This window comes from Nocardia sp. NPDC060259 (assembly GCF_042728775.1).
Lineage (GTDB): Bacteria > Actinomycetota > Actinomycetes > Mycobacteriales > Mycobacteriaceae > Nocardia.
Genome location: NZ_JBHXAY010000054.1, coordinates 1 through 45200 on the forward strand (window position 1 = coordinate 1; position 45200 = coordinate 45200).

Annotated in this window: 28 protein-coding genes and 1 pseudogene; 7 read left to right on the forward strand and 22 right to left on the reverse strand. The window is 70.4% G+C overall.

Annotated elements, in window-relative coordinates; translation table 11 throughout:
* Positions 1 to 70: 70 nt before the first annotated feature.
* The 4 genes from ACFWF2_RS19970 to pgsA form a co-directional block, all read right to left on the reverse strand.
* A complete protein-coding gene (locus ACFWF2_RS19970; protein ID WP_189024145.1) occupies positions 71 to 895 on the reverse strand; it encodes a PspA/IM30 family protein in 825 nt (274 codons plus the stop codon).
* A gap of 195 nt (positions 896 to 1090) precedes the next feature.
* Positions 1091 to 1537: a helix-turn-helix domain-containing protein gene (locus ACFWF2_RS19975; RefSeq protein ID WP_379308926.1), complete on the reverse strand. Its 447-nt coding sequence runs from the start codon at positions 1535 to 1537 to the stop codon at positions 1091 to 1093.
* A 91-nt stretch (positions 1538 to 1628) separates the two neighbouring features.
* Positions 1629 to 2120: a CinA family protein gene (locus tag ACFWF2_RS19980; RefSeq protein WP_379308927.1), complete on the reverse strand. Its 492-nt coding sequence runs from the start codon at positions 2118 to 2120 to the stop codon at positions 1629 to 1631.
* The gene (pgsA, locus tag ACFWF2_RS19985) at positions 2117 to 2773 is read right to left on the reverse strand and encodes a CDP-diacylglycerol--glycerol-3-phosphate 3-phosphatidyltransferase (protein WP_379308928.1); all 657 of its coding nucleotides are present in this window, start codon (positions 2771 to 2773) and stop codon (positions 2117 to 2119) included. Before pgsA ends, ACFWF2_RS19980 begins: the two co-directional genes overlap by 4 nt.
* Positions 2774 to 3103: 330 nt before the next feature.
* On the opposite strand from pgsA, the gene ACFWF2_RS19990 reads away from it, so the two are divergent.
* The gene (locus tag ACFWF2_RS19990) at positions 3104 to 3670 is read left to right on the forward strand and encodes an amino-acid N-acetyltransferase (protein WP_189024153.1); all 567 of its coding nucleotides are present in this window, start codon (positions 3104 to 3106) and stop codon (positions 3668 to 3670) included.
* 35 nt (positions 3671 to 3705) lie between these two features.
* The gene (locus tag ACFWF2_RS19995; RefSeq protein WP_379308929.1) at positions 3706 to 4068 is read left to right on the forward strand and encodes a YciI family protein; all 363 of its coding nucleotides are present in this window, start codon (positions 3706 to 3708) and stop codon (positions 4066 to 4068) included.
* Between the two features lie 54 nt (positions 4069 to 4122).
* On the opposite strand, the gene ACFWF2_RS20000 is transcribed toward ACFWF2_RS19995, so the two are convergent.
* The gene (locus ACFWF2_RS20000; protein WP_379308930.1) at positions 4123 to 5103 is read right to left on the reverse strand and encodes a TerC family protein; all 981 of its coding nucleotides are present in this window, start codon (positions 5101 to 5103) and stop codon (positions 4123 to 4125) included.
* Between the two features lie 449 nt (positions 5104 to 5552).
* On the reverse strand, positions 5553 to 8102 hold the full coding sequence (locus tag ACFWF2_RS20005; RefSeq protein WP_379308931.1) for a DNA translocase FtsK: 2550 nt from the start codon (positions 8100 to 8102) through the stop codon (positions 5553 to 5555).
* Positions 8103 to 8397: 295 nt separating this feature from the next.
* Between ACFWF2_RS20005 and ACFWF2_RS20010 the strand changes: the two genes are divergently transcribed.
* Entirely contained in the window at positions 8398 to 8787 is a 390-nt protein-coding gene (locus ACFWF2_RS20010) for a DUF4189 domain-containing protein (RefSeq protein ID WP_379308932.1), read from the forward strand.
* 56 nt (positions 8788 to 8843) lie between these two features.
* Positions 8844 to 9395, forward strand: a complete 552-nt coding sequence (locus ACFWF2_RS20015) for a hypothetical protein (protein ID WP_379308933.1) — start codon at positions 8844 to 8846, stop codon at positions 9393 to 9395.
* A gap of 62 nt (positions 9396 to 9457) precedes the next feature.
* On the opposite strand, the gene ACFWF2_RS20020 is transcribed toward ACFWF2_RS20015, so the two are convergent.
* Together ACFWF2_RS20020 and dapA are read right to left on the reverse strand one after the other, a co-directional pair.
* A complete protein-coding gene (locus ACFWF2_RS20020; protein WP_379308934.1) occupies positions 9458 to 11497 on the reverse strand; it encodes an RNase J family beta-CASP ribonuclease in 2040 nt (679 codons plus the stop codon).
* On the reverse strand, positions 11494 to 12402 hold the full coding sequence (dapA, locus tag ACFWF2_RS20025; protein ID WP_379308935.1) for a 4-hydroxy-tetrahydrodipicolinate synthase: 909 nt from the start codon (positions 12400 to 12402) through the stop codon (positions 11494 to 11496). The genes ACFWF2_RS20020 and dapA overlap by 4 nt, the downstream gene beginning before the upstream one ends.
* Positions 12403 to 12551: 149 nt before the next feature.
* On the opposite strand from dapA, the gene ACFWF2_RS20030 reads away from it, so the two are divergent.
* Positions 12552 to 12998 carry a hypothetical protein gene (locus ACFWF2_RS20030; protein ID WP_379308936.1) on the forward strand — a complete coding sequence of 149 codons (447 nt, stop codon included), beginning with the start codon at positions 12552 to 12554 and terminating at the stop codon, positions 12996 to 12998.
* Positions 12999 to 13008: 10 nt separating this feature from the next.
* Here the strand turns inward: ACFWF2_RS20030 and ACFWF2_RS20035 are convergent, their stop codons facing one another.
* The 10 genes from ACFWF2_RS20035 to ACFWF2_RS20080 form a co-directional block, all read right to left on the reverse strand.
* Complete coding sequence (locus ACFWF2_RS20035; protein ID WP_379308937.1) at positions 13009 to 14208, reverse strand: winged helix-turn-helix domain-containing protein; 1200 nt, start codon at positions 14206 to 14208, stop codon at positions 13009 to 13011.
* A gap of 40 nt (positions 14209 to 14248) precedes the next feature.
* Positions 14249 to 15274 carry a hypothetical protein gene (locus tag ACFWF2_RS20040; protein ID WP_379308938.1) on the reverse strand — a complete coding sequence of 342 codons (1026 nt, stop codon included), beginning with the start codon at positions 15272 to 15274 and terminating at the stop codon, positions 14249 to 14251.
* Positions 15267 to 16490 (reverse strand): sensor histidine kinase, encoded by a 1224-nt coding sequence (locus ACFWF2_RS20045; RefSeq protein WP_379308939.1) that lies wholly within the window; start codon positions 16488 to 16490, stop codon positions 15267 to 15269. Before ACFWF2_RS20045 ends, ACFWF2_RS20040 begins: the two co-directional genes overlap by 8 nt.
* Positions 16487 to 17161, reverse strand: a complete 675-nt coding sequence (locus ACFWF2_RS20050; RefSeq protein WP_379308940.1) for a response regulator — start codon at positions 17159 to 17161, stop codon at positions 16487 to 16489. The genes ACFWF2_RS20045 and ACFWF2_RS20050 overlap by 4 nt, the downstream gene beginning before the upstream one ends.
* 115 nt (positions 17162 to 17276) lie before the next feature.
* Positions 17277 to 18728 carry a serine hydrolase domain-containing protein gene (locus ACFWF2_RS20055; RefSeq protein ID WP_379308949.1) on the reverse strand — a complete coding sequence of 484 codons (1452 nt, stop codon included), beginning with the start codon at positions 18726 to 18728 and terminating at the stop codon, positions 17277 to 17279.
* 86 nt (positions 18729 to 18814) lie between these two features.
* Positions 18815 to 20317, reverse strand: a complete 1503-nt coding sequence (locus ACFWF2_RS20060; protein ID WP_379308941.1) for an alpha/beta hydrolase — start codon at positions 20315 to 20317, stop codon at positions 18815 to 18817.
* 188 nt (positions 20318 to 20505) lie between these two features.
* The gene (locus ACFWF2_RS20065) at positions 20506 to 20958 is read right to left on the reverse strand and encodes a flavodoxin family protein (protein WP_379308942.1); all 453 of its coding nucleotides are present in this window, start codon (positions 20956 to 20958) and stop codon (positions 20506 to 20508) included.
* A gap of 25 nt (positions 20959 to 20983) precedes the next feature.
* Positions 20984 to 21481, reverse strand: a complete 498-nt coding sequence (locus ACFWF2_RS20070; RefSeq protein WP_379308943.1) for a hypothetical protein — start codon at positions 21479 to 21481, stop codon at positions 20984 to 20986.
* Entirely contained in the window at positions 21478 to 22224 is a 747-nt protein-coding gene (gene dapB, locus ACFWF2_RS20075; protein WP_379308944.1) for a 4-hydroxy-tetrahydrodipicolinate reductase, read from the reverse strand. The genes ACFWF2_RS20070 and dapB overlap by 4 nt, the downstream gene beginning before the upstream one ends.
* Positions 22225 to 22295: 71 nt before the next feature.
* Entirely contained in the window at positions 22296 to 23402 is a 1107-nt protein-coding gene (locus ACFWF2_RS20080) for an alcohol dehydrogenase catalytic domain-containing protein (RefSeq protein WP_379308945.1), read from the reverse strand.
* A 135-nt stretch (positions 23403 to 23537) separates the two neighbouring features.
* Here ACFWF2_RS20080 and ACFWF2_RS20085 point away from each other — a divergent pair, with 135 nt between their 5' ends.
* Entirely contained in the window at positions 23538 to 23933 is a 396-nt protein-coding gene (locus ACFWF2_RS20085) for a VOC family protein (protein ID WP_379308950.1), read from the forward strand.
* A gap of 51 nt (positions 23934 to 23984) precedes the next feature.
* Here ACFWF2_RS20085 and ACFWF2_RS20090 read toward each other — a convergent pair whose 3' ends face one another.
* Positions 23985 to 25187 (reverse strand): MFS transporter, encoded by a 1203-nt coding sequence (locus ACFWF2_RS20090; protein ID WP_379308946.1) that lies wholly within the window; start codon positions 25185 to 25187, stop codon positions 23985 to 23987.
* A gap of 92 nt (positions 25188 to 25279) precedes the next feature.
* Here ACFWF2_RS20090 and ACFWF2_RS20095 point away from each other — a divergent pair, with 92 nt between their 5' ends.
* On the forward strand, positions 25280 to 25615 hold the full coding sequence (locus ACFWF2_RS20095) for an ArsR/SmtB family transcription factor (RefSeq protein ID WP_379308947.1): 336 nt from the start codon (positions 25280 to 25282) through the stop codon (positions 25613 to 25615).
* Positions 25616 to 25625: 10 nt separating this feature from the next.
* On the opposite strand, the gene ACFWF2_RS20100 is transcribed toward ACFWF2_RS20095, so the two are convergent.
* The 3 genes and pseudogenes from ACFWF2_RS20100 to ACFWF2_RS20110 form a co-directional block, all read right to left on the reverse strand.
* On the reverse strand, positions 25626 to 26801 hold the full coding sequence (locus ACFWF2_RS20100; protein ID WP_379308948.1) for a tetratricopeptide repeat protein: 1176 nt from the start codon (positions 26799 to 26801) through the stop codon (positions 25626 to 25628).
* A gap of 221 nt (positions 26802 to 27022) precedes the next feature.
* Complete coding sequence (locus ACFWF2_RS20105; protein WP_379308951.1) at positions 27023 to 28354, reverse strand: M16 family metallopeptidase; 1332 nt, start codon at positions 28352 to 28354, stop codon at positions 27023 to 27025.
* A gap of 248 nt (positions 28355 to 28602) precedes the next feature.
* Positions 28603 to 45200 (reverse strand): annotated as a pseudogene (locus ACFWF2_RS20110) (amino acid adenylation domain-containing protein); the annotation flags it as partial.

Consider the following 45200-nt stretch of genomic DNA (forward strand, 5'->3'; position numbering starts at 1 on the left):
GGAGCAAGCAACGGTGCCTGATCGCCGGGACAGGAGGAGCCGCGACTCGAGCGCGCCAGCGCTGGCGATATCACTGCTGTGCGGTCTGGCCCTTGTTGATCTGCGGTGCCTGGGCGGGCTGCTGCTTGGCCGGGTCGATCGCCTGCGCGTTGTTGCCGGTGGGCAGTGCGTCACCACGCATCGAGGCGCGGATCTGCTCGAGCTTGCTGTGCCCGGCCATCTGGATGCTGGCCTGCTGGACCTCCATCATGCGACCCTGCACCGTGTTCTGGGCCAGCTCGGCGGCACCGAGCGCATTGGCGTAGCGCCGCTCGATCTTGTCGCGCACCGCGTCGAGGCTGGGGGTGGAACCGGGTGCGGACAGGGTGGAGTCCATCTGCTGCAGCGAGGCCGAGACCTGCTCCTGCATCTTGGCCTGCTCGAGCTGGCTGAGCAGCTTGGTGCGCTCGGCCACCTTCTGCTGCAACATCATCGCGTTCTGCTCGACCGCCTTCTTGGCCTGTGCGGCGGCCTGCAGGGACTGGTCGTGCAGCACCTTGAGGTCTTCCACCGACTGCTCGGCGGTGACCAGCTGGGCGGCGAACGCCTCGGCGGCGTTGGTGTACTGGATCGCCTTCTCGGTGTCGCCCGCAGCGGCCGCCTGATCGGCCAGCGTGACGGCCTGACGGGCATTGGCGTTGAGCTTCTCGACCTCGTCGAGCTGGCGGTTCAGCTTCATCTCCAGCTGACGCTGGTTGCCGATCACCGACGCCGCCTGCTGCGACAGCGCCTGATGCTGACGCTGCGCCTCCTCGATAGCCTGCTGAATCTGGACCTTCGGATCCGCATGCTCTTCGATCTTGGAGTCGAAGAGGGCCATCATGTACTTCCAGGCCTTCACGAACGGATTAGCCATCGATTGATCCCGCCTCCATCTGTGCGTCGCTCGTGCGACTGGTGGTGCGCGACCGTCACGCACCAGATATGTGCTTATCCTTCACCATGCGGCACCCGAGCCGGTGAGACCGGCCCCATCGACGCCTGATGAGAATCTATCCGTTCTCACCAGCGGTGTGCAGCGTCTCGCGCGTCCGGCACGTGGTTCGCCGCGTCACATTCCCTTCACCAGTACCAGCATCTCGGCCCTCGGCGCCGGGATGACGATGCGAGTGTCCTCGGCGATGCCGATCCGGGGGCCCTGGTCGGCCGACATGCTCGCGGCGGCCGACTCGGGCGCGGCGGCCGGTTCCGCGGCGGGCTCGGCCGCGACGGCCTCGCGCTCGGCGGCGGGACCGGTCAGCGCGGGCTCGCGCGGCGCCGAACCGTCCGCGCCCGCCATGATGGTGCTCACGTCCCACAGCACCCGCGACAGCGGCACGTCCAGTGCCTCGCAGATGGCGGCGAGCAGTTCACTGGAGGCTTCCTTGCGGCCGCGCTCCACTTCCGACAGATAGCCGAGGCTCACGCGCGCCGAGGTCGACACCTCGCGCAGCGTTCGATGCTGGGCGAGACGCGCACGCCGCAGACTGTCCCCGATTGCCTCCCGCAGCAGCGTCATCTCGTTCTCCTCCACCTCGTGTCACCGCCGTAGCGGTGCTCACCTCTTTCTGGCACAACGTCGAGCAGGGGCCGGTGGTTCCCGGACGCGGTCAGTTCGTCGTCACACAGCGCAGCAACTCCCGCACCGCGCTGTGCACCGCACCGATTCTGATCGTCCACCGGTCGCCGTCCAGTTTCAACCGGACCACTTCGCTGTGACTCGGACCGGCCAATCCGAGGTATACCGTCCCGACCGGGTGCCCGTCCTGGGAATCGGGTCCGGCGACTCCGGTCAGGCCGACACCCCAGTCGGCGCCACAGCGTTCCCTGGCGCCCACCGCGAGCTGCTCGGCGGTCGACGCGGCGACCGGCCCGTCGACCCGGAGGATGTCGTCGTCGACGCAGGCCAGCCGGTTTTTCAGGTCCGTGGCATACACGATCAGGCCGCCGCGCAGCACCGCGCTGGCGCCCGGTACGCCTGCCACCGTCGCGGCCAGCAGACCCGCGGTCAGCGATTCGGCGGTGGCGACGGTCTGACCGGCCGCGGTCAGCGCCTCGACCAGTTCGGTGACCGGCGCGCCGTCGACGAGCGGATCGCTCACGAGCGGGACTCGCCGCGTCCGCGTCCCCCTGCCAGCCACACCCGGGCCGCCTGGCCGACGTAGTCCAGGCCGGTGATCACGGTCAGCGCCACGGCCGCGTACATCAACACCATGCCCGCGGTCGCGAAGGCGCCCGACAGCGGCAACAGCAGCAGCGCGATGGCGATGGACTGGACCAGCGTCTTGAGCTTGCCGCCGCGGCCGGCCGGGATCACGCCGCGCCGGACCACCACCAGCCGCAGCAGTGTGATGCCGATCTCACGTCCGACGATGACCACGGTGATCCACCAGGGCAGATCACCAAGGATCGACAGCCCGATCAGCGCCGATCCAATCAGCGCCTTGTCCGCGATGGGGTCGGCCATCTTGCCGAAATCGGTGACCAGACCATATTTGCGGGCCAGTTGCCCGTCGAAGCGGTCGGTGATCGCGGCCAGCCCGAACACCGCGGCGGCGATGACCCGCCAGCGCGTGTCGTGCCCGCCGTCGGCGAACAGCGCCAGCACGAACAACGGCACCAGCACGATGCGCGCGACGGTCAGCACGTTCGCGATGTTGAGCAGGGGAACCTGCGCGTCGGCGCGGTCGGGCATCGCCCGCGGCGGCGTTGCCGCCGTCCACCTGCGGTCGATCTCTTCGGGTCGCACGCTCATGCTGCGTCCATCCGGCCTGCTCGGGCGCTCTCCGTGGTTACGCAGGCTGCCTCCTCCGCGCGCTGACCTCTCATGCCGCGTCGCCTCGGCATGATCGGGCGCCTTCCGTGGTTACGCGAGCTACCGCCTCCAGGCGCTGACCTCTCATGCCCTGCCCTCTCGGCACTCACCGGCACTGCGCCGAAATCCACCTGTTTCGCCCGCGGTTTGCTCGCGCGGGTAGTGCCGTCCGAGCCGGTCGTCGAGCCCGGCGCGATGCGGTGAGCGGAACGACAGGATGTGCGGCACACGTTCAGACTATCGGTAAGCGGGCCGACTACTGTGCACCCCATGACCTCACGGGGACCACTGGGTGGTTCGACCAGCGACGCGCATCCCGTCGCGCCCTCCGCGGCGCCTGTTTCCGGCGTGGTCGTCCGACGAGCCCGAACCTCCGACGTCCCCGAGATCAAGCGCCTGGTCGACGAGTACGCGGGCCGCATCCTGCTGGAGAAGAACCTGGTCACCCTGTACGAGTCCGTCCAGGAATTCTGGGTCGCCGAACTCGACGGCCAGGTCGTCGGCTGCGGTGCGCTGCACGTGCTGTGGGCCGATCTGGGTGAGGTGCGCACGGTCGCCGTCGATCCGGTGGTGAAGGGCCGCGGTGTCGGTGGCGCCGTCGTCGAGCGGCTGGTCGCGGTCGCGCGCGAGCTGCAGTTGCAGCGCCTGTTCGTGCTGACCTTCGAGGTGGACTTCTTCGGCAGGCACGGTTTCGTCGAGATCGACGGCACACCGGTCACCGCCGAGGTGTACGCCGAGATGTGCCGGTCCTACGACACCGGCGTCGCCGAATTCCTCGACCTCAGCTACGTCAAGCCGAACACCCTCGGCAACACCCGCATGCTGCTGACTCTCTGAATTTCCGCAAGTCCACCGCGAGAAAGTGATCGACCGTGCCGATCTTCGCCGTCCACTACACCTACACCGAAGCCACCGCGGCCGACCGGGCGACCAACCGCCCCGAACACCGCGGCTGGCTCAACGCGCTCGTCGACACCGCGGTGTCCCCGGCGGGGCCGGAGGCGGTAGCGAAGCGTGACCACGCAGGCCCCTCGGGGACACCGCTGTCGAGCACTGCCACGCTGCTCACCAGCGGGCCGTATCCGGACGGTACGGGCGCGCTGCTGATCTTCCGCGCCGAGAACGCGCCGTCGCTGACCACGCTGCTCGACGACGACCCGTTCGCGAAGCTGGGCCTGATCGAGGCCGTGCGCGTCGTCGAATGGCTGCCGGTGATGGGCGCCTTCGCCGAGTGACCGGCCGCTGACACGGCACTGCCCGGAACCATGGTGGTTCCGGGCAGTGCGCGTTCAGGAGGAGGTGGTGTTGCGGGTCTTCAGCAGGCTCGCCACCGTGGCGACGATCAGAATGCCGATGATCACGCTCAGCGACGCCGGGGTGGAGATCTCCGGCACGCTCACGTGCTCACCGCCGTTGATGAACGGCAGCGTGTTCTCGTGCAGGGCGTGCAGGACCAGCTTGATGCCGATGAACGCCAGGATGGCGGCCAGGCCGTAGGACAGGTACACCAGGCGGTCGAGCAGGCCGCCGATGAGGAAGTACAGCTGGCGCAGGCCCATCAGCGCGAAGGCGTTGGCGGTGAACACCAGGTAGGGCTGCTCGGTGAGGCCGTAGATGGCCGGAATCGAGTCGAGGGCGAAGAGCAGGTCGGCGAAGCCGATGGCCAGCAGCGCCAGCAGCAGCGGTGTCACCACGCGTTTGCCGTCGATCCGGGTGATGAGTTTGTCGCCGTCGTACTGGTCGGTGGTCGGCAGGATTCGTTTGGCCAGCGCGACGATCCTGCTGTCGCGTTGCTGCTCGTGCTCGACCTCGTGCCCGCTCTCGCGCAGCAGGTTGATCGCGGTGTAGATCAGGAACGCGCCGAACAGGTAGAACACCCAGCTGAACGCGCTGATCGCGGCCGCGCCGACGGCGATGAACGCACCGCGCATCACCAGCGCGAGCACGATGCCGATCAGCAGCACCTTCTGCTGGTAGATCCGCGGCACGGCGAAGGTGCTCATGATGATCAGGAAGATGAACAGGTTGTCGACCGAGAGCGCCTTCTCGGTGACGAAGCCCGCGTAGTACTCCCCCGCGTAGGTGCCGCCCCATTTCCAGGCGACGAACAGGCCGAACAGCAGCGCCAGGCTGATGTAGACGGCCGACCAGAAGCCGGATTCCTTGAACGTCGGTTCGTGCGGTGTCCGCACATGGGCGAAGAAGTCGAAGACGAACAAGCCGAGGATCACCAGACCGGTGATCACCCACTCGAGCGTGGTCACCTGCATGTGGTGGTCCGATCGATGAAGTTCATGCGGTCCATCATGCCCGAAATGTCCGTTTCAGTCGGCTTTGCGGAACGATTGCCCGCCATGATTTCACACACACGCGGCCTGACCTGCACCTGGCCAGGTCGGCGCGTCGGATAAATCCGTTTCGCGGCGCATCCCCCGCTGCTACCGTCGACGCATCGTCACAAGACCCGCACCCCGAGAGGAGCTAGCCGTGAACGGATCCACCGCGCAGTACGAACGCCGTGTCGATATGCACCGGCTACCCCTGGGTGCCGGGCTGCCGCAACGCCTTTCGTGCGTGCGCAGCGCCTGCTGACCGGCTTCACACCGGCCTGATCCAGGCACTCTCCCCCACACCCGTACGCCACCGCGCCTCCGGTCCCTCCTCGTTCGTCGCCGTCTGCTCCCGGCACGGTCAGAGCAAACCAGCAACGCGCACCGACCTATTCGTCCTCGGCGCCACCGGGGTCGCCGCCACGGATCGACCACAGCAGCCCGTCGAGCTCGTCGGGCTTGATCAGCACATCGCGCGCCTTGGACCCCTCGCTGGGCCCGACGACGCCGCGGGTCTCCATCAGGTCCATCAACCGGCCCGCCTTGGCGAAGCCGACGCGCAGCTTGCGTTGCAGCATGGAAGTGGAGCCGAATTGCGAGGTGACCACGAGTTCCACGGCCTGCAGCAGGACGTCCATGTCGTCGCCGATGTCGGGGTCGACGTCCTTGACCTCACCGGCCTTGGCGGCGGTGACGCCTTCCTGGTATTCCGGTTCGGCCTGCGTCTTGCTGAACTCGACGACCGCGTGGATCTCCTCGTCGGAGATGAACGCGCCCTGCAGACGGGTCGGCTTGCCCGCACCCATCGGCAGGAACAACCCGTCGCCCATGCCGATCAGCTTCTCCGCGCCCGGCTGGTCCAGGATGACGCGGGAGTCGGTGAGCGAGGAGGTCGCGAAGGCAAGGCGCGAGGGCACATTGGTCTTGATCAGGCCGGTGACCACGTCCACCGACGGGCGCTGGGTGGCCAGCACCAGGTGGATGCCCGCCGCACGCGCCTTCTGGGTGATCCGCACGATGGCGTCCTCGACGTCACGCGGCGCGGTCATCATCAGGTCGGCGAGCTCGTCGACGATGGCCAGGATGTAGGGGTAGGGCCGGTAGACGCGCTCGCTGCCCAGCGGCGCGGTGATCTGGCCCGATTTCACCTTCTTGTTGAAGTCGTCGATGTGGCGGACCTTGTTGGCCTGCATGTCCTGATAGCGCTGTTCCATCTCCTCGACCAGCCAGGCCAGCGCGGCGGCGGCCTTCTTCGGCTGGGTGATGATGGGCGTGATCAGGTGCGGAATGCCTTCATACGGCGTGAGCTCCACCATCTTCGGGTCGATCAGGATCATCCTGACCTCCTCCGGCGTGGCTCGGTGCAGCAACGAGATCAGCATCGAGTTGACGAAGCTGGACTTACCGGAACCGGTGGAGCCGGCCACCAGCAGGTGCGGCATCTTGGCCAGGTTCGCCGAGACGAACTCGCCCTCGATGTTCTTGCCGAGGCCGATCACCAGCGGATGATGGTCGTTGCGGGTGTGCGGGGACTTGAGCACGTCGGCCAGGCGCACCAATTCGCGGTCGGCGTTGGGCACCTCGATACCGACCGCCGACTTGCCGGGGATCGGCGCGAGCAGGCGCACGTTCTCGGTGGCGACCGCGTAGGCCAGGTTGCGGGCCAGCGCGGTGATTTTCTCGACCTTGACGCCGGGGCCCAGTTCCACCTCGTAGCGGGTGACGGTCGGGCCGCGCACGAAACCGGTGACCGCGGCGTCGATCTTGAACTGCACCAGCACCTCGGTGATCGCCTCGATCATCGATTCGTTGGCGGCCGAACGCTTCTTGGGCGGATCGCCGTCGAGCAGCAGGGTCAGCGGGGGCAGCGTGTAGTCGCCGTCGACGACGCGATCGGTGACGAACTCCGGCTCCGACGGTGCGGGCGGGGTCTGGTCGACGACCTTGGCCGGCGGGCGTTTCCGCGCCGGTTTCGGTGCGGGTGCGGGCGGTTCGTCGACGATCGGCTTGGCATCGCGCAGCGGCGGTTCGCCGAGGGACTCGGTGAGCGCGTCGGAGCCGCCGAACTCGTCGGGCGGGTAGTTGTCGTCGGGACTCTGGCCACGGCGGCGGGTGCGGTTGCGGTGCACCGGGAATCCGTCGGCGTCGTAGTTGGCCGGGTCGTACGGGTCGTCGTCGCCGGCGTGTTCGCCGAGGCCGAAGTACTCGCGCAGGGCCGATGGCACCTCGCGCACCGTGGTCCCGGTCAGCAGCAGCACGCCGAACACCATGGCCAGCAGCAGGATCGGCAACGCCAGCCACGGCGTGAGACCCTGCCCGAGCGGACCGCCGATGGCGTAGCCGAGAGCGCCCGCCGCCCGTGAACGTCCGTGGGCGTCGGTGGGCGACCCGGCGGCCAGATGCCACACGCCGAGGGCGGGCAGCACGACGAGCAGACCGCCCAGCACCAGCCGCGGCCGGATCTCCGGCTGCGGCTCGGTGCGCATGAGCAACACGGCGAGCGCGATGAACAGCAGCGGAGCCAGCCCGCCCGCCGTTCCCGCGATCGCGCGCACGACGTCTTCGAGGAATCGCCCGACCGGACCGCCTGCCGACATCCACATGGCGGCGGCGATGATCGCGCTGACCGCGATGAGCGCCAAACCGATTCCGTCGCGCCGGTGCCCGTGCTCGATCTCGCCTGCCCGGCTCAGCGTGCGGGTGGTGGCGCCGACGCCGCGGGCCAGCATGGTCCAGCCGGTGCCGACGCCGCGCCCGATCACCGCCAGCGGCGCGGTGTTCGACGCGCTCCTGACCGGCCTGCGCGCGGGTGCGGTGCGCCCGCGTGGCGCCGCCGACGCTCGCGGAGTCGTCGAACGAGATCGCGCCGACGGCGTCTGCCCCCTGCTCGATCCCGCCCGCGCCCGAGAGGTCGTGGTGCTGCGGGACTTACCTGCCATGACCATCAGGCTAGCCGCTCGAGCACCGCCCGGACCATCCGCAACACTGGTCCCACCCCGGTTGCGACCGTGATCTCACCCGGATGCGCAGGTCGCGGGGCCCCGGTCAGGGCGGGGAAATCTCGCCCGCGACCGCGTTTCGCGGTGTTCCGACGCCCGCGCGACCTGAGCAAAACCTTTCAGATCCCTTGTGATCAGCTCGAATCCGGGCGCCGCAGGTGGCGCGGAGGACGCAACGGTCGGTACGTTGTCACCCGGTCCACCAGGTTGTGGCCAGGAATACGAGGGGAATCAAGTGAAAAGAGTTTTCACCGGCGCGGTGGTCATGACCGCGACCATCGGCGCGCTGCTGGGCGGCCACATCGCGCCGGCCCAGGCGCAGGCCAGCAACTACGGCGCGCTCGCGCTCTCGCGTAACGGCGCGTCCAGCATCACCGCCAACTACGACAGTTACGCCGAGGCCGAGTCGGCCGCCATGGCGGGTTGCCAGCGCAGCGGCGGCGGTGCGGGCTGCGACGTGAAGATGTCGTGGCGCAACGGGTGTGGCGCGCTCGCCGAGTCGAGCCGCTCCTACAGCTGGGCCTCGGCGTCCTCGCTGCGGGCGGCCAAGCGCAACGCGATCAACGCCAACCGCGGCGCTGCCACCATCATCAACTGGAACTGCACCTCGGGCTACGAGCTCTGAGTCGCACCACCCGCCGGAAATGTCACTCCGGCGCCATATCTCAATTGGGGAGATCAGTGAACAACCGCATGTTCAAGACGGCGGTCGCCGTGACGGCGGCCGCCGCCGCGCTCGGCTTGACCGCGTGCAGCAGCAGCGACAGCGAGACCTCCGCGGGGGCGACCTCGACCACCGCGGGCGCCGCGTTCGAGGACGGCAAGAAGGTGGAGGGCACCCAGGAGGGTGACGCGCCGATGACCACCGCCGTGCCGGTGCTGCCCGCGCCGACGGTCGACGAGCTCAACGCCCGCCTGGACAAGGCCATGGCGGGTCAGCTGACCGCCGAGGAGAAGGCGACCTTCATCGAGGACGCCGAGCGCGACCCGAACCTGGTCGACAAGTTCGTCGAGGCGGCGAAGAAGAACAACGTCAAGGCCAAGATCACCAGCGTCGGCACGCCCGCCGACGGCAAGGTGAAGGCGCCCGCCGACGTCACCATCGACGGCACGCCGGTCCAGGGCGCGACCGTGGAATTCGTGGCCTCCGAGGGCGGCTGGCGCGTGTCGCACGTGTTCACCTGCAACATCGTGAAGTCCGCCAAGCTCGACTCCGCGGCCTGCCAGGCCTGACGCGAGAGAAACGAAAACCGCCGGGCGACACTGTCACCCGGCGGTTTCGTGTTTCGCGTGGATCAGACGCCGATGACCGTCGGCACGATCATCGGGCGACGGCGGTAGGTGTCGGCGACCCAGCGGCCGACCACGCGCCGCACGCCCTGGGCGATGCGGTGGGTGTCGGTGATGCCCTCACCGGCCAGCCGCAGCAGCTCGGCCTCGACCAGTTCGTTCGCGCCGCTGAGCGCGGCCGGATCGTCGGAGAAGCCGCGTCCGTTGATCTCGGTGCTGACCGCCTTGCCGGTGGTCGCGTCGATGACGACGGTGATCGAGATGAAGCCGCCCTCGCCGAGGACCAGGCGGTCCGACAGGGTCGACTCGCCGACGTCACCGACCGAGAGGCCGTCGACGTAGACGTGCCCGACCGGCACCCGGCCGACGATGGAGGCGATGCCGTCGACCAGGTCGACCACCACGCCGTCCTCGGCCAGCACGACCCGTTCCTCGGGCACGCCGGTCGCCACCGCGAGCGCGGCGTTGGCGCGCAGGTGCCGCCATTCGCCGTGCACGGGCATGGCATTGGTCGGGCGGACCGCGTTGTACAGGTACAGCAGCTCACCCGCGGAGGCGTGGCCGGAGACGTGCACCTTCGCGTTCTGCTGGGTGATGACCGTCGCGCCGAGCCGGGCCAGCCCGTTGACCACCGCGAACACCGAGTTCTCGTTGCCGGGGATCAGCGAGGAGGCCAGCACGATCAGATCGTCGGCGCGGATGTTGATCTGGCGGTGGTCGCCGCGGGCCATCCGTGCCAGCGCCGAGAGCGGCTCGCCCTGGGAGCCGGTGGAGATCAGCACCAGGCGGTTGCCGGGCAGGTTCGCGGCCGCGTCCAGGTCGACGACGACGTTGTCGGGCACCGTCAGGTAGCCCAGGTCCTGTGCGATCTGCATGTTGCGCACCATCGAGCGGCCGACGAAGCAGATCTTGCGGTTGTACTTCTGCGCCACGTCGACGACCTGCTGGATGCGGTGCACGTGACTGGCGAAGGAGGCGACGATGACGCGGTTGCGCGCCTTGCCGATGACGTTGTCGAGCACACCGCCGATCTCGCGCTCGGGGGTGACGAAGCCGGGGACCTCGGCATTGGTGGAGTCGACCAGGAACAGGTCGACGCCCTCGTCGCCGAGGCGGGAGAAGCCGGCCAGGTCGGTGAGGCGGCCGTCGAGCGGCAGCTGGTCGAGCTTGATGTCACCGGTGTGCAGCACCACGCCCGCCGGGGTGCGGATGGCGACCGCGATGGCGTCGGGGATCGAGTGGTTGACCGCGAAGTACTCGCACTCGAACGGGCCGTGCACGGTGGTCTCGCCCTCGGCGACCTCCATGAGTTTGGGCTGCAGCCGGTGCTCGCGGCACTTGGCGGCGACCAGCGCGAGGGTGAACTTGGCGCCGATCACGGGGATGTCGGGGCGGTTGCGCAGCAGGAACGGCACCGCGCCGATGTGGTCCTCGTGGCCGTGGGTGAGCACGATGGCGACGATGTCGTCCATCCGGTCCTCGATGGGCCGGAAGTCGGGCAGGATCAGGTCGACGCCGGGCTGCTGGTCCTCGGGGAACAGCACACCGCAGTCGACGATCAGCAGCTTGCCGTTGTACTCGAAAACGGTCATGTTGCGGCCGATTTCACCGATGCCGCCGAGCGCGAACACGCGCAGGCCGTTCTTCGGCAGCTTCGGCGGAGCGCCGAGCTTGTCCTGAGCCGCCTTCTCCCGGGGTTCGGCGGCCGGTGCGGCGCCACGACCGCGGCCACCGCCCTGGCGGCCACGGCCACCACCGCGGGCCTGCTGCGGCGGCGCCTGCTCGGCGGCGGGCTTGCTCTTGGCGCGGCGCGAACCGGCCTTCTTCGGCACGGTGACCTGTTCCTCGGCGACGCTGATCAGGTCGGTGCCCACCTCGGCCTCGCCGACCAGGTTCGCCTCGGCGACGATCTCGGCGACCGGCGTCGCGACCGGCTCTGGCTGCTTCGGGGCGGCCTGCGGCGGCGCGACCGGAGTGGGTTCGGGCGCGCCTGCGGCGCGGCTGGCGGAACGGCGACGGGGCTTGCGAGCGGCCGGTTCGGTCATGCCGACACCCCCGCGGCCTGCAGATCCAGCGCCAGCGCGTCGAGCTGCGCCTGCGTGGGCATCAGCTGCGGCAACCGAGGTTCACCCACCTCGACACCGAGCAATCGAAGAGCTCCCTTGCACATCGCCACACCTCCCAGGCGGGTCATGGCCGCGAACAGCGGCAACAGTGTCGCGTTGATCTCCCGTGCCCGGACCACGTCACCGGCGGTGTAGGCCTGGTGGATCTCGCGCAGGCGTTCGGGCACGAGATGACCGATCACGCTGATGAATCCGGTGGCGCCGACCGAGAGCCAGGGCAGGTTGAGCCCGTCGTCACCGGAGTAGAAGGCCAGGCCGGTGGTCGCGATGAGATCGGCGCCGGAGACCAGATCGCCCTTGGCGTCCTTCACCGCGACGATGTTCGGGTGATCGGCGAGCCGGCGGATCGTGTCGATGGCGATGGGCACCACCGACCGCGGTGGAATGTCGTAGAGGGTCACCGGCAGCGAGGTGGCGTCGGCGACCGCGGTGAAGTGCGCGATCAGGCCCTCCTGCGTGGGCCGCGAGTAGTACGGGGTCACGACAAGCAGGCCGTGCGCGCCGGCGTTCTCGGCGGCGCGCGCCAGCTCGAGCGAATGCGCGGTGTCGTAGGTGCCCGCGCCGGCGATCACGGTGGCGCGCTCGCCCACGGCGTCGACGACGGCGCGCAGCAGGTCGGACTTCTCCGATTCGGTGGTGGTCGGCGACTCACCGGTGGTGCCCGAGATGGCCAGCAGATCGACGCCGCGGTCGACCAGGCGCGCCGCCAGGGCTACACCGGCATCGATGTCGACCTTGCCCGCAGCGCTGAAGGGGGTCACCATCGCGACACCCACCGTGCCGGACGCGTGCAGCTCCGTTGGCGTCGATTCACCGTTCGTCATGGTCAGAAAGGCTACCCGGTCCCCAGTTGAGCCTCGACACCCTAGCGCCCGATCCGGCTGCCGGTGGGTGTTTTTCGCCGCCTGCCTGCTCCGATGGTGACATCATCGCCACCCTTGCGTGATGTCACCAGTGACAGCACAATGATGTCATGGATCTGAACGCTCATACCGCGCGGCTGCGCGAGGAACTGATCGCCGCCGCTGCTCTCGGCGACGAGAAAACGCAGGCCACCGCCGCTGCCCTGGCCGCGGCGGTGGAGAGTTCGAGCCGGCTCGTGCTGCTCTCGGCGCTGTCGGAACTGGCCGCCGAGATCAGCACCGAGCTCGGCGACCGCACCGTGCACGTCCGCCTCGACGGCACCGACGCGGTGGCCGACGTGCGCAAGAACACGCCGTCGGGCTCCGAGGAACCGCCGACCTTCGAGGAGATGACCGGCGACATCAGCCGGGTCACCCTGCGCCTTGTCGAACAGCTCAAGTCCAAGGCCGAGGAGGCGGCGGCGCAGAACGGGCAGTCGCTCAACTCCTGGCTCTCCGGCGCGGTCACCGGCGCGCTGCGTGATCAGATGCGCGGCCAGGGCCCGAAGGGCTGGTAACCAAACCCGCTCACAGCAGCGGAGCGAGGTCGCCGCGCTCGCCGACGACGACGTCGTCGAGTTCGAGCCAGTCCGCCATCTCCCGCAGCGCGCCACGCAGTGCGTCCGCGGTCTCGGCGGTCGCGTAGCCGGGTTCGGCGAACGCGCCGGGTGCGAGCAGCCTGCCGCTGCCACGCTCGGCGCGCAGGTCGACGCGGCCTACCAGGCGGCCGTCGAGCAGGAACGGGAAGACGTAATAGCCGTGCACCCGTTTGGGTTCGGGCGTGTAGATCTCGATGCGGTAGTGGAAGTCGAAGATCCGCTGGGTGCGCGGCCGGAAGAAGATCAGCGGATCGAACGGGCACAGCAGGGCGGCGCCGGTGATCTTGCGCGGCGTGCTCGCCTCGGGGTGCAGGTAGGCCGGTGTGTCCCAGCCGTCGACGTCGACCGGAATCAGTTCACCCGCGTCGACGAGGTCGGCGATCGCGGGCGCGGTCTGGCGGCGGTTCAGGCGGTAGTAGTCGCGCAGGTCGGTCTCGGTGCCGATGCCCAGCGCCCGGCTGGAGCGGCGCAGCAGCTCGCGCACGGCGTCGTCCTCGGTGATGTCGCGATCGCGGACGTCGGCCGGGACGACACGTTCGGTGAGGTCGTAGAGACGGGTGAAACCGGACCGGCGCGCGATGGACAGCTCCCCCGCGGCGAAGAGCTGCTCACAGATCATCTTGGTGTCGCTGAGGTTCCACCAGGTGCCTTTGGGGCGCGGCTTGTCCAGTTCCAGATGACGTTCGATCTCGCCCGCGCTCGCGGCGCCGACCTCGGTGACGACATCGAGGATGTCCTTGCCCAGGGTCGGGTTCCGCTCGACGACCTTGCGCATGCCCGACCAGCGCCCGTTCTGGTATTCGGCCATCCGCCAGCGCATCAGCGGCCAGTCCGCGACCGGGATGAGCGCGGCCTCGTGCGCCCAGTACTCGACCAGGCCGCGGCGGGCCCGTGGGCTGTCGCTCCACGCCGCGCCCTCGAGCAGGCTGCGATCGTAGGGGCCGATCCGGCTGAACACCGGCGCGTAGTGCGCCCGCACCACCGCCGACACCGAATCCAGTTGCAGCAGACGGGTTCTGGCGACGACATCGAGGACGGCCCGTCGATTCGGCTTGGCCGGTCGGCGTTTACCGAAACCCTGCGCGGCCAGCGCGATCCGCCGGGCCGTCGCCGCATTCATCCGCTGCATCTCCTCAGCCTGACACAGGGGTACGACAGGTTTCCCTGGCTCAGGTGGAGACCCGGACCACCCCCGCGGTGTCGATCTCGGTGCGCCGGTCCCCGGTCGGCGCCGCGGCCAGCACGGTCGCCACCCAGCGCCGCCCGATCGGCAGCACACGCACGGTGACGGTGCCCGCCTCGGCGGTGTCGAGTTCGCCGACGGCGGCGTCGATCACGTTGTGGCGCACCCAGGTCGGGACGCCGCGGAAACCGCCGTCGTCGAGCAGGGTCACCTCGACACCGCGGGATCGGGCGCCGCGCGCGGCGGCGCTGAGCCGTTCGGTCACCAGTTCCGGGGCGCGCAGTCCGTCGCGCAGTTCGGCTTCGAGCAGCCTGCACTGTTCGCGTTCGTCGCCGGTGAGCTGGGCGCCCTCGGCGATGCGCGCGAGGATCGGCCCGGCGACCTGGTCGAGCCTGGTCAGCTGCCGGTCGCGTTCGGCGGTGGCCGCGGTCAGTGCCGCCTCGGTCGCCGCGCGCCGGTTGGCCTGGTCGCGCAGTTCCCGCAGCGAGCGCTGGGTGGGCCGCACGATCGCCATGAACACCGTCACCACGCCGACGGTGGCCACCGGAGTCAGGGCCCGCACCACGGTCTCCGGGTGCCAGGTGGTGAACACGCCCATGGTGACGAGCACCGTCGCGGCCGCGGCGACACCGAGCCAGGCAGGCAGGATCCGCCCGCGCAACACCAGCATGGCCAGCAGGTACGAAGTCGGGTAGGCGGTCCACAGCTGATGCGAGAAGCCGGTGGGGTTCTCGACCCACGGCACGGTCAGCGCCATCGCGGCGGGACCGGCGCAGGCGACGTAGGCGGTGGCGGGCCACGGCAGTGGGTCCACCGGGAAGACCAGCACCACCAGCGCGGCGACGGCCATCAGCACGAGGGCCGCGGCGGCCGGTACCGGCGGCACGATGTCGAAGTTCACCCGCAGGTACATGATGATGGTGGCCTCGAAGATCACCACGAACAGCCAGGCCATGCCGTCGCTGAGGCCGACCAGGTCGCGGACGCCGAACGGCAGATCCCGCTCAGCCATGACTACCCCACACCAGGGTGACCGCGGTGCCCGCGCCCGGGGCCGACTCCACGAAGGCCGCGCCACCGGCCAGGGTGCGCATCCTGCCGAGAATGCTGCCCGCGATCCCCATCCGGTCGGCCGGTACCCGGGCCGGGTCGAAGCCGGCGCCGTCGTCGGTGAGCACCACCCGGATGCCGCCGGTGGCGATGGTGATGGCGACCTCGCGCCGCACCTGCCTGCCCGCGACCCCGGCATGGCGCACGCTGTTGCGCACGGCTTCGCTGAGCGCGGCGCCGAGCACCTGCGCGGCTTCGAGCGGCAGGCACAGATCCGCGCCGCGCCGCGAGGCCTGGACCGGCAGCTCGGGGTCGACCTCGCGCACGGCGGCGCGCACGAACTCCACGGCGGCGGCCGCGTCGAGATGGTCGAGTTCGGGTGCGCTGCGGGCCTGTTCGAGCTGTTCGAGCGTGCGCGCGGCCTGCTTGCGCAGCACCTGGGAGGGTTCCTGCTCGCGGGAGGCCTCCAGCAGCGTCGACAGGACCGCGTCGTGGATCAGCGCGGCGAACCGGGCGCCCTCGCGCTCGCGGGCCGCGGTCGCCGCGACCGTCGCCGCCCGCGAACGCTGCCGGACCGCTTCCCGGTCGACGCGTTCGGCGGCGGTCCGCGCGTAGACCACGCACCACAGGAACAGCGCGGCGACCCCGAGCGCCCTGGTGATGTCACCGAACAGCGCCCACGCCGAACTGTCGGGAACGACAGCGGCATTGGAGGCACTGGTCGCCACGGCCAGCACCGCGGCGAAACCCGCCGCCACCCGGCCCGACCAGGCGAGTCCACCCGCCATCACCCCGAGTACAAGCCCGCGATAGGGCCAGGACGCGAACGAACCGATCGTCACCACCGAGTACACCAGCGGGGTCGTCACCGTCGCGACGAGATAGCAGATCGCGGCCGCCCCGGCGACCCGGCGGATCGCGGTGACCGCCCCGCGCGCCGACACGATCGCCAGCGGCGCGAACAACAGGTACGCCGCCACCAGATGCACTTCGGGCCACACCGACCGGTTGAGCGGCTGGATCAGGACCGCGGGCAGCTCGAGAGTCATCACGATCATCGCGCCGACGCCGATCACGACCCCGAGCCTGCGCAGGATCTGATCGGTCGCCGCCCGCGAGAGCTCGGTGTCCACCGCGGCGGGCACCGGCGCGTGCGCGCGGGCCGCGGTGGTGGTCACGTGCGCTGCTGCCGTTCCGGCACGGGCAGCCACCCGTCCTCGACGGCCCGTTTGTACAGATCGGTCTTGGTGGGGGCCGGACGGCCCGCGTCGGCGTATTTCTGCCGGATGCGGCCCAGGTAGTCGTTGACGGTCTGTTCGGACAGCCCGGTCAGCCTGGCCACCCGCGACGCCTTCTCCCCCGAGGCGTACAGCATGAGCACTTCCTCCTGGCGCGGGCTGAGCCCGACGTCGGAGAGCTGCGGGTCGCCGTCGATCGCGGCGGCCCAGTCGGTGGTGACGACCTGTTCCCCGGAGGCGGCCCGGCGGACCGCCTCGACCACCGTCGCCACACTCTCGGACTTCCGCAGCACCCCGAGCACACCGGCCTTGGCGGCCGAGCGGACCAGGAACGCGTTGTCGGCGCCGGTGAACACCAGCACCTCGATGCCGCGTTCGCGCAGCGCGGTGACATTGTCCTCGGGTGTCGAGCCGTCGGGCAGGCGCAGGTCGAGCACCACCAGGTCCAGGGCGGCGTCGGTGGCGAGCAGCCCGGAAACGGTGTCGGCGGTCGCGACGAGATCCAGGTCGGGTTCGGGCCCGAGCATGGCCGCCAGCCCGATCGCCACGGACTCGTGGTCCTCGACCAGTCCGATCCGCCGCACCGCCGGAGTCTGCTGCAACTCACTCACCGACCACTCCCCATCCTCGAACACCCATCCGCGGCCAGCCCGCGACCCGTCGGTGTCGAGTTCTACCGCATCGGGGGCCCGCGTGTCAGCCCACCAGAATTCGGGGCCGCCGCGGTCATTGCCGTCGATACAGGCGTCCGTGACTGCGGAACCAGGCGATATTCCCGTCGTCGCCGCGAACGAAGTCGGATCGGGTGCCGATCGGTGTGCCGTCCGGCCCGAGGTCGAGACCGTAGTCGGTCTTGTAGAACGCGAGGCCGAGTTGCGCGCCGGCGTCCTCGTCGGGGTTCGTGCTGGGGTCTGCCCCGTCGCTCATGGTGCCGTGCAGGCGGCCGTCCCTGGCGACGAAGTCGATCGCGATCGACTCGAGGCTGCCCGTTTCGACGATCTGCTGGGTCGCGTAGCGCCCTTCGTAGGGTGCGAGCTCGCCCGCGCCGAGGAGCTGCGGCGTCGCGGGCAGGTTGCCGACCCCGGCGAAACGCCGCAGTGCCCAATCGTCGGCGAACAGGTCGGTGAGAAGTTGCGCGCCGCCCTCAGAGTTGGTGAGCGCGGTCATGGCGAAGCCGCGGCTGGGCACCAGGAAGAATCCGGAGCGTTGGCCCGACCAGGTCCCGCCGTGCTGAACGATCGTCTCGTTCTCGGCAGAAGGGCGCAGCATCCAGGCCACGCCCATGCCGGTGAGCTCGACCTGCAGCGTCCCACCGGCACCCGGGTTGGAGCGCATGGCCTCGAGCGCCTGCCTGCTCATGAGGCGGGTGCCGTCGGGTGCGGTGCCGTCGCCGAGGTGAAAACGCGCGTAGCGCATCTGATCCCGGACGCTCGAGATCAACGATCCGGTGGGGTTGCAGCTGCGCGGGAACTCCCAGAAACCCGTGTCCACCACCGGTTTGCCGTCGACCACGGTGTGGGAGGCGGCGATGTTCAAGCCGATGATCTGGTCGGAGAAGAACCGGGTACGGCTCAACTCCAGGGGGTCGAGCAGCAGATTCCGCACCGCCGCCTCGTACGTCGATCCGGTGACGACCTCGACGATCCGCCCCGCGACCACCAGTCCGGCGTTGTTGTAGGCGAAAACGCTGCCCGGCGGCGTCAGCTGCGGCAGGCGGGTCATCGAGGACACATAGCGAGCCAGCGCGTCGTCGCCGCGTCCGAAGTCCTGCAGGTCGTCGCCCAGCCAGCCGGAGGTGTGGTTCAGCAGCTGTCGCACGGTGACCTCGGCGCCTACCGCCGGATCGGCGACCGCGAAGTCCGGCAGGTAGCGGCGCACCGGCGCGTCCAGCTCCACCGTGCCCTCGTCGATCAACCGCATCATGGCGGTGCCGGTGAATGTCTTTGTGGTGGAACCGATCCGGAACACCGTGTCGGCATCGACCGGCACCGGGTGGTCGACATTGGTGAGGCCATACCCTCTGATGTATTCCTGTCCGCCTGCCAGGACTCCGACGGCGACACCCGGAATCCCGTAGGACCGCATGCCCGCCTCGATTTTGGCATCGAGTTCGCCGAACGCGGAGTCCCCGGTGCTCGTCCCCGGGGCGGGCGAGGGCGTCGACGAACAGGACGACAGCGCGAGCAGCGCCGCGCCACCGACGGCACCACCGAGCACCGACCGTCGAGACACCGCGGTGGCGGCCGGTCCGGGACCGAACCGGGTCACGGCGGCGGGGGGTTGACGGCGTACGTGGGTGGTTGCGTCGAGCTGACGCAGCCGGTGTCGGGCTCGAGCGGATTCTCGTAGAACGAGACCGCGATCTGGGCCGCGCAGGGATCGACGTAGATGCCGTGTGCGACGCCGGGCACGGTCACCTCCGTGGAACGCGAAAGGTCCGCCGCGACATAGTGTCCCCATCGCGCCCCGGTCTGGCCGTCGTAGCTACCGGACAGCACCAATGTCGGGATATCGCTTTTCGTCACGTCGCGAATGGCGTCGGGGGCTTTCGGCACCCGCCACACCGCACACACTTCGCGAAGGAACGGCAATTGCGGCGCCTGCTCGCGCACCGAATCGGGAAAATCGGGGAAGGCTTCCGCTGCCATCCGGAGTTCGTCCTCGCGGGTCTCGAACGGCACCCATTCGCTACACCACACACTCAATGCCAGGCCCCAGCCGAACTTCCCGACCTTGGCGGGATCCGTCCAGACCATGGCCCAGATCTGCGCGATCCGTTCCGGCTTGCCCTCGGCCAACTCGTAGATCGCTGCGGGAAACTCCGCGGGAAAGTGGGTGGCCATCGGGACGAACCAGTTCAGCAGCGTGCCACCGTCGAGGACCACGGTGGTGTTCTTCCCGTGGACGTCGACGGTGGTCGTGATCGGCTCGGACTCGAGCTTGTTCACCATGTCGACGAATGTGTCTGCGAGGTCGGGGTAGGCAGCTTCGCACGGCGGTTGTGCATCACACGCCGCGGTCATGTTGTCGAAGGCTTCCCGCGCACTGGCCCAGGTCCACCCGAGGGCGGCGACCGACGGCGGCGTCACACCGTCCAGGACCACCGACCGGATTCCCTGCGGGTCCTGGCGCATGAAGACCAGCGCGAGGTCGGTGCCGTAGGAATGGGAATAGATATTCCACTGGTCTATCTCCAGCGCTGCCCGCAACTCCGCCAGATCGGAGGCCATTTCCATCGTGTTGAACGACGCCAAGTCCGTGCTACCTGAAAGCCGGTCGTAGCACGCCTCGGCCGCCGCCGAATTCTTGCTGCCGGTGCTGAGCGAGCCGAACACCAGACCCACTCGTTCGGCGTAGAACTCATCGATTTCCGGGCACGTCAGCGCCGGTTCCGCCGAGAGCGTGCCGCGAGCCGACATCAGGATCAGATCGCGATTTCGCCCGACACCATTCGGAATCGGCGGGTCCAGGATCGCATCATTACCCGGCCCGCCGGTCAGAAACACGATCGGATCCGGCTCCGCGGGCTGAATTTCCGCCGGAATTCTCACCACCGGCAACCGGACGGTGCCCTGGCCGGTGGTGCGATTCGCCGGCACCTCCATGGTCCAGCACTGCGCGTCCGTCAGCTCCGACGAATCCGGGCAGTCACGCGGCTCCAGTTTCGCCGGCGCGTGGGCCGCTGTCGTCGGGATCGTCGCAGGCTGTGCGGTGTCCGGCGGCGAACTCGAGGTGCCGCAGGCCGCCATCATCACGGTCGACGCCACGGCGAGACAGACTGTCCACTCGCGGCGCACACAGCGCGCCGGACGAGCGCTGACGGGGATCGAGCCAGGGATCCGCACACCACACATCTTCGCACCGAAGCGATCGCTCCACGCAGCTGCAACGCCGAAGTTCGCCGGTGATCGCCACCTTGCCGAGTCCTGGAATCAGGCGGGTTCCCGCCGTCCGCTCAGCCCATCAGCTGGGCCGCGACAGTCGCGCCCAACTCCCAGCACGCTTCGATATCGGCCTTGGGCGGCTTGCCCGACACCACCACATCGTCGGCCGCCTTCACCCAGCCGAGGCCGGTCGTGATCGACGTGATGGCCCGCTGGGCTCCCTCGGCACCCTGATTCGCATGGATGTAGACGCCGAACGGGCGGCCGCGCGTCGAGTCGAGGCACGGGTAGTAGATGTTGTCGAAGGCGACTTTGAGGGCGCCGCTCATGTATCCGAGGTTGGCCGGGGTGCCGAGAATGTAGCCGTCCGCCGCCAGGACATCCGTCGGAGAAACCGACAGCGCGGGCCGCCGGACAACGTCAACGCCCTCGATCTCGGGGTCGGTCGCGCCGGAGACGACCGCCTCGAACATCTCCTGCATGAACGGCGACGGAGTGTGATGAATGATCAGCAGGTTCGGCACTCCGCCAGCCTATTCGACGTGTGGTCTACGACTCCCGTTCCAGCTTCTCCAGTGCCACCGCGCGGCGCATGGTCTCGCGGGCGCGGGTGCGGTCGCCCGCGTAGTCGTAGGCGCGCGCCAGCCGGTAGGACGACCGCCAGTTGTCCGGGTCGGCTTCCCATTCGGTCTTGATCTGGGCGAACAGCGCGTCGGCCGCCTCGCGTTCGACGCGGCCGGAGGGACGTCGCGGCAGCTGCGAGGTGTCGACCTCGAGTCCCTCCTCGTCCATGCGGCGGGCCAGGTGCTGATGGGCCAGCGCCGCCTGCAGCGTCGTCCACACGATCCACACGCCGACCATCGGCAGCAGCAGCATGCCGATGCCGATGGCGATACCGGCGAAGCCGCCGTCGGCGATGTAGGCGATGGCAAGCCCGCCGAGGCGGATGAAGTAGTAGATCAGCGCCAGCACCAGGAACGCCACCAGCGCGACGATTTTCACGACCTGCCGATCAGGTCGCCGCGCGGCGGGTTCGGGTGCGCTCACAGATCCAGGAAGGGGTCGAGTCCCACGGTCAGGCCGGGGCGCCCGGCGATCTCGCGGACGCCGAGCAACACGCCCGGCGCGAAGGAGTTCCGGTCGATGGAGTCGTGGCGGATCGTCAGGGTCTCGCCCTGGGTGCCGAACAGCACCTCCTGGTGGGCGACGAGCCCGGCCAGGCGCACCGAGTGCACCCGCACCCCGTCGACGTCGGCGCCGCGGGCACCCTCGAGTTCGGTGGTGGTGGCATCGGGGCTGAGCCCGACGCCCGCCTCGGCGCGGGCCGCGGCGATCAGCGCGGCGGTGCGGTAGGCGGTACCCGAGGGCGCGTCGGCCTTGTTCGGATGATGCAGCTCGATGACCTCGACCGATTCGAAGAACCGCGCCGCCTGCTCGGCGAACCGCATCGACAGCACCGCGCCGATGGCGAAGTTCGGCGCGATCAGCACGCCGACCTCGGGACGCTGCGCCAGCCAGGACCGGACTTCGGCCAGGCGGGCCTCGTCGAAACCGGTGGTGCCGACGACCGCGTGGATCCCGTTCTCGACCAGGAACTTCAGATTCCCCATCACCACGTCGGGGTGGGTGAAGTCGACGACCACCTGGGCACCGGTCTCGGTGAACGTCGCCAGCGCGTCACCCTTGTCGACCTGCGCGACCAGCTCCAGATCGGCCGCCGCCTCCACGGCCGCGCAGATCGCCTGTCCGACCTTGCCGTGTGCTCCGAGCACTCCGACCCGAATGGTCACCCGTATCTCCTCGTCTCGCTGCTCACTTGCCGGCAAGCCTATCGAGCAGCGGCGGACTACCCGGCGCGAGGTCAGTCGAAGACGATCACCTGCCGCAGCGCCGCGCCCGCCGCGAGCTCGTCCATCGCCTCGTTGACCTGGTCGAGGCCGATCCGGGACGAGACGAGCCGCTCCAGCGGCAGCGTGCCCGCGCGCCACCGGCGCACGTATTCGGGGATGTCGCGCTCGGGCACGGCCGAGCCGAGGTAGCTGCCGATGATGGTGCGCCCCTGGGCGACCAGCGCCAGTGGGGAGATCGTCGCGGTGGCTGTCGGAGCGGGCAGGCCCACCGTCACGGTGACGCCACCGGGAGCTGTTGCGGCGACGGCGGTTTCGAAGGCGCGCACATTGCCCGCGGCCTCGATCACCACGTCGGCCTGCACGCCCTGCTCGGCGATCTCGCCCGGCGTGAACACGGCGGTGGCGCCGAATTCTCGTGCCAGCGCGAGCTTTTCGCCGACGGTGTCGACGGCGACGACCTCGCCGAGTCCGAGCGAGACCGCGACGAGCACCGCGGCCATGCCGACACCACCGAGCCCGACGACCATGATCCGGTCGCCCTGCACCGGTTTCGCCGCATTGAGCAGCGCCCCACCACCGGTGAGCACCGCGCAGCCGAGCACCGCGGCGATCTCCGGCGGGACGTCGTCGTCGACGGGAACCACCGACCGCCGGTCGACGACGGCATGGGTGGCGAACCCGGAGACACCGAGGTGGTGGTGCACCTCGGCACCGTCACGGCTCAGTCTGCGCCCGCCGCCGAGGAGCTCACCCGCGTTGTTGGCGACGCTGCCCGGACCACACGGGGTGCGCCCGTTGCTCGCACAGCCCGCGCAGTCACCGCAGCGTGGCAGGAACGTCATCACGACCCGCTGCCCCACCGCAACATCGTCGACGCCCGGCCCGACGGACTCGACGATGCCCGCCGCTTCGTGGCCGAGCAGCATGGGCACCGGGCGCACCCGATTACCGTCGACCACCGACAGATCCGAATGGCACAGTCCCGCCGCCTCGATCCGGACCAGCAGCTCACCCGCACCCGGCTCGGCCAATTCCAGCTCACACACGGTGATCGGCTGCGACGCGGCGAACGGCGCCGGGTCGGCGATGCGTTCCAGGACGGCTCCACGAATCCTCATGGCGCGAACCTACCGCGAAACGGCCGTTGCGAGACCGCGGATTCGGCGCTAAATTCGTTCGCGGTGATGGTGCTCCTGTCGGCCGCCTCGTACCGTGCCCAGGGTCGGCGCCATCACGAACCTAGGAGAAATCCCCTGTCAGTACAGTTCAATCACACCATTGTCGGTTGCCGCGATAATAGGGAAACCGCCGAATTCTGGGCGGACATCCTCGGGTTGGACATAGGAAAGGAGTGGGGTCCGTTCATTCCGATCCCGCTCGACAACGGCGTCACCTTCGATTTCGCCCGGGTGCCGCCGCATGCTTCCGAAATCCAGCCGCAGCATTACGCATTCCTCGTCTCGGAGGCCGAGTTCGACGCGGCCTACGCCAAGATCCAGCGCTACAAGCTGGACCATTGGGCTGATCCGCAGCAGCACGGGGTGAACGAGATCAACCACAACGACGGCGGTCGCGGAGTCTATTTCCTCGACCCCAACGGGCACTTCCTGGAGATGATCACCGTCCCGTACGGTGGCTGGCCCTCGTAAGACGCCATGACACCGGCCGGTCCGCATCCCGCGGACCGGCCGGTTTTGTCGTTATCGCGCGCCAGCCCGGCTGCCGCGCAGTCCGAGCAACGCGGCCAGTACGCACGCCACCGCGACGATCACGATGAACCAGGGAAACACGGTCGCCAGGCCCCAGGTGGTCGCTGCCCAGCCCGCCGCCAGCGTCGGCAACGCCATCGCGGAATAGGCGAGCAGGTAGTAGGCCGACATGGTCTCCCCGCGCCGGTGCGGCGGCACGACTTCCGACAGGTGACGCAGCGAACCACCGAAACCGAGCCCGAAGGTGGCGCCGAGCACGAGCCCGGCGATCAGCACCGCGACCGGTTGCCTGGTGGCCAGTGCGGGCACCGTGGCCAGCAGCGCGGCCGCCATCCCGAGGTCGCCGATGATCGCGGCCCGCCGCGCCGGAATCCGGGTGGCGAAGAGCTGGACCATGGCGGCGGCGAACGCGGTGCTGGCCACCACCACCCCGCCGAACAGCAGATTGTGCACCCCGGTCTCGGCCGCGGCCAGCGACGGATACAGCGACAGCAGCACACCCAGCACCGACCAGGCCGCCATCACACCGATCGCGGAGAACCAGAAATCAGCCCTGATCTCGTGCGGCACAGCGGGTTTCGCGATGGTGATGCGCCCCTTCACCCGGGCGGTGTGCGGTTCACGCAGCGCGAGCATGCCCGCGGCGACGGCCAGGCAGACCACCGCGATCACCACATACGGCGTGCGCAACGGCGAGGGCGCGTACTGCGCCAGCGCGGCCGACCCCAGCACGGCGACCGCCATGCCGACATTGAACGCCACGCCGCTGAGCTGCCCGGAGCGCGCGCCATGTTCGGGCCGCAGATCGAGCAGGGCCGCGGCGCCCGCCACGACGGTGGCGCCGACCGCAGCGCCGTGCAGCGCCCTGGCCAGCAGCAGCATCGACACCGAATCGGCGAGCAGGAACGCGACCAGCCCGAGGATCATGGTGGCGAACGCGCCGACGATCACCGGCTTGCGCCCCACCACATCCGACACCCGGCCCGAGACCAGCACCGCGCCGAGGGCGGCCACCGCGTACACGGCGAACACCATGGTGGTGGTGAGCGGCGAGAGATGCCACTCGGTCTCGTAGATGCCGTAGAGCGGGGCGGGCGCCCCCGAGACGCCGAGCGCCACCCCGGTCGCGGCGAGCACCAGCCCGTACGCCCAGCGCTGCCCGGCTTCGACCGGCGCCATCGTTGTCGCTGCCATGGCGGCCCCCATCAGGTGAGTTTGATAACCATCGAACGGCTCCGACACTACGCCGAGTATGATGGCTATCAAACCCCGGAGTGAGGTAGATCATGACTCAGGCTAATGGTCACGCCGCGGCGCCGACCCTACCGGTCGCGGCGCTGCCCGCTGTCCTGGGTGCGCTGCACGATCCGGTCCGGCTGGAGATGGTGCGCCGCCTCAGCAACGCGGCCGAACCGCTGCGCTGCGCGACGCTCTACGACGCGATCAACAAATCCACGGCGACCCACCACTTCAAGATCCTGCGCGAGGCGGGCCTGATCGAGCGCCTGACCATCGACGGCCAGACCTACCAGCGCCTGCGCGCCGACGCCGTCGAGGACGCCGTCCCCGGCCTGCTCACCTCGATCGTCGAGGCCGCCAACCGCGCGCATCGCGAGGAGTGAGGCGGTCCGCTCAGCGGTCGGTGGTCGACGGCGGCGCGACGGTAGTACTCGGCCGCTTCGGCGGTGTCGGCAACAGCCGGCTCGGAATCGTCGGGAGCGTCGAGAGCGGTCGCCGCGAGGTCGGCGGCGCGGGCACGTCCACCAGGTCTCGCCCGCGCACCTCGCCCTCGACGATCTCGCCGCCACCCCACCACACGGCGGCACCGGCCACGACCAGCAGCGCGAGTACGCACGCCACGATCGCGGGCATCCGGCGATAGCTCCCTCGCTCCCGCCAGATCGCGATCACCCCTTCGAGCACGACGGTGGCCAGCACGATGCCGAGCACCGCGAGCAGGACACCGAGCAGCGCCGGCTGACGCGCCCATCCCCGCCCCAGTACAGCGATGACGAGCAGCGGCACCCCGAGCAGCGCGGATCCGATGAGCATCCCGAACGCGAAGTCGAAAGCGTCACCGGGAGAGGGATCGTCCCGACTGCGCTGCTGCCACGCGGTGAAGAGCAGCAGATGTCCGAAGGCCGCACCGAACGCGCCGAACACCACACACCACCCACCCAGCCGGACGAGTTCGACGTACTGCGACCGCATCGCGATGGCGCCGAGGTCGGCGATCAGTCCGGCCCCGCCCACCGACAGCAGTGCGAACAGCGGCCGCGGCCGCATCACCCTGGCCCGCAGGTAGCCGGCGGGGAGTTGCTTGCGCAGCTTGCGGAACACCCCGTACCAGGCCAGCGGCAACGCCACGAACAGCACCGGTGACAGCACGCGCAACCCGCCCGCGGGGATCCACATCGTCGCGAAGGCGAGGCAGGCCGCGAACGCCCACACCCACGCGGCCAAACGCATCAGCGCCCGCCAGTGCACCTCGGCGAGGAGCCGGCGAGCCTTGGTGTCGGTCGGGGTCCGGGCGAGCACTCCGCGCAGGATCGCGACGGCCGCGGCCCGGCCGCCGTCGACGCCACCGAATTCCAGTCTGGCCTGCCTATGCAGCAGGTCGGTGTGGGTGGGATCGATAGCAAGGCCCGCCGTCACGTGCCGCCGGACCGCGTCGAGGTCGGTCAGATGCTGGTAGATCTCGGCTGCTGAGCAGTGGACATGGGCGTCGTCGGGCATGAGGGTGACCGCTTCGGCCAGCGCTGCCCGCGTCTCGTCGGGTTCGGGCCCGTAGGCGAGCAGCCACGCCATCAGTAGCAATGCCGGCGCGTCGTGTGGACTCAGCCGCCAGCAGTTCCGGGTCGTCGGGCGCCGTCGCCAACGCCGTTCCCAGAATCCGCCGAGCCTCCTCGACTTTCCCGATCTCCTTGGCCACCCTGGCCCGTTCGATCGCCGCCTGTACCGGCACGACCCCTCCCCTCCCCTGTGCGGTCATCCGCGTGCAGAGTACCGGCCCATCGGGGTCGAAAAGATCAGTGCTCCACCAGTTTGCGCACCGAGGCCGGCAGGTCGCGGGTGCGCCGGTACGGACCAGCCACGGCCGCGCCGTAGGGCCGGGCGAGCAGGGTGCGGGCGATCGCGCTGACCTCCTCGGTGGTGACGGCGTCGATGCGGGCCAGGGTCGCCGAGACGCTGCGGTGGTTGCCGTAGCTGAGTTCGCTGCGCCCGATGCGGTTCATCCGGGAGGCGGAGTCCTCGAGCCCGAGGACCAGACCGCCGCGCAACGAGCCTTTGGCGCGGGCGCATTCGGCGTCGGTGACCCCGTTGGTCGCCACGTCGACGAGCACGTCGCGCGCCAATGTCGCGACCTGGGCGAGGTTTTCGGGCTGGCAGCCGAGGTAGACGGAGAACGCGCCGGTGTCGGCGAAGGTGTCCACGCTCGAGTACACCGAGTACGCCAGCCCGCGCTCTTCCCGGATGCGCTGGAACAGGCGGGAACTCAGGCCGCCGCCGACGATGGTGTTGAGCACCGACAGCGGCCAGCGCTGCTGTCCTTCGTGCCTGCCGAACGCGCGCACACCGAAGACGAGGTGGGTCTGTTCGCTGTCGCGGTTGATCCGGACCAGGCTCGGCGCGGCCTGCGCGCGGAACTTGCCCTCGCGGCGCGGCGCCGGTTCGACCGCGGAGTCCAGGTGCGCGGCGAAGGCACGGTGCACGAGTTCGACGGTGCGGTCGTGGTCGACGTTGCCCGCGACGGCGACGACCATCCGGTCGGGCCGGTAGCGGCGCTGGTGGAATCCGCGCAGCTGCGCGGCCTGCATGCCTTCGATGGATTCGACGGAGCCGATCACGGGTCGCCCGATCGGGTGGTCACCGAACAGGGCGGTCAGGAAGGAGTCGGCGACCAGGTCCTCGGGATCGTCGTCGCGCATGGCGATCTCCTCGAGCACCACCTGGCGTTCCACGTCGACGTCGACGGCCCGGCACAGCCCGTTGAGCACCACGTCGGCGACGAGTTCGACCGCCAGCGGCAGGTCCTCGTCGATGACGTGGGCGTAGTAGCAGGTCTGTTCCTTGGCAGTGAACGCGTTGAGTTCGCCGCCGACGGCATCCATCGTCTGGGCGATGTCGAGCGCCGAGCGGGTGGGTGTCGCCTTGAACAGCAGGTGTTCGAGGAAGTGTGCCGCGCCGGCGACGGTGGGTCCTTCGTCGCGTGACCCCACGCCGACCCACACGCCGATGGAGGCCGAGCGCACGCCGGGGACGTGTTCGGTGACCACGCGCAGCCCGCCAGGGAGCACGGTGCGCCGCACACCACCGTCGGTGGAGACGTCGTCAGCGGTTTCGGTACTCGACTCGGTCAACTGTGGCTTCGTCACCCGATCCCACCGGACGGCTGTACTGACATGGGGTTCTCAACCTCTCGGAACGGGTGCTGGCGACGTGCGCGGATGCCTGGGGCGAGCAGGCAGCAGGCTCGACGGCCGGCTCCGCGATTCTATGCGCCCGGCACCCCCGCCCGCGCATCGGGCCTCGTGGCGTCGATGCGGTCGTGCGCCGGTTCGGGCGCGTCGAGCACGGCGGCGATCCGGGCCAGCGCGGCCTCGCCCGCCATCGCCCAGTGCGTCGCGTCGATGCCGTAGCGGTGCACGTCGCCGTCGATCGCCGTCGCCCAGCTCGCCGCGCCGCGCGCGCCGGTCGGGTCGTCGACGGTGGCGGCGAAGTAGACGAGATCGCCGTCGAACCGGTCGGGCCGGTAGGCGTCGACCATGCTCATCGAGGCGGTGGCGGCGTCGATGACGCGGGCGATGCGGGTCCGGTCGAGCGCGGCCAGTGGACCGCCGATCCGCGCCGCGGCGGCGGCGAGTCCGTCGGCGTCGAAGACCACGTCGAGCGCGTCACCGGCCAGGCCGCCGAGCAGGTCGCCGACGGTCGGCATGGAGGTCTGCGCCGGTTCGTCGCCGAGCCAGCTGTCCATCATCGCCAGCTGCGCCACGTCCGCGCCCTCGGCCTGCAACCGGGTCGCGACGGCGTGCGCGAGCAGACCGCCCAGCGACCAGCCGAGCAGGTGGTACGGCCCCTCGGGCTGTACCTCGCGAATGGCCGTGACGTAGCGCTGGGCCCAGGCGTCGATGGTGGCGGGCAGCGGTTCGTCCGCGGTGAGGGCGGGCGATTGCAGACCGTAGATCGGGCGCTGCGGGTCGAGGTGGCGGGTGAGGCCGGCGAACGACCAGGACACGCCACCCACGGGATGGATGCAGAACAGCGGTGCGCCGGTCCCGCTCGCGCGCAACGGCAGCAGCACCGCGAACGCGTCGTCGGCCGAATCGTCCTCGGCGCGCAGCCGTTCCACCACCACGGCCGGTGTCGGATCGGTGAAGAACCACGCGACGGGCACCGCGATGCCCAGTGCCGCACCGAGCCGCGCGGACAACTGGACCGCGGTCAGCGAGTTGCCGCCGAGGTCGAAGAAGTTGTCGTCCATGCCGATCCGGTCCAGCCCGAGCACCCGGGCGAATTCGCCGGCGACGACCCGTTCGGTCTCGGTGACCGTGCCACGGTAGGCGGCCTGGCGCAGTTCCGGACGGGGCAGGGCGGCACGGTCGAGCTTGCCGGAGGTGTTGACCGGGAACTCGTCGAGCACGAGCACCACGGCGGGCACCAGGTACGCGGGCAGTTCCGCGGCCAGCGCGGTACGCACTGCGGCCGGATCATCGTGCGCTCCAGCCGAATCCGCGACGATGTACCCGACGAGCCGATCCGCGCCCGCGCCCGACACCACCGCGGCCGCCGCCTGGGCGACACCGGGCTGCCGCAGCAGCGCGGCTTCCACCTCACCGAGTTCGACGCGCTGACCGTTCAGCTTGACCTGCAGGTCACCGCGGCCGACGTAATCGAGTGCGGCGGAGCCATTTTCGGTCGCACGCAGCCGGACGAGGTCACCGGTCCGGTACATCCGGGCACCGGAACCGGCGAACGGATCGGGCACGAATCGCTCGGCGGTGAGTTCGGGCGCGCCGACATAGCCGTGCGCGAGTTGCGCACCGCCGACGTACAGTTCGCCGATCACGCCCGGCGGCACCGGCCGCAGCCGCACGTCCAGCACATAGAGCCCGGTGTTCCACACGGGCGCGCCGATCGGCACCGACACCGTGTCGGCATCACCCACCACGTGGGTGCTCACCTGCACAGCGGTCTCGGTGGGCCCGTACAGGTTGATCACCTCGGCGCCGGTCAGCGCCCGAGCCCGCTGCGCCAGGGCGGCAGGCAGCGCCTCGCCACCGGCGAACACCCGCCGCAGGCCGGTCGGCGCTGCGAGCTGCTCCGTCCCGTCAGCCGCTGATTCGGCGGCATGGGCCGACTGCCGCCTCCCGGGGACGACCCCGGCATCCGCGACCTCGGACACCTGCCACCCACCCGGGACAACGCCCAAATCTCCGGCATCAGGCGACTGCCACCCACCCGGGACGGCCCCGGCATCCGTGGCATCGGCCGACTGCCGCTCGGCCTGGGCGACCTCGGCAACATAGGCCGCGAGCAACGTGGGCGCGAACTGCACTGTGTCGATGCCGTGTTCGGCGATCAGTGCCGCCAGGTAGGCCGGGTCTCCGTGGCCGCCGGGGCTGGCGAGGACGGTGCGGGCGCCGACGCGCGGCGGGAGCAGCAGTTCCCAGATCGACGCGTCGAAGGTGACCGGCGTCTTGTGCAGCACGGTGTCGCCCGCGCCGAACCCGAATTCGGCCGCCATCCAGTCGAGCTGGTTGACGATCGCGCGATGCGGCACCCCGACGCCCTTGGGCAGACCGGTGGATCCGGAGGTGAAGATCACGTACGCGGTGTGCTCGGGCAGCAGCGGCTGCACCCGTTCGGCGTCGGAGAGCGGTCCGGCCGGATAGGCGGTGAGGTCGACGGTGTCGGCCACGACCACGTCGACCCCGTCCAGCGGGGTACCGATGACCGGCAGGTCCGCGCGGTCACCGGACGTGGTGACCACGCACACCGGCTGCGCGATCCGCAGGATTCGGCTGATCCGCTCGGCGGGATGATCGGGGTCGATCGGCACGTAGATGCCACCGGCGGCGAGCACCGCGTGCACCGCGACCAGCAACTCCGGCGACCGGCGCGCGGCGACAGCCACCGCCGTGTCCGGCCCGACGCCCTGGTCGACGAGGTGCCGGGCGAGCCGGTTCACCCGCGCCGCGAACTCGGCGTAGGTGAGCGAGGTGTCACCGTCGGTGAGCGCGATCGCCGACGGTGTCGCGGCGGCCTGCCGGTCGAACGCGACGGGCAGTACTTCGGTGGACACCGGATACGCGGTGTCACACCAGCTTTCGAGCAGCACGCGGTCATCGCTGGTCAGCAGGTCGACATCGCCGATCGCCCCGGCCGGGTCGGCGGTGACGGCATCGAGCACCCGCACATAGCCATCGGCGATCCGGGCCGCGGTCGCGGCGTCGAACAGGTCGGTGGCGTAGGTGAGGCTCACCGCGCAGCCGCCGTCGGCCGTGTCGGCGAGCACCAGGTCCAGGTCGAACTTGGCGACGGCGGTGTCGATGTCGAGCCCGGTCACGGTGAGGTCGGGCAGGCTGACCTCGGCAGGCGCCGCGTCCAGGTTCTGGAAGGCGAGCATCACCTGGAACAGCGGGCTGTGCGCCGTCGAGCGGACCGGATCGAGTACGTCGACGAGCCGTTCGAACGGCACGTCCGCGTTCTCGAACGCGTCGAGGTCGACGCGCCGGGCCTGGCGCAGCAGGTCGGTGAAGGACGCGCCCTGGTCGACGGCGGTGCGCAGCACCAGCGTGTTGACGAACATGCCGACCAGGTCGTCCAGCGCCGCCGCACCTCGACCAGCGACGGGGGTGCCGACGGCGATATCGCCGGTACCGCTGAGCCGGGCCAGCAGCGCGGCCAGCGCCGCGTGAGCGACCATGAACGCACTGGCATCCGCACGCCGGGCCAGCTGCCCCACCCGCTGCCAGATCTCCTGCGGCACCACGGTTTCCACGCTCGCGCCCCGCTGCGAGGCGACCGCGGGCCGCGGCCGGTCGGCGGGCAGCTCGAGCAGCCCGGGCAGCCCGGCCAGCTCGTCGCGCCAGAACCGCACCTGCCGGGCGGCGACCGACTCGGCGTCGTCCTCGCTGCCCAGCACCGCGCGCTGCCACAGCGTGTAATCGGCGTACTGGACTTCCAGCGGCGCCCACCCGGGTTCGGCTCCGGCCCGCCGGGCCAGGTAGGCGGCGGTCGTATCACGCAGCAGCGGGCCCGCGGAGAATCCGTCGGCGCTGATGTGGTGGATCACCACGACCAGCACCACCTCGTCGGGCGCCGAGCGCAGCACCCGCACCCGCACGGGCGGTGCGACGGTGACGTCGAAGCCGCGGCCGATCTCGGCGGCCACCATGGCGGGCACCGCGATCGGGTCGACGGTCTCGACGACCGGGGTCGGCACGAACTGCCACACCGTCTGATAGCCGATGCCGTCGATCGCCGGGTACGCGGTGCGCAGCACCTCGTGGCGGTCGAGCACATCGGTGACGGCGGCGGCCAGCGCCGCGGCGTCCACGTCGCCGCGCAGACGCACCGCGATCGGGATGTTGTAGGCCGCCGAGGCCGGATCGAGGCGGTTGAGCAGCCACATCCGCTGCTGCGCCGCCGACAGCGGAATCCGGTGCGGCCGTAGACCTGCCGTCAGCGCGACGCCGGCGCCGCTGCCCATCTGCGCGGCGAGCGCGGCCGCCAGGTCGACGACGGTGGTCGCTTCGAACAGGGTGCGCACCGGCACCCGGGCCGACAGTGCCGCGCCGAGGCGGGCCGCGACGCGGGTCGCGATGAGCGAGTTGCCGCCCAGCTCGAAGAAGTCGTCGTCGAGACCGACCTGCGCGCGCCCGAGCACCTCACCGAAGACCTCGGCGACCGCCCGCTGAGCCGGCGTGACCGGCGCACGGAACGGCCTCGCCACGAATTCCGGTGCCGGCAGCGCCTTGCGGTCGAGCTTGCCGGAGGTGTTGAGCGGGAACGCGTCGAGCACGACGATCACCGACGGCACCATGTACGACGGCAGCACCGCGCCCATGGCCGAACGCAGCCGCGCCGGATCGAGTTCGGCGCCGGGCACCGGCACCGCGTACCCGACGAGCCGGTCACCGGTCGCGCTCGCCGACACCACCGCCGCGGCCTGGCTGACCATCGGCAGCCCGCCCAGCGCGGTCTCGATCTCACCGAGTTCGATGCGCTGACCGCGGAACTTCACCTGGAAGTCGCTGCGCGCCAGATAGATCAGGACGCCGTCGCGGGTCCAGCGCACGAGGTCGCCGGTGCGGTACATGCGTTCGCCCGCCGCCCCGAACGGGTCGGCGACGAACCGATCGGCCGACAGATCGGGGCGACCTAGGTACCCGCGAGCCAGCTGCTCGCCCGCCAGATACAGCTCACCGGCGACACCCGGCGCGACCGGCCGCAGCCGCTCGTCGAGCACGTAAACCCTGGTGTTCCACTCGGGCACACCGATCGGCACGGTCTGCCCGGTCGCACAGTCGGCGGGCCAGGCGGTGACCGACACGGCGGCCTCGGTGGGCCCGTACAGGTTGTGCACGGCCGCAGCCGATTTCGCGCTCAGCGCGGCCACGGTGTCCGGGGTGAGCGCCTCACCGATCGCGAGGACCAGACGCAGGCTCGTCAGCTGGCCGGGCTCGGCGTGCGCGGCGAACATCGCCAGCATCGACGGCACGAAGTCGGCGATGGTGATCCGCTGCGCGGCGACGAGTTCGGCCAGGTACAGCGGGTCGCGGTGCCCGTCGGGGGTGGCGAGCACCAGCGTCGCGCCCGCGGCCAGCGGTGCGAAGAAGCCCCACACCGACAGGTCGAATCCGGCGGCCGACTTCTGCAGATACGTATCGGCATCGCCGATCCGATACCGCTCGATCAGCCACGCGATCTGATTCCGGACACCCGCGTGGCTCATCGCCACGCCCTTGGGCCTGCCGGTCGAGCCCGAGGTGAACAGGACATAGGCGAGGTTCGAATCCCGCAGGTGCGCGCGGAGTTCGGTGTCGGTCACCGCGTGCTCCGGGTACGCGGCAGTGTCGATGGTGTCGAGCACGACGATCCTGGGCGCCGGCGCGCCCCCTGCGACGATCGGCATATCGACGTCGTCCCCGGCAGTCGTGAGAACCAGGTGCGGCCGGGCGGTGTCGAGAACCTGGGCGATGCGGTCGGCCGGATGATCCGGGTCGACGGGAACATACGCGCCGCCCGCGGTGAGTACCGCGTACATGGCGACGACGAGGTCGACGGATCGCCGGATGGCGAGCGCGACCAGCACATCGGGGCCGACGCCGTCGTCGATCAGGTACCGGGCGAGGCGGTTGATCTGGGCGTCGAGCTCGCCGTAGGTCAGCTCGGTGCCCTCATAGACGAGCGCCGTCGCCTCGGGGTTCGAGCGCACCTGCGCGCGGAACGGGGTGAGCAGCGTTGCGGTGCGGTCGATCTCGTGTGTGGTGGCGTTCCACTCGGTGAGGATGCGGGTCCGCTCGGCAGGCTCGAGCACGTCCACGGTGTCCAGCGGCGTGTGCGGTGCCGCGGCGACAGCGGTGAGCAGTCGCTCCAGCCGGCCCGCGATCGACGCCGCGGTCTCGGTGTCGAACACGTCGTCGGCATAGGTGAGCACGCCCGTGACACCCGCGGCGGCACCGTCGGCGTACTCGTCGCTGACGATCAGGTGCAGGTCGAACTGGGACAGCTCGTTGCCGGTGTCCAGACCGGACACCGTGATCCCGGGCAGTGCCAGTTCGGCGCGCTCGAAGTTCTGGAAGGAGAAGCCGACCTGGAACAGGGGGTGCCGTGCGGTGGAGCGGGCCGGGTCCAGCACCTCGACGAGCCGTTCGAACGGCACGTCGGCATTGGCGTAGACCGCGAGGTCGGTGGCGCGCTGACGGGCCAGCAACTGCGCGAACGTCTCCCCCGCGACCAGCCGGGTACGGAACACCAGCGTGTTGACGAACATGCCGATCAGGTCTTCCAGCGCCGCCTCACCGCGACCGGCGACCGGGGTGCCGACGGTGATGTCGGCGCTACCCGAGAGCCGTCCGAGCAGTGCCGCGAACGCCGTGTGCACGATCATGAACAGCGTGGCGCCGGATTCCCTGGCCAGCTCGCTCAGCCGGGCATGGGTGGCGGCATCGAGGGTGACCGGCACCGTGCCACCGGTGAGGGTGCGCACGGCCGGGCGCGGCCGGTCCAGCGGCAGGGCGAGTTCGTCCGGGAGGTCGGCGAGTTCGCCGCGCCAGAAGTCGAGCTGGCGGGCGGCCACCGAGGCGGGGTCGGCTTCGTCGCCGAGCACGGCGCGCTGCCACAGCGCGTAGTCGGCGTACTGCACAGGCAGCGGCGTCCACCGCGGCGTTGCGCCGTCACGGCGGGCCAGGTAGGCGGTCATCAGGTCGCGCACCAGCGGCGGCACGGACGAACCGTCGGCGCTGATGTGGTGCACGACCATGGCCAGAACGGCCTCGTCGGCGGTGATCCGGTAGAGCACGACCTGCCACGGCACCCCGGCGGTGACGTCGAACGTGGTGGCGGCCAACGCGGTCACGGCCGCCACGACCCGCTCGGCCGTGACGTCGCGAACCTGAAGGGCGACACCGGCTTCGGCGGCAGTCAGGATCTGCTGTACCGGGCCGTCGGCGGTCTCGGGGTAATACGTCCGCAGCACTTCGTGGCGCTCGACGAGATCGCCGACTGCGGCGGCGATGGCATCGATGTCGAGCGCACCGTTCAGGCGCACCGCGATCGGCACGTTGTACCCGGCCGACTCGGGATCGAACCGGTTGAGGAACCACATGCGCTGCTGCGCGGGCGAGAGCGGGACGACCACGGGCCGCTCCCCCGCCACCAGCGCCAGCCGGGCGTCGCCGTCGGCGCCGTCGAGCGCGGCCGCCAGCGCGGCCACCACGGGCGCCTCGAAGATCCGCGCCACCGGCACCTGCTGGTCCAGCGCGGCGCCGAGCCGGGCGGCGACGCGGGTGGCGACGAGCGAGTTGCCGCCGAGATCGAAGAAGTCGTCGTCGGCACCGACCAGCTCGAGTCCGAGCACCTCGGCGATCACACCGGCGACCAGCTGCTCCGACGGTGTTGCCGGAGCCCGGAATTCGCGAACCGCCAGCTCCGGCGCAGGCAGTGCGCGCCGATCGAGCTTGCCGGAGGCGTTCACCGGCAGCACATCGAGGACAACGAAGGCACTCGGCACCATGTACGCCGGAAGCGCCTGCCGCAGTGCGCCTTTCACCGCATCGAGGTCGAGCGGACGACCGGCTGTGCTCGCGGGGACGAGGTAGGCGGTGAGGTAGTCGCCGGCGCCGTCGTCGCGGACGGTGACGACGGCACGGTCGACGGTGCCGAGGGCGGCGAGGACGGCTTCGATCTCGCCGAGTTCGATGCGCAGGCCGCGCAGCTTCACCTGGAAGTCGGTGCGGCCCAGGTATTCCAGCTCGCCGGTGCGGGCGCGCACGACGAGGTCGCCGGTGCGGTACATGCGTGCGCCGGGTGTGCCGTACGGGTTGGCGACGAAGCGGTCCGCGGACAGGTCGGGGCGGGCCAGGTAGCCACGGGCCAGCTGCACACCGGCCAGGTAGAGCTCGCCGGGCGTGCCGACCGGCACGGGCCGCAGGCGGGCGTCGAGCACGTGCAGGGCGGTATTGGCGACCGGCGCGCCGATCGGCACGGTGACGGTGTCGGCGTCGGTGACCTCGTGGAAGGTGACGTCGACCGCGGCTTCGGTCGGCCCGTACAGGTTGTGCACGGCTACCCCGGGCACCAGTGCGCGCAACCGTTGCGCGTCGGCGGCGGGCAGCGCCTCACCGGAGGCGAACACCTGCCGCAGCGACACACACTCGGCGGCGCGGGGTTCGGCGAGGAACGCGGCCAGCATCGACGGCACGAAGTGCGCGACACCGACTCCGGTGCGGGTGATCACCTCGGCCAGGTAGGCGGGGTCGCGGTGCCCGTCGGGACGGGCGATCACCAGGGCGGCGCCGACCTGCAAGGGCCAGAACAGTTCCCACACCGACACGTCGAAGGTGATCGGCGTCTTCTGCAGCACCGTGTCGGCCGCGTCGAGCCGGTAGGCGTCCTGCATCCAGACCAGGCGGTTGACGATCGCGCTGTGACTGACCGCGACCCCCTTCGGCTTACCCGTCGAGCCCGAGGTGAACAGGACATAGGCCAGGTCGGCGCCACGCAGCGGCCGGATCCGGTCGTCGTCGGTGACCGGATCGGCGGCGAACCCGGACAGGTCGAGACCGGCGGGATCGACAGTGCGGGTATCGATGGCCGGGAAATCGTCCGCGGCCAGCACGCACACCGGCTCGGCGGTGGCGAGGACGTCGGCGATCCGGTCGGCCGGATGGTCGGGGTCCAGCGGCAGATAGGCCGCACCCGCGGCCTGCACCGCGTAGACGGCGACCAGCAGGTCGATGCCGCGGCGCAGTCCGACACCGACGATGGCGCCGGGGCCGACACCTTCGGCGATCAGCATCCGGGCCAGGCGGGCGACCCGAACAGCGAACTCGCCGTAGGTGATCCGCTCACGCTCGAATTCGAGCGCGACGGCGTCGGGTGTGCGGCGGGCCTGCGCGGCGAACATCGATACGAGCGTCGCGTCGGTGTCCAGTGGCGTCGCGGTGTCGTTCCACGCCGCCAGCTGGGCGGTCTCGGCGGCATCGAGCAGGTCGATCTCGCCGACGGGCGAGGTGTCGTCGGCGACGACCGCCGCGAGGATGCGGACGAAGCGCTCACCGAACGCGGTGACCGTCTCGGCGTCGAACAGATCGGTGGCATAGCGCAGCCAGCCGCGCAGACCGGGTTCGCCCGCCGCACCGGTGATCTCGTTGATCGCCAGCGACAGATCGAACTGGGTCGTGGCGGCGGGCAGGGCGAACTCGCCGATCCGCAGACCGGGCAGCTCGATGGTGGTGTCGTCGCGGTGCTCGAACGCCAGCATCACCTGCACGATCGGCGAATACGCCGTCGACCGCACCGGATTCAGTTCGTCGACCAGCCGCTCGAACGGCAGATCGACATGCGCGAACGCCCGCAGATCGGCACCCCGCACGTGCGCGAGCAGATCGGCGAACCCGACCCCACCGTCGACGGTCGTCCGCAGCACCAGCGTGTTGACGAACATGCCGACGAGATCGTCCAGCGCGGCATCGGCCCGTCCGGCGACCGGCGTGCCGACCACGATGTCGGCACCCGCCCCCTGCCGCGCCAGCAGCACCGCGAACGCCGCGTGCACCACCATGAACGTGGACACCCCGTGGCGACGCGCCAGCTCCTCGATCCCGGCCACCACACCGGCAGGCACATCGAACCCGACGGACCCGCCGACACCCGTGCGCACGGCAGGCCGCGGCCGATCGGTGGCGAGCTCCAGAGCCGGTGCGAGACCGGCCAATTCGTCCCGCCAATGCGCCAGCTGCCGCGCCAGCCGCGACGACGGATCCGCGGCATCACCGAGCACCGCGTGCTGCCACAGCGTGAAGTCGGGGTACTGCACCAGCAACGGTTCCCACACCGGCGCCGCGCCCGCACTCCGAGCGGCATACGCCGTGATCAGATCCCGGGCCAACGGCGTCGTCGACACACCATCGGCGGCAATGTGATGCACCGCGAGCACCAGCACATGCTCTACGTCCGGCACCGCCTCGCCGGACGCCAACCGGTCGCCGAGCACGTCACGCACTACACCGTCAGCCGCCACACCATCCGGGACAACACCGTTCCGCACGGCCTCGACGCGACCGTCGGTCCGATCGCCCGGCCGGCCCTCGGTGCTCCTTCGCCGGAGCAGGGCTGCGCGCACCGGCGGCTGAGTCGTCAGGTCATAGCTCGCCCCGACGATCTCGCGTACCACCCCCGCCAGCTCAGCCTCATCGACTTCGCGGACGACCGCGACCGGCAGCACGCGGTCCACCGGGAGGACGACCTGGGTCGGTCCCTCGGCGTCCTCCGGGAACACGGTCCGCAGCGATTCGTGCCGCTCGAGCACGTCGCCCAGCGCCGCCCACAGGGCGCCGGTGTCCAGCTCTCCGGACAGGCGCAGGGCGATCGGCAGGGTGTAGACGGCCGAGTCGGGGTCGATCCGGTTCAGTAGCCACAGGCGAGTCTGGGCCAGCGACAACGGAATACGGTCCGGACGCGGGGAGGCCACGGTCAGTGGCGGCAGGTTCTCGCCGCGGGCGGCGGCGCGTTCGGCGAGGCCGGCGACGGTCGGGGCGTCGAAGACGTCGCGCACGTCGAGCGCGCTGCCCAGTGCCGCGTTGGCGCGGGCGACGAGCCGCATGGCGAGCAGGGAGTTGCCACCGACGGCGAAGAAGTCGTCGTCGGCGCCGACCCGGGCCAGCCCGAGCAACTCGCCCACCACGGCGGCGAGCGCGGTCTGCGCGCCCGGTCGCGGCGCCACGTAGGCGGTGGTGACGGACAGGTCGGCGGCCGGCAGCGCCGAGCGGTCCAGTTTGCCCGCGGAGTTGAGCGGGACGGTGTCGAGCACCACCAGGTGGGCGGGCACCATGTACGCGGGCACCCGGCCCGCGACGTGCGCGCGCACCACGGCGGCCTCGACGTCACCGGCGACGTAGGCGACCAGGCACTGGCGCCCGGCGTCGTCGGTCGCGGGTACCACGGTCGCGTGGGTGACGCCGGGCGCGTCGCCGAGGGCGGCCTCGATCTCGCCCAGCTCGATCCGCAGCCCACGGATCTTGACCTGGAAGTCGTTGCGCCCCAGGTACACCAGCGCACCGGAGCGGTCGCGGCGTACCAGATCGCCGGTGCGATACATGCGCGCACCGCCCCCTGCCCCGGTGAAGGAGCGTGCGCCCGTCGCACCATTGATCGCCGTCGGGAACGAGTCGGCAACGGGGCGTCCGCCCGCCACACCATCGAACTCCCCGGCGAACGAATCGGCAACGGGGCGTCCGCCCGCCACACCATCGAACTCCCCGGCGAACGAATCGGCAACGGGACGTGCGCCCGCTGCACCGTCGAACTCCCCGGCGAACGAACCGGCGACGGGACGTTCGCCGACCGCACCAGCGAACTCCGCGGCGAACGGATCGGCGACGAAGCGGTCGGCGGTCAGGTCCGGCCTGCCGAGGTAGCCGCGGGCGAGCTGGTCACCCGCCAGGTACAGCTCACCCGCGACACCGGGCGGCACCGGGTGCAGCCGTTCGTCGAGGACGTAGGCGCGCACGTTCCAGGTCGGCCTGCCGATCGGCAGCTCGGTCAGCTCGACCGGTGCGGTGATGTGCTGGAAGGTGCTGGTGATCGTCACCTCGGTCGGGCCGTAGGTGTTGTGCAGTTCGGCGGGGACGGTGTCGAGCACGGTGGCCGCCAGCGCGGCGGGCAGTTCCTCACCGCCGAGGTGCAGCATCCGCATACCGGCCAGGTCGCCGGCGAGCCCTTCGGCGAGCATGGCGGCCAGCACCGAGGGCACGAATTCGGCGATGGTGACGCGCTGTTCGCGCACCACGCGCGCCTGGTAGGCCAGGTCGAGGTGGCCGCCGGGCCGCAACAGGACCAGGGTGGCACCGAGCAGCGCCGGGCACAACAGCTCCCACAGCGAGACGTCGAAGGTCAGCGGCGCGCGCTGCAACAGCCGGTCTGCCGAGGTCAGGTCGTATTCCCCACGCAGCCAGCACAGTTCGTTGACCACGGCCCGGTGCGAGACCAGCACGCCCTTGGGCAGACCGGTCGAGCCGGAGGTGAACAGCACATAGGCCGGGTGGTCGGGGTACAGCGGCGCGAGGCGTTCGGCGTCGGTGACCGGGCCGCTCGCGACGGGCGGCTGGGCCGGGTCCTCGAGCTGCGCGACGGTCAGCACCGGGAAGCCGGACCGCGAGGCAGCCGCGAAATGCACTGAGGCCGTGGCGGATCGGATGCCGCTGTCCACATGGTCGAGATCACCCGCCGACGCGGCGACGACCAGTCGCGGCGCCGCGGTCTCGAGCACATGGCCGATACGGTCGGCGGGCTGGGCCGGATCGATCGGCACGTACACGCCACCGGCGGCGAGCACACCGTGCAACACGACCAGCAGCTCGATGCCGCGCGGCACGGCGACGGCCACCGGGGTCTCCGGGCCTACGCCGCAGTCGATGAGCCTGCGCGCGAAGCGATTCGCGCGGGCGGCGAGGGCGCCGTAGGTGATCTCGTCACCTTCGAAGACGGCGGCGACGGCGTGCGGGTCGCGGGCGGCCGCCGCGTCCAGCAGGTGCGCGGCCAGCGGGCCGCGGATGCCGAGTTCGGCCAGGGCCGCGTCGAGCGGTTCGACGTCGCCGTGCGGGCCTGCCAGCAGGGCCGCACGCGCGATGTCGTCGAGCAAGGGGAGGTCCCCGACAGCGGTGCCGGGTTCGGTGACCGCGGCGCGCAGCACCCGCTCGAGCATCCCGAACAGGGTCGCGATGGTGCCCGCGTCGAAAAGGTCGGTGGCGTAGCGCAGTTCGAGGTCGAGACCGCTTGCGGTGCCGTCGGCGGCGTAGTGGTCGACGAAGGTGAAGTCCAGATCCACCTCGATCGGCGCGTCCGGCAGAGTCAGCCCCGACAGGGTGAGACCGGGCAATTCGAACGCGGTGGTGCGCTGGTTCTGCAGGGCCAGCGACACCTGGTACAGCGGTGAATAGCCTTGCGAGCGCGCCGGGTTGAGTGCGTCGACGAGGCTTTCGAACGGCACGTCGGCCCGGTCGAAGGCATCGAGGTCACCCGCGCGGATCTCGTCGAGCAACTCGCTGAAGCGCACGTCCGACGGAACGTTCGCGCGCAACACGAGGGTGTTGACGAACATGCCGACGATGTCGTCGAGTTCACGGTGCCCGCGACCCGCGACCGGCGTGCCGACGACGACGTCGGTGCCCGCGGACAACCGCGACAGCAGCACGGCGAGACCGGCGTGCAACACCATGAACGGCGTAGCGCGCTGCGCGCGGGCCAGCTCCTCGATCCGCCGGTGCAAGTCGGCGTCGAGGGTCGCGGTGAAGGTGGCGCCCCGGTTCGAGGCGACCAGCGGCCTGCGGCGGTCGGCGGGCAGCGTGAGGACGTCGGGAAGACCGGCGAGACGCTCCGTCCAGTAGGCGAGCTGGTGCGCCAACGGCGCGTCGGGATCGTCGGCACTGCCGAGTCCCTCGGTCTGCCACAGCGCGTAGTCGGCGTAGTGCACGGCCAGGGCGGGCAATTGCGGCTCGGTGCCCGCGGCGCGGGCGGCATAGGCGGCGACCAGATCGCGCGTCAGCGGGCCCATCGACCAGCCGTCCGCGGCGATGTGGTGCACGACCAGCACCAGCACATGCTCGGTCGGCGCGACCCGCAGCAGCGCGGCGCGTACCGGCACCTCGGTGGTGATGTCGAAGCCGCCGTCGAGGACCGCGACCACCGCGCCGGGGACCTCGTCGGGGGTGACGGCGGTGACGGCGAGATCGGGCACGAACGGCGCGCCGACGAGTTGCGTTGCCTGCCCGTCGAATTCGGGATAGGTGGTGCGCAGGGTCTCGTGCCGGGCGATCAAGTCCCCCAGCGCACCACGCAGCGCGGCGGTGTCGAGCTCTCCGCTGAGCCGTATCGCGACCGGGATGTGATAGGCGGCCGACTCCGGATCGAACCGGTGCAGGAACCACATCCGCTGCTGCGCTGGCGACAACGGAATCCGCTGCGGCCGTTGCCCCGCCACGGGCCCCCGCCTGCTGCCGGTGCCTCGCAGCGCGTCCAACCGCACCGCCAGCCCCTCGACGGTGCTCGCCTCGAACAGTTCCCGCACCGGCACCCTGGCATCCAGTGCCACCCCGAGTCGCGCGACCACCTGGGTGGCGAGCAGCGAGTTACCGCCGAGGGCGAAGAAGTCGTCGTCGGCACCTACCCGTTCGAGCCCGACGACTCCGGCGAATGTCGCGGCGACGATCCGCTCGGTCGCGGTGGCGGGTTCGCGGTAGTCGCGCTCCGGCAGTTCCGGCGCGGGCAGTGCCCGCCGATCGAGCTTGCCGGAACTGTTGATCGGCAGCGCGTCGAGGAAGACATAGGCGCCGGGCACCATGTACGACGGCAGCACCGCCGCGACCGCGGCATCGAGGTCGGCGGGTGACAGCGTCGCCGGCACGACACGGGCACTGTCAGCGACATCGGCACCATCAGCGTCTGCGATACCGGCGCTGCCGGTGCGGGTGGGAAGAGTGGTGTTTTCGGAGACAGGGGTGGGGACGACGTAGGCGACCAGTTGGTCCGGGCGGTCGTCGTCGGAGCGGACCAGGACCGCGACTCGGCCGACGCCAGGGACCGAGGTGAGCGCGGCCTCGATTTCGGCGGGCTCGATCCGGAGGCCGCGCAGCTTCACCTGGAAGTCGGTGCGGCCCAGGTAGTGCAGGGCGGCACCGTCGGGGCCCGTGCGCCAGGCGACGAGGTCGCCGGTGCGGTAGAGGCGCTCGCCGGTGCCGAACGGGTCGGCGACGAAGCGTTCGGCGGTGAGGTCGGCGCGGCCGTAGTAGCCGTCGGCCAGCTGCGTACCGGCGACATACAGCTCGCCGGGGACTCCGGCGGGGACGGGGCGCAGCCGCGAATCCAGCACGTACACGCGGGTATTGGCGACGGGCGTGCCGATCGGCGCGGCGGCTGTCTGCTCAATGCCGACCTCGTGAGTGGTGACCTGGATGGCGGTTTCGGTGGGGCCGTACAGGTTCACCACCCTCGCACCAGTGGCCGCGCGCACTCGCTGCGCCAGCTCGGTGGTCAGTGCTTCACCGCCGGCGAAGACCAGTCGTAGGGAACCCGACCCCACCGGTTCGGCCACCACGGCGGCCAGCACCGACGGCACATACTGGACAACGCTGACCGCGTGCCGAGCGGTCGCGGCGGCCAGATAAGCCGGGTCCCGGTGTCCGTCGGCGGTGGCGAGGACCAGTCGCGCGCCGGTCTGCAACGGCCACAACAGTTCCCACACCGACGCGTCGAAGGTGAAGGGGGTCTTCTGCAAAACGACATCGTCGCCGGTCAGCGCGTATTCGCTTTGCAGCCACAGCAGCTGGTTCACCGCGGCCCGATGCGGCACAGCCACACCCTTCGGCCTGCCGGTCGAACCGGAGGTGAACAGCACATAGGCGAGGTGCTCCGGACGCAGCGGGGCGAGCCGCTCGTCATCGGTGATCGGCTGATCCGACAGCTCGGACAGGTCGAGCGCATCGATCTCGATGACCGACTCGCCCACGGCGACACCGTGACCGGCGGCGGTCAGCACGCAGACCGGTGCCGTCTGCCCCAGCACGTCCGCGGTCCGGTCGGCCGGATGATCGGGATCGATCGGCACATAGGCGGCACCCGCCGCGAGCACGGCATGCACCGCGACCAGCTGATCCACACCACGCCGCAGGGCCACAGCGACAACCGATCCCGGCGCAGCGCCGAGACCGATGAGATGCCGCGCCAGCCTGGCGACACGACTCCCGAACTCCGCATACGTCAGCGACGCGACAGCGACCTGCCGACCGTCCGCGACATGCCGATCTCCCGAGACCAGATCCTCCGCCGGATCGGCGTCGACGACCACCGCGATGGCATCCGGTGTCGCGGCGACCTGGTCGGTGAACAGGGACGCGAGGGTGGCCGCGGAGTCCAGGGCCAGGTCCGTGGCGTTCCAGGCGGTCAGGACGTCGGTGGATTCGGCCGGGTCCAGCAGGTCGATGTCGCCGACCGGACGGGCCGGGTCGGCGAGGACGCCGTCGAGCAGGCGACGCAGGCGAGTGGCGAAACCCGCGACGGTGGTGGCGTCGAACAAGTCGGTCGCGTAGAGGAAAGCACCGGTCAGGCCCGCGGGGGCGCCGTTGCCGTCGCGGTGCTCGGTGAGGGTGAGCTCGAGATCGAATTTGGCGACGCCGGTGGGCAGGTCGAATCCCGCCACCGCGAGACCGGGCAGGGCGAGGGCGCGCGGGGTGTCCTCGTTGAGGGACAGCATCACCTGGAACAGCGGGTTACGGGCGGTGGAGCGGACCGGGTCCAGCACCTCGACGAGCCGCTCGAACGGCACGTCGGCATGGCCGAAGGCGGCGAGATCGATCTCGCGCACCCGGGCCAGCAGCTCGGTGAACGAGGCAGCGGGCGCCACCTCGGTGCGCAGCACGAGGGTGTTGACGAACATGCCGACCAGGTCGTCGAGCGCCCGATCGCCACGCCCCGACACCGGCGTAC

What these genes read in the sequence shown, in the direction of transcription:
- ACFWF2_RS19970 (WP_189024145.1), bottom strand. Translation starts at nt 895, where the DNA reads ATGGCTAATCCGTTCGTGAAGGCCTGGAAGTACATGATGGCCCTCTTC.
- ACFWF2_RS19975 (WP_379308926.1), bottom strand. Translation starts at nt 1,537, where the DNA reads ATGACGCTGCTGCGGGAGGCAATCGGGGACAGTCTGCGGCGTGCGCGT.
- pgsA (WP_379308928.1), bottom strand. Translation starts at nt 2,773, where the DNA reads ATGAGCGTGCGACCCGAAGAGATCGACCGCAGGTGGACGGCGGCAACG.
- ACFWF2_RS19990 (WP_189024153.1), top strand. Translation starts at nt 3,104, where the DNA reads ATGACCTCACGGGGACCACTGGGTGGTTCGACCAGCGACGCGCATCCC.
- ACFWF2_RS20000 (WP_379308930.1), bottom strand. Translation starts at nt 5,103, where the DNA reads ATGCAGGTGACCACGCTCGAGTGGGTGATCACCGGTCTGGTGATCCTC.
- ACFWF2_RS20005 (WP_379308931.1), bottom strand. Translation starts at nt 8,102, where the DNA reads ATGGCAGGTAAGTCCCGCAGCACCACGACCTCTCGGGCGCGGGCGGGA.
- ACFWF2_RS20020 (WP_379308934.1), bottom strand. Translation starts at nt 11,497, where the DNA reads ATGACCGAACCGGCCGCTCGCAAGCCCCGTCGCCGTTCCGCCAGCCGC.
- dapA (WP_379308935.1), bottom strand. Translation starts at nt 12,402, where the DNA reads ATGACGAACGGTGAATCGACGCCAACGGAGCTGCACGCGTCCGGCACG.
- ACFWF2_RS20030 (WP_379308936.1), top strand. Translation starts at nt 12,552, where the DNA reads ATGGATCTGAACGCTCATACCGCGCGGCTGCGCGAGGAACTGATCGCC.
- ACFWF2_RS20035 (WP_379308937.1), bottom strand. Translation starts at nt 14,208, where the DNA reads ATGCAGCGGATGAATGCGGCGACGGCCCGGCGGATCGCGCTGGCCGCG.
- ACFWF2_RS20040 (WP_379308938.1), bottom strand. Translation starts at nt 15,274, where the DNA reads ATGGCTGAGCGGGATCTGCCGTTCGGCGTCCGCGACCTGGTCGGCCTC.
- ACFWF2_RS20080 (WP_379308945.1), bottom strand. Translation starts at nt 23,402, where the DNA reads ATGAGGATTCGTGGAGCCGTCCTGGAACGCATCGCCGACCCGGCGCCG.
- ACFWF2_RS20090 (WP_379308946.1), bottom strand. Translation starts at nt 25,187, where the DNA reads ATGGCAGCGACAACGATGGCGCCGGTCGAAGCCGGGCAGCGCTGGGCG.
- ACFWF2_RS20095 (WP_379308947.1), top strand. Translation starts at nt 25,280, where the DNA reads ATGACTCAGGCTAATGGTCACGCCGCGGCGCCGACCCTACCGGTCGCG.
- ACFWF2_RS20100 (WP_379308948.1), bottom strand. Translation starts at nt 26,801, where the DNA reads ATGGCGTGGCTGCTCGCCTACGGGCCCGAACCCGACGAGACGCGGGCA.